Below are 55,402 nucleotides of genomic sequence, written 5' to 3'. Positions count from 1 at the left end.
CTCGGAGTAGGCGTTGGCGATTTCGCGGCCACCGATGAACAGCTCGAAGCGGTCGGTAACTGCCGGGTTGTCGTCGTTACGGCGGGCCAGCGGCGACACTTCGAACGGGTACTCGGTAATGAAGTGCGGCTGCTCCAGCTTGTGCTCGACCAGCTCTTCGAAAATCATCACCTGCAGCTTGCCCAGGCCTTCGTGGCCCAGCACCTTGGCACCGGCCTTCCTGGCGATGTCGCGGGCGCGGTCGACGTCCTGCAGGTCGGCAGCGGTCAGCTCCGGGTTGTACTTGAGGATCGAGTCGAACACCGACAGGCGGGCGAACGGTTCGCCGAAGTGGAACACCTTGTCGCCGTACGGCACGTCGGTGCTGCCTAGTACCAGCAGCGCCAGTTCGCGGAACAGTTCCTCGGTGAGGTCCATGTTGTCGCGGTAGTCGGCGTAGGCCTGGTAGAACTCAAGCATGGTGAATTCTGGGTTGTGACGGGTCGAAACGCCTTCGTTACGGAAGTTGCGGTTGATCTCGAACACCTTCTCGAAGCCACCCACGACCAGGCGCTTGAGGTACAGCTCCGGCGCGATACGCAGGAACATGGCCATGTCCAGGGCGTTGTGGTGGGTTTCGAACGGCTTGGCCGCGGCACCACCCGGGATGGTCTGCAGCATCGGGGTTTCCACTTCGAGGAAGTCACGCTCGATGAGGAACTTGCGGATGTGCGAGATCACCTGCGAACGCACACGGAAGGTGTGGCGGGTTTCTTCGTTGACCATCAGGTCGACGTAACGCTGGCGGTAGCGCTGTTCGGTGTCGGTGAGGCCGTGGTGCTTGTCGGGCAGTGGGCGCAGCGACTTGGTCAGCAGGCGCACGTTGGTCATTTCGACGTACAGGTCGCCCTTGCCGGAGCGGGCCAGGGTGCCTTCGGCGCTGATGATGTCGCCCAGGTCCCAGGTTTTGACGGCGGCCAGGGTTTCTTCTGGCAGGGTTTTGCGGTTGACGTAGACCTGGATACGACCGGTCATGTCCTGGATCACCATGAACGAGCCACGGTTGAGCATGATACGGCCGGCTACCTTGACCGGGATCGCGGCTGCTTCCAGCTCTTCCTTGGTCTTGTCCGCGTACTGCTTCTGCAGGTCGTTGCAGTAGCTGTCGCGACGGAAGTCGTTGGGGAAGGCGTTGCCCTTGGCACGCTCGGCGGCAAGTTTTTCCTTGCGCAGGGCGATCAGGGCGTTTTCTTCCTGTTGCAGGTCTTGCGATTCGGTCTTGAGGTCGCTCATGTCGTCATTCTTTCCATCAGGTATTCGTTGCCCTTTTCGGGCAGGGCACGCGATACCGGCGGGTAGCCAGGTATCGCGGCAGTGGTGTGCGGCTTACAGCCCTTGCTTGAGGCTCGCTTCCAGGTACTGGTCGAGGTCGCCGTCCAGCACCTTCTGGCAATCGCTGCGCTCGACGCCGGTACGCAAGTCCTTGATGCGCGAGTCATCCAGCACGTACGAGCGGATCTGGTGGCCCCAGCCGATGTCCGACTTGCTGTCTTCCAGCGCCTGCGAGGCGGCGTTGCGCTTCTGCATTTCCAGCTCGTACAACTTGGCCCGCAGCATTTTCATGGCGGTGTCCTTGTTGGCGTGCTGGGAACGTTCGTTCTGGCAGGCCACCACGGTGTTGGTCGGCACGTGGGTGATACGGACGGCCGAGTCGGTGGTGTTCACGTGCTGACCACCGGCACCGGAGGAGCGGTAGGTGTCGATACGCAGGTCGGACGGGTTGATCTCGATTTCGACCTTGTCGTCGATTTCGGGCGACACGAACACTGCCGAGAAAGAGGTGTGACGACGAGCACCGGAGTCGAACGGGCTCTTGCGCACCAGACGGTGCACGCCGATTTCAGTCCGCAGCCAGCCGAAGGCGTATTCACCCTTGATGTGTACGGTCGCGCCTTTGATACCGGCGACTTCGCCTTCGGACAGCTCGATGATGGTGGCATCGAAACCACGCTTGTCGGCCCAGCGCAGGTACATGCGCAACAGGATGTTGGCCCAGTCCTGCGCTTCGGTACCACCGGAGCCGGCCTGGATGTCCAGGTAGGCGTTGTTCATGTCCATCTCGCCGCTGAACATGCGACGGAACTCAAGCTGGGCCAGGTTTTCTTCCAGGCCTTCCAGCTCGGTCACGACATCGCTGACGGCGCCTTCGTCATTTTCCTCGACGGCCATGTCGAGCAGGTCCTGGCAGTCGCCCAGGCCGTTGGACAGCTTGTCCAGGGTCTCGACGACCTGGGCCAGCATGGCACGCTCACGGCCCAGGGCCTGGGCGTACTCGGGCTTGTTCCAGACGTTGGGGTCTTCCAGCTCGCGGTTGACTTCGATCAGGCGGTCATGCTTGTGATCGTAGTCAAAGATACCCCCGAATTGACTGGGAACGCTCGGTGAGGTCCTTGATGGTGTTCAGGATCGGTTGGATTTCCATGGGCTGGCTACTCGTGCGAATACGGTGAAAAGCCCGCGAGTATAACCGAGTCCGCCGCACGGCGGCAGACCCGCCGGGCAGTCAACAGCCGCGAAAAAACCAACAGAAAACCCCTGTCAGGCGATGCCGACCTGGTTACGGCCGCCATTCTTGGCCAGGTACAGGCCTTTGTCCGCCGCCGAGATCAACTGCCGGCAATGGCTGCCGACGGCCGGGGTCTGGGTGGCCAAGCCAATGCTCACGGTCAGGTACGAGTCGGCCACTGGCGCGGTATGCGGGATGCCCAGCCCCAATACGGTCTGGCGCAGCTTCTCGGCCACCAGGCGTGCCCCACCAGGCGAGGTGTTGGGCAGCACCAGGGCAAACTCCTCGCCGCCGTAACGTGCCGGCAGGTCGGTGGGCCGCGAACACGAAGCCCGAATGGCTTCGGCGACCTGGCGCAACGCCTCGTCGCCGGCCAGGTGACCAAAGCTGTCGTTATAGGCCTTGAAGTAGTCGACGTCGATCATCAGCAACGACAACTGCTGTTGTTCACGCATCGCCCGACGCCATTCCAGCTCCAGGTACTCGTCGAAGTGGCGGCGGTTGGACAGCCCGGTCAGGCCATCGGAGTTCATCAGACGCTGCAGCATCAGGTTGGAATCGAGCAACTGCTGCTGGCTGACGCGCAGGGCACGGTAGGCCTCGTCGCGTTGTAGCAGGGTGAGGTACGAGCGCGAGTGGTAGCGGATACGCGCCACCAGCTCGATGGTGTCGGGCAGCTTGACCAGGTAATCGTTGGCACCGGCGGCAAAGGCCGCGCTCTTGACCAGCGGGTCTTCCTTGGTCGACAGAACGATGATCGGGATGTCCTGGGTCGCCGGGTTGTTACGGTACTCGCGCACCAGGGTCAAGCCGTCCAGGCCAGGCATGATCAGGTCCTGGAGGATAACCGTGGGCTTGATGCGCATGGCCTGGGCCACCGCCTGGTGCGGGTCGGCGCAGAAGTGGAAGTCGATGTTGTCTTCATTGGCCAGGCCACGCCGCACCGCTTCGCCGATCATGGCCTGGTCATCGACCAGCAGCACCATCGCCGAGTTTTCGTTGGGGGTCGCGAAACCTTCGATCGGTAAATCAATCATACCTGTTCACCCGATCACGACCGGTTTGGCGGCGTGATTCAATACATTTCGTCATTTTGCGAAAAATTCCATCAAGCGCCCGGCGATGCGTTCCAGCGGGCGAATTTCCACGGCGGCATCGATGGCCGCAGCGGCCTTGGGCATGCCGTACACCGCACTGCTGGCCTGGTCCTGGGCAATGGTCAGAAAACCCTGCTGACGCATCAGTTTCAGGCCTTGGGCGCCGTCACGCCCCATGCCGGTAAGCAGCACACCCACCGCATCGCCATTCCAGTAACGTGCCACGCTCTCGAAGAACACATCGATCGAGGGCCGGTAGATTTCATTGACAGGTTCGGCAGTGTAGGCCAGTTGGCCGTTCTGTAGCAGCCGAATGTGGTGGTTGGTACCGGCCAGCAACACCTGCCCGGGCTGCGGCGGTTCGCCTTCACGGACCAGGCGCACCGGCAGGCCTGCTGCGCTGCTGAGCCATTCGGCCATGCCGGCGGCAAACACCTGGTCCACATGCTGGACCAGCACGATGGCCGCCGGAAACGCAGCCGGCAAGCCCTTGAGCAATACTTCAAGCGCTGCTGGGCCGCCCGCCGACGAGCCGATCGCCACCAGCCCGCGACGTTGGGAAGCCTCGCGCAGCGGTGTAGCCACCGGCCTTGCTGCCGGGGCGCGCTGCTGGCCGACCAGCCAGCCGATATTGAGAATTTTGCGCAGCAGGGGTGCGGCCGCTTCACGGGCATCACCCGCCCCCAGCGCCGGCGTATCGACCACGTCGAGGGCGCCATGGCCCATGGCCTCGAACACCCTATGCACGTTCTGCTTGCGGTCGACCGTAACGATGACGATGGCGCACGGGGTTTCGGCCATGATCCGCCGAGTGGCCTCCACGCCGTCCATCACCGGCATGATCAGGTCCATGAGGATCAGGTCCGGCAGTTGCTCGGCGCAGCGTTGCACCGCTTCGGCGCCATTGCTGGCTACCCACACCACCTGGTGCGCGGGCTCGAAGGCGACCGCACGACGCAGCGCCTCGACGGCCATGGGCATGTCATTGACGATGGCGATCTTCATCCCTGAGCACCTCCGATCAGCTCCACCACAGCATCCAGCAACGCATCGTCGTGGAAACTGGCCTTTGCCAAATAGTAGTCGGCGCCGGCATCCAGGCCACGCCGTCGGTCCTCCTCACGGTCTTTGTAGGACACCACCATCACGGGTAGCGATTGCAGGCGCTGATCACGGCGCACCAGGGTCACCAGTTCGATACCGTCCATGCGCGGCATGTCGATGTCGGTGATCAGCAAGTCGAAGTCCTCGCCGCGCAGGGCGTTCCAGCCGTCCATGCCATCTACTGCCACCGCCACGTCGTAGCCACGGTTGCCCAGCAGCTTGCGCTGCAGTTCGCGCACGGTCAGCGAGTCATCGACTACCAGCACCCGCTTGCGGGTCACCCCGCGAACGCCACTGCTGCCGCGCTCGATGCGCTCCAGGCTGCCGGTGCTGAGCAGTTTTTCCACCGAGCGCAGCAAGTCTTCGACATCGACGATCAGTACCACCGAGCCATCATCCAGCAAGGCGCCGGAGGAAATGTCCTGCACCTTGCCCAACCGTGGGTCGAGAGGCATTACCACCAACACACGCTCGCCCACCAGACGCTCCACGGCCACGCCGTACAGTTGCTCGCGCTCACGGATTACCACCACCCGCAGGCTGGCTTCGTCACTTTGCCCGGCTGGGCGGTTGAGCAACTGGCTGGCCGCCACCAGGCCAATGTGCCGGCCTTCGTGCCAGAAGTGCTGACGGCCTTCGATCTGAACGATCTGTTCAGCGGTCACTTCCAGCGTGCGTTCGATATAGGCCAGCGGGAAGGCGTAGGCTTCACCGCCCACCTCGACCACCAGGCTACGCACCACCGACAGGGTCAGCGGCACCTGCAAGTGGAAGCGACAGCCCTGCCCCGCCACCTGCGTCAGCTCGATCGAGCCGCGCAGTTCGCGAACCATGTGCTGCACCGCATCCAGCCCCACACCGCGCCCGGACACTTCGGTGACCTTGTCACGCAAGCTGAAACCGGGCAGGAACAGGAACGTCAGCAGCTCCGCATCGCTCATCCGCGCCACCGTGTCGGCAGGTGACAGGGCGCGCTCGACGATGCTGCTGCGCAGGCGCTCCAGGTCGATGCCGGCACCATCGTCGATCAACTCCAGGCTGAGCATGCCTGCCTGGTGCGAAGCGCGCAGGCGGATCACGCCCTCGTCTGGCTTGCCCGCCAGCAGCCGCCTTTCTGGCAGTTCGATACCGTGGTCGACGGCATTGCGTAACAGGTGGGTCAGGGGCGCTTCGAGCTTTTCCAGCACATCGCGGTCGACCTGGGTCTTCTCGCCGTCCACCACCAGTCGCACCGGTTTTCCCAGCGAGCGCCCAAGGTCACGCACCATACGGCTTTGCCCGGTCAACACGTCGGCGAACGGGCGCATCCGGCAGGCCAGGGCGGTGTCGTAGAGCAACTGCGCACGCTGGCTGGCCTGCCAGCCGAACTCGTCCAGGTCGGCCGCCTGCTGCTGCAGGATCTGCTGGGTTTTCGCCAGCAGCCGCTGGGTTTGCGCCAGGGCTTCGAGCACCTCGCTGCTTTGGCCACTGTCCTCCAGTTGCATGCGCAGGCCGTCGAGCGCCTGCATGCCCTGACCGTGCATGCGTTTGAGGCGCTGCAAGGTGGCCAGGTATGGCTTGAGCCGCTGGGTTTCCACGAGCGACTTGCTGGACAAGTCGAGCAGGCTGTTAAGACGGTCGGCGGTGACACGCAGTACCCGCTCGGCCCCTTCGCCAACGCGCTTGCCGGGCTTGCGCCGCAGGACAGGCTCGGGCTCCGGCTCGGGTTCAGCCGGGTCGACTGGCACTACCAGCGGTTCAGACGGCAAGGTCGCCACCTGCGGTTCCGCTTGCAGCGGGGCGGCCAGCGGCACCGCAGGCACGGTCGCAGCGCCTGGGTCGAGCAAGCTGGCCATTTGTGCAAGAAATACCGGCAAGGTCGCCTGCGCCACGGCATCGCCTGGTGTGGCGATGCGCATTAGCAAGTCGGTCCCCTGCAACAGCGCGTCGATATGCTCGGCGCTCAACCGCAAGCGGCCCTCCTGGGCGGCTACCAGGCAATCTTCCATAACGTGGGCGACACTCACGCCGGCATCCACCCCGACGATACGCGCGGCCCCCTTCAACGAATGGGCGGCGCGCATGCAGGCCTCAAGCTGGTCGGCCTGGGTGGGGTTGCGCTCCAACGCCATCAGGCCGGCGCTGAGCACCTGGGTTTGCGCCTCGGCCTCCAGGCTGAACAGTTCGAGCAACGATGCATCGCGCATTTGCTCTGGGGTCATGACAGGCTCCGCTGCACGGCAGACAGTAAATGTTGATCGTCCAGCACTCGCACGCTGCGCCCACGCCACTGCAGCACTGCGGCAGTGAAGCGCGTGGCGTCCTGGCCACTGCCCAGCAGCAGCGGGTCGAGCCGGTGAATACCGTCGATTTCCTCTACGGCCATTACCACAGGGCCACCTTCGGCAGCCAGAATCAGCATGCGTGGCATCGCCCTGCCGCTACGTTGTTCGTCGGTGCCGGCTTGTACGCCCAGCAAATCGGCCAGTGACAGACACGGCACCAGGGCACCGCGAACATTGGCAACCCCCTGCAACACCCGCGAGCGCTGGTGCGGCAGCGCATGCACAGCCTGCAACGGGGCGATTTCGGCCAGGCTGGCGGTGGCCAGTGCCAACCACTCTTCGCCCAGGCGGAACAACAGCATGGAACGGCCGGTGTTTTCTTCAACCGGCTGCGCCGCCGCGGCCTGGTGGTCCTGCATCAGCGCGTAGCGGTCAAGCAGGCGTGTTGCCGCAGCCGCATACACGTCGCAATTGCGGCAGTGCACATGACGCGCCAACAGCGGGCATTGCTTGTCGCCGTGCACACCAATACGGTTCCAGCAATCGTCGATGTGCGCGTCGTCTTCGGCGAGTAGCTGCATCGCAGTGTCACCCTTCATCGTTCAGGCTCCCGGCCAACCCGCGCTGCACGCTCCTGCAGGCGTCGGGCACCGGCCTGGTCGCCCTGGGCCGCCAGCAAGGCCGCCAGGTGCACCAGCGCCTCAGGGTGTTGCGGCTCAAGGTACAGCGCCTTGCGGTAGTGGGTCAGTGCCTGTTGCGCATCGCCGTCGGTATCACTGAGCAACCCCAGCCAGTAGTAAACCTGTGCCGACGGCGCGTACTGGCCCAGGTAGCGCTGGCATTCGGCACGCGCCTGTTCGCTGGCGCCAGCATTGGCAAGCCGGGCGATACTGGCCAGCAGGTCGTTTGCGTCCTCGCGTTTGGGTTCGCGGGTCGGCGCGGGTCTAGCGACTACCGGTACTGCCCGTAACGGACGCGGCAATGGCGCGGCGGGGGGTGGATAACCCACCGGGGCGTGCGGTAGCACGGTACGCCGTGCAGGTTGTGCCGGGGCCAAGGCCTGTGGGGCGCTACTGCCTTCTTGGCGCACGTAGGCGAACGATTGGGCAATGCCCAGCGGGCGCATTCCCATCCGCGCCAGCAAGCTGCCTTCGGCCGGGCCGATGAACAATACACCCTGCGGATGCAGCAGACGCTTGAGCACTTCGAACACACGCTGCTGGGTCGCCACGTCAAAGTAGATCAACAGGTTGCGGCAGAACACGAAGTCGTACAGGCCATCGCGGGTGGCCAACGCCGGGTCAAGCACATTGCCCACTTGCAGGCTCACTTGCCGCTGCACCCGCTCATGCAGGCGATGGCCTTCGTCGAGGGCATCGAAGTAGCGCTCGCGAAAGCCTAGGTCGCTGCCCCGGAAGGCGTTGCGCCCGTATACGGCCTTCCCGGCCTTGGCCACCGAATTGGGGCTGATGTCCATGCCGTCGATCAGGAACGCCCCCGGCGCGATGCCGGCGTCGAGCAGGGCCATGGCCAGCGAATAGGGCTCCTCGCCTGTCGAGCATGGCAGGCTGAGCAGGCGCAGTGGCCGTGCTCCGGCCAATTCGGCCAGGCGTTTGTGTGCCAGGCTGGCCAGGGCTGTGAAGGATTCCGGGTAGCGGAAGAACCAGGTTTCCGGGACGATCACCGCTTCGATCAACGCCTGTTGCTCATCGGCCGACTGCTGCAGGCGCAGCCAGTAATCATCCAGGTCGATGGCGTTCATGGCCACGCAACGCTGGCGCAGCGCGCGCTCGACCATGGGCGCACCCACCGATTCGACGTCCAGGCCAATGCGCTCGCGCAAGAAGCGGAAGAAACGTTCGTTCATGTCGGCATCCCTGTCGGCTCGACCGTGTACAGCAGTTGGTGCACGGCATCAGGCAACAGATCGTTGACTTCGATGCGTTGCAGCAGGCCTTGGTCATCCTGGCGTACCGGCCCCAGGTACGGGGCTTCGCCGCTGTCCACACCATAGGGCTGGAACTCGTCGGGGCGGCAGCGCAACGTCTCGGTGGCCTGCTCCAGGATCAGTCCCAGTTGCAGGCCACCCCGATAATGCACCAACACCAGACGGGTACTGGTACGGTGTGCCGCAGGCTGGCCAAAACTCAGCGCAGCAAGGTCGATCACCGGTACCAGTTGCCCACGATGGGAAAGGATCCCCGCGACCCAGCCCGGTGCCTGGGCTATCGGTTTGAGCGGCTGGCGCGGCAACACCTCGATGACCTCGTGCACGCTCAGGGCAAAACGCTGTTCCCCGATACAAAACTGCAGGTACAGCGCCCCTTTGGCGTTGTCCGCCCGTGCGGCGTGCGGGTGCAAGTCGTTCATCGCGGTCAGACTTTGAAGCGCGACACGCCGCCACGCAGGCCAGCGGCCACCTGGCTCAGCTCATCGATGGCAAAACTGGCCTGGCGCAGCGACTCAACAGTCTGGGTGCTGGCATCGCTGAGCTGGGCCAGCGCCTGGTTGATCTGCTCGGCACCGGTGGCCTGGGCCTGCATGCCTTCGTTGACCATCAGCACACGCGGCGCCAAAGCCTGCACCTGGTGAATGATCTGGCTGAGCTGCTCGCCCACCTGTTGCACCTCGAACATGCCGCGGCGCACCTCTTCGGAGAACTTGTCCATGCCCATGACCCCGGCCGATACCGCCGACTGGATCTCGCGCACCATCTGCTCGATGTCGTAGGTGGCCACGGCGGTCTGGTCGGCCAGGCGGCGCACTTCAGTGGCCACCACGGCAAAACCACGGCCATACTCGCCGGCTTTTTCCGCCTCGATGGCAGCGTTGAGCGACAGCAGGTTGGTCTGGTCGGCGACCTTGACGATGGTCACCACCATCTGGGTGATGTTGCTGGCCTTTTCATTGAGGATGCCGAGTTTGGCATTGACCAGGTCGGCAGCGCCCATCACTTGGTGCATGGTCTCCTCCATGCGCGCCAGGCCCTGCTGGCCGGAGCCTGCAAGGCTGGAGGCCTGGTCGGCGGCCGAGGTGACTTCGGTCATGGTGCGCACCAGGTCACGTGAGGTGGCGGCAATCTCCCGCGAGGTAGCGCCAATTTCCGTGGTGGTGGCGGCCGTCTCGGTAGCGGTGGCTTGCTGTTGTTTGGATGTAGCGGCGATTTCAGTGACCGAAGTGGTTACCTGCACCGACGAGCGCTGGGCCTGGGCCACCAGGTTGGCCAGTGCCTCGGCCATTTCGTTGAAACCGCTTTCGATGGCGCCAAACTCGTCTTTGCGGTCCAGGCTCAGGCGCATGCTCAGGTCGCCGGAGCGCAGCTTGTCGAGGGCGTGAACAATGCGCTGCATCGGGGCGGTGATGGCACGCATCAGCAACAGGCCGCAAATGCCAGCGGCGACGATCGCCAGCAACAGCGAAACCACCATGCTGCCTTTGGCCGTGCTCACGGCACTGACGATTTCGCTGGTGGCCGCGTCGGCAGAAGCCCGGTTGTTCTCGATCACTTCATTCAGGTGCTTGCGCCCGTCTACCCAGGCAGGGGTGAGTACATCGGTAATCAGCCGCTGGGCTTCGTCGTAGTTGTGCTGGCGATAAGCATCCAGTACCTGGCCTATCAGCTTCATGTAGTTTTCTTCGAGCTGAACGAAGGCGTCGAAGCGGGTCTGGTCGTCTTTCTCCTGAATGGTGGCCTGGTAGCTGGCCATGTGTTGCTTGAGCCTGTCTTCAAAGCTCTTGAACAGCTCCATGTCAGCCGAAGTGATTTCGCGGTGGTTGGACAGGCCCACTAGTTGCTGGCTGGTGACATAGCTGTCGACCCAGGCACTGCGGATCATCGAGCTGTAGTAGACCCCGGGAATGCTGTCGGTCCCCACCGCCTCTTCGGCGGTTTCGATGGCAACCAACCGCGAGTAGGCGGCCACGATCATCAACAACATGATGGCGATGATCACGGCGAAACTTGCCAGGATCCGTTGGCGCAAGGTCCAGTTCTTCACATTCAGCCCTCAGGAATTCACAACGAGCGGGAAAAATCGCCGAAGTATAGCCCAGAGGCCTTACAGATTTGCGGGTTAAGTGAGGCCAAACGCACAGCAGTCGAAGTTTTTGTAGGAGCGGCACGATCCCGACACAAGGCCGCTCCTACACACGTTCTGCGCCGACTATTGGCCGGCGGCGAGACGGGCCTGGCTCTCCAGCTCCTGGCGCAGCGCCGGGTCCAGCCGCAGTTGGCGGGCGAGTTCATCCAGGTAGGCACGCTCCATGAAGTTTTCCTGGTCGACCATCAACACGCTGGCCAGGTACATCTCGGCCGCCATCTCTGGTGTTTGCGCAGCGCGGGCGACTTCGGCCGGGTCCAGCGGCTTGTTCAGTTCGGCATGCAGCCAGTGCTGCAGTTCGCGGTCGCTGTCCAGGCGGGTGAACTCACCTTCGATCAGCGCCCGCTCGCGCTCATCGATGTGGCCATCGGACTTGGCCGCCGCCACCAGCGCCCGCAGCACGGCCTGGCTGTGCTGCTCGGCCTGGGCGGGCGGCAGGCGGTCGACGGTTTGCGGTTCGGCTACGGCCACCCGCTGGTTGGCCTGCCAGTTGCCGTAGGCTTTATAGGCCAGCACCCCCAGCGCGGCCAGGCCACCGTAGGTCAGGGCCTTGCCGCCGTACTTGCGGGCCTTCTTGCTACCCAGCAACAGGCCCAGTGCCCCGCCACCCAACAGGCCGCCACCGGCTCCGGACAACAGCCCGCCAAGCCCACCGGCAGCGCCCCCAGCCTTGCTGGCGCCCCCTTGCTTTTCGAGCAGTTGCTGGCCGGATTTGAGGAGTTGATCAAGCAAGCCCCGGGTGTTCATTCGCGTGTCTCCACGTAAGAAAATTCAATCGCCAGAGTAAGGCTTGGCGCAGTACACGCCATCGTGGATTTGCTTCGGGATGTTGCATTGGCTGGCAAAAAGCCAACTAGACTCGATATCGCCAATACCTCGCGCAACCGCACTACGCTTATAACAATTGCTTCACGGCTTGCTTGATGACTGCCCCGACCAAGATCTCCAAGAAGAGGGAACACCATGTCAGTGCACAAGACCGCATTGCTCAGCGCCATGACGGGCGCCGTGCTGGCCAGCGCCAGCCTGCAGGCTGCCGAACCGCCCAAGGCCCTGGGGCCTGGCGAGGGGCGCCTGGATATCGTCGCCTGGCCGGGCTACATCGAGCGCGGTGAAAGCGACAAAGCCTACGACTGGGTGACCGGTTTCGAGAAGGAAACCGGCTGCAAGGTCAGCGTGAAAACGGCCGCCACCTCGGATGAAATGGTCAGCCTGATGACCAAGGGCGGTTACGACCTGGTCACTGCCTCGGGCGATGCTTCGCTGCGGCTGATCGTGGGCAAGCGCGTGCAACCGATCAATACCGCACTGATCCCCAACTGGAAAAACCTCGACCCGCGCTTGCAGAACGGTGGCTGGTACGTGGTCGACAAGCAGATTTATGGCACCCCGTACCAGTGGGGGCCGAACGTGCTGCTGTACAACACCAATACCTTCAAGCAGCCCCCCACCAGCTGGGGCGTGGTGTTCGAGCCGCAGAACCTGCCCGACGGCAAGCCGAACAAAGGCCGCGTGCAGGCCTACGACGGGCCGATCTACATCGCCGACGCAGCGCTGTACCTGAAATCGGCCAAGCCGGAGCTGGGCATCAAGGACCCGTACGAGCTGAACGAGGCACAGTACAAGGCCGTGCTGGAGCTGCTGCGCCAGCAGCAACCGCTGATCCACCGTTACTGGCATGACGCCACGGTACAGATGAGCGATGTGAAGAACGAAGGCGTGGTCGCCTCCAGTTCCTGGGGCTACATGGTCAATGGCCTGAAGGCCGAGAACCAGCCAGTGGCCTCGACCATTCCCAAGGAAGGTGCGACCGGCTGGGCCGACACCACCATGCTGCACAGCGAGGCCAAGCACCCCAACTGCGCCTACAAATGGATGGACTGGTCGCTGCAGCCGAAGGTGCAGGGTGACGTGGCGGCCTGGTTCGGCTCGTTGCCGGCGGTGCCGGCAGCATGTACCGGTAGCGAGCTGCTGGGCGCCGAGGGGTGCAAGACCAACGGGTTCGACAACTTCGACAAGATCGCCTTCTGGAAAACCCCGCAGGCCCAGGGAGGCAAGTTCGTGCCTTATAGCCGCTGGACGCAGGATTACATTGCGATCATGGGTGGTCGCTGAGGTTGCCTGAATGCCTGTAACGGCCCCTTCGCGGGCACGCCCGCGAAGGGGCCGCACAGGAGAACATTGATGTCCGGAGCCCACGCATGCCCCTAGCCGTCCAGTTCACCCAGGTTTCCCGCACCTTCGGCGAGGTCAAGGCTGTCGACCAGGTCAGCATCGACATCATCGATGGCGAGTTCTTCTCCATGCTCGGCCCTTCCGGCTCGGGCAAGACCACCTGCCTGCGCCTGATCGCCGGCTTTGAACAACCCTCCAGCGGCTCGATCCGTATCCACGGTGTCGAGGCCGCTGGTGTGCCGCCCTACCAGCGTGACGTCAACACCGTGTTCCAGGACTACGCCCTGTTCCCGCACATGAACGTGCTGGACAACATCGCCTATGGCCTGAAAGTAAAAGGCGTGGCCAAGGCCGAGCGCCACAGCCGTGCCGAAGAAGCACTGGCCATGGTGGCTCTGGCCGGCTACGGCGCGCGCAAGCCGGCGCAGCTGTCCGGTGGCCAGCGCCAGCGCGTGGCTCTGGCCCGGGCGCTGGTCAACCGGCCCCGGGTACTGCTGCTAGACGAGCCGCTGGGCGCACTGGACCTGAAGCTACGCGAACAGATGCAAGGCGAACTGAAAAAACTGCAACGCCAGTTGGGTATCACCTTCATCTTCGTCACCCACGACCAGACCGAGGCACTGTCGATGTCCGACCGGGTTGCGGTGTTCAACCGCGGCCGCATCGAGCAGGTCGACACACCGCGCAACCTGTACATGAAGCCTGCCACCACCTTCGTCGCCGAGTTCGTTGGCACCTCCAACGTGGTGCGTGGCGAATTGGCCGTGGCACTCAATGGCAGCTCGGCGCCCTTCTCCATCCGACCCGAGCACATCCGCCTGGGCGACCCGGTGGTAACCAGCCATGAGGTGCAAGTGAGCGGCGTACTACGCGATGTGCAGTACCAGGGCAGCGCCACCCGCTATGAGCTGCAGCTGGACAACGGCCAACTGTTGGCGGTAAGCCAGGCCAACGACCGCTGGCAAGCACCAGCACAGGCCTGGCAGCCTGGTCAACAGGTGCTGGCACACTGGCCCCGCGAAGCCATGACGGTGCTGCAGGAAACCGAGGCCAGCTGACATGAGTGCACTGCGTAGCCTGTCCAACCTGCTGTACCGGCGCCCCAACCTGTACCTGGCACTGCTGCTGGTACCGCCGCTGACCTGGTTTGGCGCGATCTACCTGGGCTCGTTGCTGAACCTACTGTGGCAGGGCTTCTATACCTTTGACGACTTCACCATGGCGGTGGCCCCGGACCTCACCCTGGGCAACTTCGCCGCGCTGTTCAACCCGTCGAACTTCGACATCATCCTGCGCACCCTGGGCATGGCCGTGGCCGTGTCGTTGGCCAGCGCGGTGCTGGCCTTCCCCATCGCCTATTACATGGCGCGCTACACCAGCGGCAAGACCAAGGCGTTTTTCTACATCGCGGTGATGATGCCGATGTGGGCCAGCTACATCGTCAAGACCTATGCCTGGACCCTGCTGCTGGCCAAGGGCGGCGTGGCGCAGTGGTTTGTCCAGCAGCTGCACCTGGACGGGCTGCTGCAAGCGGTGCTGGCCGTGCCGGGCGTGGGCGGCAGCACGCTGTCGACCTCCCACCTGGGGCGCTTCATGGTGTTCGTGTACATCTGGCTGCCGTTCATGATCCTGCCGATCCAGGCCTCGCTGGAGCGCCTGCCGCCTTCACTGCTGCAGGCCTCGGCAGACCTCGGCGCACGGCCTGGGCAAACCTTCGTCCAGGTGATCTTGCCGCTTTCGATTCCGGGCATTGCGGCCGGCTCGATCTTCACGTTCTCGCTCACCCTGGGCGACTTCATCGTGCCGCAACTGGTCGGCCCGCCCGGCTATTTCATCGGCAGCATGGTCTATGCCCAGCAAGGGGCGATCGGCAACATACCGATGGCTGCCGCGTTCACTTTGGTGCCGATCGTGCTGATTGCGGTGTACCTGTCCATCGTCAAGCGCCTGGGGGCCTTCGATGCACTCTGAAAAAGCATCAACGGGGCTGCGCCTGGCGGCCTGGGGCGGGTTGCTGTTTTTGCATTTTCCGATCCTGATCATCTTCCTGTACGCCTTCAACACCGAAGACGCGGCGTTCAGTTTCCCACCCAAGGGTTTTACCTTGAAATGGTTCGCCGTAGCCTTCGCCCGGCCCGATGTACTGGAGGCAATCAAGCTGTCGCTACAGGTGGCCTGCCTGGCCACGCTAATCGCCCTGGTCCTCGGCACGCTGGCCTCGGCGGCGCTGTATCGGCGCAATTTCTTTGGCAAGGAGAGCATTTCGCTGATGCTGATCCTGCCCATCGCCCTGCCCGGCATCATCACCGGTATAGCCCTGCTTTCAGCGTTCAAGACCTTGGGTATCGAACCCGGCGTGTTCACCATCGTGGTCGGCCACGCCACGTTCTGCGTGGTCATCGTCTACAACAACGTGATCGCCCGCCTGCGGCGCACCTCGCAAAGCCTGATCGAAGCCTCGATGGACCTGGGCGCCGATGGCTGGCAAACCTTCCGCTACATCATCCTGCCCAACCTCGGCTCGGCGCTGCTGGCCGGCGGCATGCTGGCCTTTGCCCTGTCGTTCGATGAAATCATCGTCACCACCTTCACTTCCGGCCACGAACGCACCCTGCCGATCTGGCTGCTCAACCAGCTCAGCCGCCCACGCGACGTGCCGGTGACCAACGTGGTCGCCATGCTGGTGATGCTGGTGACCATGCTGCCGATCCTTGGCGCCTATTACCTGACCCGCGGCGGTGAAAGCGTCGCGGGCAGTGGCAAATGACCCTGGAGGAGTCCCCCGATGCAAACGCAGATGCTGATCAATGGCCAACTGGTCGCTGGCCAAGGCCCGGCCTGGACCGTGCTCAACCCGGCGCTGGGCACTGCCCTGGCGCAGATCAATGAAGCCACCGAAGCCCAGGTGGACAGCGCCGTGCGCGCCGCCGACCAGGCCTTCGACAGCTGGTCGCAAACCAGCCCCAAGGACCGCTCGCAAGCCTTGCTGGCGCTGGCGGATGCCATCGAAGCCCATGGCGATGAACTGGCCCGGCTTGAATCGCAGAACTGCGGCAAGCCGCTGAGTGCCGCGTTGAATGACGAAATCCCGGCCATTGCCGACGTGTTCCGCTATTTTGCCGGTGCCGCGCGCTGCCTGGGCGGTTCGGCGGCCGGCGAGTACCTGCCGGGCCACACCTCGATGATCCGCCGCGACCCGCTGGGCGTGGTGGCTTCGATCGCCCCGTGGAACTACCCGTTGATGATGCTGGCCTGGAAGATCGCCCCCGCTCTGGCCGCTGGCAACACCGTGGTGATCAAGCCTTCCGAATTGACGCCACTGACCGCCCTGCGCCTGGGTGAGCTGTCTCAGGACCTGCTGCCACCGGGCGTACTGAACATCCTGTTCGGCCGCGGCCAGACGGTGGGCAACCCGCTGGTCAATCACCCCAAGGTGCGCATGGTGTCGCTGACCGGTTCGATCCCTACCGGCGCGCACATCATCAGCGCCACCGCCGACAGCGTGAAACGCATGCACATGGAACTGGGTGGCAAGGCCCCGGTGCTGGTGTTCGACGATGCCGACATCGACGCTGCCGTTGATGGCATCCGCACCTTCGGCTTCTACAACGCCGGCCAGGACTGCACCGCCGCCTGCCGCCTGTATGTGCAGGACGGGATCTACGAGCGCTTTGTCGAGCGCCTAGGTGAAGCCGTCGCAAGCCTCAAACCCGGCCTGCAAGATGCCGAGGACACCGAGCTGGGGCCACTGATCAGTGCCCAGCACCGCGACAAGGTAGCCGGCCTGGTACAGCGCGCCATCGCCCAGCCGCACATTCGCCTGGTGACGGGGGGCAAGGTGATCGATGGCGAGGGCTTCTTCTTCGAGCCGACGGTGCTGGCCGATGCCCAGCAGGATGACGAGATCGTGCGCAATGAAGTGTTCGGCCCGGTGGTGTCGGTCACCCGCTTCACCGACGAAGCGCAGGCACTGGAGTGGGCCAACGACTCCAACTACGGCCTGGCCTCATCGGTATGGACCCGCGACACCGGCCGCGCCCACCGCCTGGCAGCGCGCTTGCAGTATGGCTGCACCTGGGTGAACACCCACTTCATGCTGGTGAGCGAAATGCCCCATGGCGGGCAGAAGCATTCGGGGTACGGGAAGGACATGTCGATGTATGGGCTGGAGGACTACACCTGTGTGCGGCATGTGATGATCAAGCATTGAGGAAGGCTCTGGAGTAGGGCGTTAGATTTGTATGGCCTGAGAAATCGAGCGCCGCCCGCGCGGCGCATCGCGAGCTGCGCTCGCTCCTACGTTTGTTTCGGGCCTGTTATGCCTGTGACAGACGCGCGCGACCACCTTGTTTGTATGACGCGATATAGAGCCATGCGCCAAAGCGTTCGCGCACAAACTTCACAGGAGTAATTGGCCTGAAACTAACGTAGGAGCGAGCGCAGCTCGCGATGCGCCGCGCGGGCGGCGCTCGATTTCAGCCCTACACAAAATTTTTGCCAACCACCCGCAAGCCGACAATGCTAGTCGCGCAGATCCGACTCGTGAATCGGGTTGGCCCGGCTGGTCGCACGTTGGTACTGCGCGGGCCAGGTAGCTTTGTTACCGCCCAGGTCATCATCGGCATGCAGCGGCCAGTATGGGTCGCGCAGCAGTTCGCGGGCGAGGAAGATGATGTCGGCCTGGCCGGTCCGCAAAATGTGCTCGGCCTGAGCCGGTTCGGTGATCATGCCCACGGTGCCGGTGGCGATTTCCGATTCCTTGCGCACGCGTTCGGCGAAGCGGGTCTGATAGCCGGGGCCGGTAGGGATCTCGGCGTTTACCGAAGTGCCGCCGGAAGATACGTCGATCAGGTCGACACCCAAACCGCGCAGTCGGCGGGCCAGTTCGACGGTTTCATCGGGGTTCCAGCCGTCTTCGACCCAATCGGTTGCCGATACCCGCACCAACAGCGGCAATTCGGCCGGCCAGATCTTGCGCACGGCCTCGACCACTTGCAGGGTCAGGCGGATGCGGTTCTCGAAGCAGCTGCCGTACTCGTCGCGGCGCTGGTTACTCAACGGGGACAGGAACTGATGCAACAGGTAGCCATGGGCCGCATGGATTTCGACCACCTTGAAACCGGCCTTCAAGGCGCGCTCGGTCGAGGCGACGAAGGCAGCGATCACACCCTGGATCTCGTCGTGGTTCAATTCACGTGGCGGCGTGTGTTGTGGGTCGAACGCAATCTTTGATGGCCCTACTGGCTGCCAGCCACCGTCTTCGAGCTTCACACTGCCCTGCTTGCCCAGCCATGGGCGATAGGTACTGGCCTTGCGCCCGGCGTGGGCCAGCTGGATACCAGGCACGGCACCTTGTGCGGTGATGAAGCGGGTAATACGTTGCAGCGGGGCGATCTGAGCGTCGTCCCACAGGCCAAGGTCTTCGGCGGTGATGCGGCCATCCGCGGTGACCGCCACGGCTTCAGTGATAACCAGGCCTGCACCACCCACGGCGCGGCTGCCCAAATGAACAAGGTGCCAATCGTTGGCCAGGCCATCGACGGCGGAATACTGGCACATCGGTGACACAGCGATGCGGTTGGGCAGGGTCAGCTGACGCAGGGTGTAAGGCTCGAGCAGCAGGCTCATGAGGGCACCTCCCAAGGACTCCAATGGTGATCCGGCCCGGACACTCAATTGCACGTCCCTGGCCCAGGTCCGGTCATAACTTCAGACTAGACCAGAATGGGTGGGGGGTAGGTTCCATGGGATTTTGGGTGGGGTGCTGGATGGTGGTTGGCTCGAAAGTGATGTCGCCTGTGAGATCGAGCGCCGCGCGGGCGGCGCTCTATCTCCGTCACACCACAAAAATCAAGGCGAACCCCGCGAGACCCTCAGCGTGGCTCCATGTGGGCAATCATCAACTGCACACTTTCATTCCCACGAAACTCGTTCACATCCAGCTTGTAGGCCAGCTCGACCCAGCGCACGGTCGGGTTCGGCCACACTTCGCGGTCGATGCCGAAGGCAATACCGTCCAGCCGCACCGAACCGCACTCGCTCTTGAGCACCACCTTCAGATGCCGTTCGCCCACCACACGCTGCTCCACCAGCTGGAACACGCCATGGAACAGCGGCTCCGGGAAGTGCTGGCCCCAAGGGCCGGCGTGGCGCAAGGCTTTGGCCAGGTCGAGGTGGAACTCTTCCAAGGCCAGGCTGCCATCGGACAGCAACCGGCCGGTGAGGTCTTCTTCACGCAACTGGCGCCGCACTTCTTCGTCGAATGCTTCGGCAAATGCGGGGAAATTGCCCTCGGGCAACGACAGCCCCGCTGCCATGGCGTGGCCGCCGAACTTGCTGATCAGCTCGGGGTGGCGGGCCGCTACGGCATCCAGCGCGTCACGGATGTGGAACCCCGGCACCGAACGCGCCGAACCTTTGAGCATGCCCTCGCCGGCATCGGCAAAAGCGATAGTCGGCCGGTGATAACGTTCTTTCAGGCGCGAAGCCAGAATACCGATCACGCCTTGGTGCCAATCTGCATCGAACAGGCACAGGCCATAAGGCATGGACTCGACCGGCAGGTCCTTGAGCTGGGCCAGGGCTTCGCGCTGCATGCCCTGCTCGATGGACTTGCGGTCCTGGTTCAGGTCGTCCAGCTGCTGAGCCATGTCCTGGGCCAGGGCCGCGTCTTCGCACAGCAGGCACTCGATGCCCAGGCTCATGTCGTCCAGGCGCCCGGCAGCGTTCAACCGAGGGCCAAGGATGAAACCCAGGTCGGTCGAGGTGATGCGCCGGTGGTCACGGCGGGCCACTTCCAGAATGGCTTTCAGCCCTGGCCGGGCACGGCCGGCGCGAATACGCTCGAGGCCCTGGTGCACCAGAATGCGGTTGTTGGCATCCAGCGGTACCACATCGGCGACGCTGCCCAGCGCGACCAGGTCGAGCAGTTCGCCGATGTTCGGCTGCGGTTGCGTCTCGTAGCGTCCCAAGCTGCGCAAGCGCGCGCGCAGGGCCATCAGCACATAGAAGATCACCCCGACCCCGGCCAGCGCCTTGCTCGGGAACGTACAGCCCGGCTGGTTGGGGTTGATGATGGCGTCGGCGTCAGGCAGTTGCTGACCCGGCAGATGATGGTCGGTGACCAGTACCTTGAGCCCGGCAGCCTTGGCAGCGGCCACACCCTCAACACTGGAAATGCCGTTGTCCACAGTAATCAGCAATTGCGGCTGACGCTGCAGCGCCACCTCGACGATTTCCGGGGTCAGGCCGTAGCCGTACTCGAACCGGTTGGGCACCAGGTAATCAACATGGGCCGCGCCCAGCAGGCGCAGGCCCAGCACCCCGACAGTGCTGGCGGTGGCACCATCGGCATCGAAGTCACCCACAATCAGGATACGCTGGCGCTGGTCGAGGGCCTCGACCAGCAGGTCAACACCGGCCTCGATGCCCTTGAGCTGCTGATACGGCAGCAGACGCGCCAGGCTTTTGTCCAGCTCGGCCTCGCTTTGCACGCCACGCGCGGCGTACAGGCGGGTCAGCAAGGGAGGCAGGTTACCCAGGAATGGCAGGGTCGGCGGCAGGGGGCGAGGTTCGATACGCATGGGTTGCTTCAGCCACGCTCACCGAGCAGCCACTGCAGTTGCACTTCATGCTGGCCACGGTCGTCAGTCACGAACACCGTGCCTTCGCTGATCATCACGTCCCACTTGATGCTGCGCGGCATGTCGGTGGCCAGGGTTTCCAGCACTTCCTGTGGCACGGCAGCAATGCTCAGGTTCTTCAGGTTCTTGACCGCGCTCACCACTTTGCCTTCCCACACGCGCAGGCTGCCGTAGGCCAGCAGGCTGGTGCGCTCGGTACGGCGCGAGCACCAGGTCAGGCGGTCGGCATCGGGTTGGCCGACTTCGATCCAGTGCAGCACGCGGTCGTCCAGGCTCTTTTCCCACAGCGCCGGCTCATCGACATCCGACAGGCCACGGCCAAACGACAAGTTCTCGTTGTACCAAAGCGCGTACGCCAACAAACGAACTGCCATACGCTCTTCGGTTTCCGACGGGTGACGAGCGATGGTTTGCTTGACGCTTTCGTAGACGTTGCGATCGAGGTCGGTGAGATTCAATTCGAACTTGTAGGTGGTGGACGGCTGGGCCATGGTCGAGGGGCTTCGTGCAAAAGAAAAGTGGCACAGTCTAACCCATCCGCACCGTCCATGCGCCGCAGCAGTACCCGGCGAAACCGACGTGTGATAAAACCACGGCTCTGCCCAGCTGCCACGGATGCCCCATGTCGACGCCCAGCAAACCCCTCGCCGGCCTTAAAGTTGTGGAACTCGGCACGCTGATTGCCGGGCCGTTCGCCTCACGCATCTGTGCCGAATTCGGTGCAGAAGTGATCAAGGTCGAGTCTCCGGATGGCGGCGACCCGCTGCGCAAGTGGCGCAAGCTGTATGAGGGCACTTCGCTGTGGTGGTTCGTGCAGGCGCGCAACAAGCAGTCGCTCACGCTTAACCTCAAGCACCCCGAAGGCCGCGAGGTGCTGAAAAAACTGCTGGCCCAAGCCGACATTCTGATCGAAAACTTCCGCCCGGGCGTGCTCGAAAAGCTCGGCCTGGGCTGGGATGTGCTGCATGCCCTTAACCCGCGTCTGGTCATGGTACGCCTGTCGGGCTTTGGCCAGACCGGGCCGATGAAAGACCAGCCCGGCTTCGGCGCGGTGGGCGAGTCGATGGGTGGTCTGCGCTACATTACCGGCTTCGACGACCGCCCGCCGGTGCGCACGGGCATTTCCATCGGTGACTCAATTGCTGCCCTGTGGGGGGTGATTGGCGCGTTAATGGCGCTGCGCCACCGTGAGGTCAATGGCGGCCAGGGCCAGGTTGTGGACGTGGCGCTGTATGAGGCGATCTTCGCCATGATGGAAAGCATGGTGCCGGAATTCGATGTGTTCGGGTTTATCCGCGAGCGCACCGGCAACATCATGCCGGGCATCACACCCTCCTCCATCCACACCAGCGCCGACGGCAAGCATGTGCAAATTGGCGCCAACGGCGATGCCATCTTCAAACGTTTCATGCTGGCGATTGGCCGCACCGACCTGGCGGATGACCCTACCCTGGCCACCAATGATGGCCGCGACCTGCGCCGTGACGAACTCTACGGAGTGATTGACCGCTGGGCCAACAGCCTGCCGCTGGACCAACTGATGCAGGTGCTGACCACGGCAGAGGTGCCTGCCAGCCGCATCTACTCGGCCGAGGACATGTTCAATGACCCGCAATACCTGGCACGAGAGATGTTCCTGCAGGCCAAGTTGCCGGATGGCAAGCCGTTCCGCACGCCGGGCATCGTGCCCAAGCTGTCGGATACACCTGGCTCCACCGAGTGGGTCGGCCCGGCGCTGGGCGAACACACCGAGGCACTGCTCACCCGCCTGGGCTATGACGCAGCGGCCATTGCCGGCCTGCGCCAGGCCGGCGCGGTCTGAAGCCTGCCGCTGCCCTTGCCGATGCGCGCTGCCTGCTGGCTACGCCACCTGATCCTGCTGTGCGGGCTACTGCCCGCATTGCTCATGCAATCTGCCGGCGCCAAGGAGCGCATCTTCTGGCTGGTGCGCGACCTGCCACCCTTCACCATTTTCGAAGGCCCGCAAAAAGGCCAAGGGGTGATCGACCAGCTATTGCCGCTGCTGACCAGGCAGATGGCCGAGTACGACCACACCATCGTGCGGGTGAACCGTGCACGCGGCATCCAGATGCTGCAAGACCGCAACACATTCACCTGCGACCCGACCCTGCTATGGACCCCGGAACGAGCCAGATACGCGCTTTTTTCCATGCCAACGCTGGGTGTGCTCAGCGGTGGCCTGGTGCTGCGCAAAGAAAACCAGGCACTGGTAGCGCCCTACCTCGAAAGCCAGGAAGTGGACCTGCATGGCCTGCTGAGCAAGGCGCCGGTGAAACTGGGCATTGTTGCCGAACGTAGCTATGGCACGCAGATCGACGCCATTCTGCAGCAGCTACCTGATACTGCGCTTAGCCGGCACTATGGCAACGACGCCACAGCTAACTTGCTGCAAATGCAAAAACTGGGGCGCCTACGCTTGGTGCTCGGCTACTGGCACGAAGTTCGTTACTTGCTTCAGCAGCAAGGCGGCTCCCTGGCCGACTATCAGTTTCATCCTGTCCAGGGGGGGGAGCGCTATCAGTTTCTCCATGTCGCCTGTTCTGACAATCCGTCGGGCCGCAAAGCGGTAGCGCATATCAACCGGCTATTGCCTGCTTTGCGCCGGGACGTGCTGCCTGGCTTGTATGCGCACTGGCTGGACCCGTCGTTGCAGGAAGACTACCTGGAAGACAGCAAACGCTTCTTCGAAGCCCCTTGATCACCTGAAAAAAGAAACCCCGGACGCTGGGGAAGACGCCCGGGGCCAAGCGAAAGTCCTTGGGGACTTCCCGTGACAGCCTTGCCAGCGCCGGAGCAAAGCACTGGCTGGCTGCCCCTACAGTGTCTGATAAACCACTCAGGCAAAGGTTCCCTGCGGTTGTTGACGCTGCTGCAATGCCGCGATCACGCAGGGCTGCAAGCGCCCTTCGGCGATCTGCAGGTCACGGTGCAGGCCATCCACCAGATCGATCAACAGGCGTTGCTCCTTCAACTGGCGCTCGCTGACCGTGCGCCGCAGGGTGATGCCGGCGAGGCGGTCGTAAACGGTCAGTTGGCGATTGCCATTGGCATCGGTGATGCCGAGGTGAGTCTGGTAGGGGGTCAGGGCGTCGTTGAGCAGGCTGCAGATTCTTTCCATCCGGATCACTCGCTGCGTGGTGGGATCTAAAGGAACTGACCAGCAGGCGCCGCAGAAAGTTCGTCAAACCGCGCCCGCTTCAGTGAGCATGCGGGGCTGAGATGACAGTTTGAATACGCTGCCTCGGGCGGGCCTGCAGTGTTTGCAGGGCATGCTGCAGGCCCGGCATCGACAGCGGCCAGGGCAGCTCGGCGAGCACCCATAGCCCTTGGTTTCTTGCCTCCTGAGCTAGGTTCTGATGCTTCGGTGGGGCTTTGCCGACGAACAGCAACGCGCGTGACCGATGCTGCCGGGCGAGCAAGGCAAGGCCTGCGCGAGTTGGCATGGCATGGTCGAGAATCAGCAGGTCGGGGCGACGCTCAGCGTTCAGGCAGGCGTCCAGGTCGGTGGCGTTCGCGCTGATGCGCACATTGAACAGGCCTTGAGCGTTGAGGGCCTGGTGCAGGAGGATCTGGTGGGATGGGCGAGCCTGGTGAATCAACACATAGGGCTGGTGCATGAGCCGCTCCTGGTGGGAGGACCGGCTAAGTTAGCGTTGCGCTTGGCATGGAAGAATGAGATTTTTCCTGCGCCGCCCAAGAAAAATCCGAGATTTTGGGGCTGCTTTGCAGCCCATCGCCGGCAAGCCAGCTCCCACATGTATTGCACATGACCTTGGATTTACGCGATCGAGGTGGGCGCTGGCTTGCCGGCGATGGGCCGCAACGCGGCCCCGGCTGTTACAGCGGTTTGCCGCGGTTGCCGTGCTGGCTGACAAAGCTCTGAACAGCTTTCAGGTCATTGGCCAGTACCGTGCAACGCTCTTCACGGCTGAACAGATCGCTGAGGTGTGCCGGCAGCTCCAGCGCCTTGCCAACACCTGCCTTCTCCACCGCTTCCGGGAACTTGACCGGGTGGGCGGTACCCAGCACCACCATCGGCGTGGCCAGGCTGCGACGGCACTCGCGCGCGGCTTTGACGCCGATTGCGGTATGCGGGTCGAGCACTTCACCCGTGGCGGCGAACACCTCGGCAATGGTCTCGCAGGTTTGCTCGTCGCTGACGGCCAGCGAGTCGAACAGCTTGCGCGCTTCGGTCCAGCGGTCTTGCTCGACGCTGAAACCACCGCCCTGCTTGAAGTTGGCCATCAGTTCGGCGATGGCGCCACCGTTGCGGCCGTGCAGGTCGAACAACAGGCGTTCGAAGTTGGACGAAACCATGATGTCCATCGACGGCGACAGGGTCGCGTGCAGGGTTTCCTTCACATACTGGTTGCCGCTCATGAAGCGGTGCAGGATGTCGTTGCGGTTGGTGGCGACGATCAGCTGGCTGACCGGCAGGCCCATGTTGCGCGCCAGGTAACCGGCGAAGATGTCGCCAAAGTTGCCGGTAGGGACCGAGAACGCGATCGAACGCGCCGGGCCACCCAACTGCAGGGCTGCATGGAAGTAGTAGACGATCTGGGCCATGATCCGCGCCCAGTTGATCGAGTTGACCGCTACCAGGCGGGTGCCCTTGAGGAACGACTGGTCAGCGAAGCTGGCCTTGACCATTTCCTGGCAGTCGTCGAAGTTACCTTCGATGGCGATGTTGTGGATGTTGTCGCCGAAGAGGGTGGTCATCTGGCGGCGCTGCACTTCCGACACGCGCTGGTGCGGGTGCAGGATGAAGATGTCGACGTTGTCGCAACGGCGGCAGCCTTCGATGGCGGCGGAACCGGTGTCACCGCTGGTGGCGCCGATGATCACCACGCGCTCGTTGCGCTTGGCCAGCACGTGGTCGAGCAGGCGGCCGAGCAGCTGCAGGGCGAAGTCCTTGAACGCCAGGGTCGGGCCGTGGAACAGCTCCAGCACCCACTCGTTGCTGTTCAGCTGACGCAGCGGGGCGACTGCGGCGTGGGCGAACTCGCCGTAGGTTTCTTCAAGGATCTTCTTGAAATCGGCGTCGGCGATGCTGCCTTCGACGAACGGACGCATCACACGGAAGGCCAGTTCGTGGTACGGCAGGCCGGCCCACGAGGCGATTTCTTCCTGGGTGAAGCGTGGCAGGTTCTCGGGTACGTACAGGCCGCCGTCACTGGCAAGGCCAGCCAGCAGCACGTCTTCGAAATTCAGGGCCGGTGCCTGGCCGCGGGTACTGATATAGCGCATGGGTGCAAACCTTCGATGCTAAGGCCCGGGCCGCACCAGCGGCCCGAGAACACAATTAATTGAGCTGTTCGACGCGGATGCGCACGACCTTGCCGACCACGTCCTGCAGGGCTTCCAGGGCGACGATGGCATCGTTGATACGCTGCTCGACCACGCCGTGGGTCAGCAGGATCATCGGTACCAGGCCGTCCTGCTCTTCGGCTTCCTTCTGCATGATCGACTCGATGTTGATGCCACGCTCCGACAGGATACTGGCCACCTGGGCCAGTACACCCGGGTGATCCTTGGCCTGGATGCGCAGGTAGTAGGCGCTTTCGCAGGCTTCGATCGGCAGGATCGGGTGGGCCGACAGCGCGTCTGGCTGGAAGGCCAGGTGCGGCACGCGGTTTTCCGGGTCGGAGGTCATGGCACGCACCACATCCACCAGGTCACCGACCACCGACGAAGCGGTAGGCTCCATGCCGGCGCCCGCGCCGTAGTACAGGGTGGAACCGGCGGCGTCACCGTTGACCATCACGGCGTTCATCACGCCGTTGACGTTGGCGATCAGGCGGTCAGCCGGGATCAGCGTGGGGTGTACGCGCAGCTCGATGCCTTCTGCAGTCCGACGCGCCACACCCAGGTGCTTGATGCGGTAGCCCAGGGCCTCGGCATAGTTCACGTCAGCGGTGGTCAGCTGGGTGATGCCTTCGGTGTAGGCCTTGTCGAACTGCAACGGGATGCCGAAGGCGATGGACGCCAGGATGGTCAGCTTGTGCGCGGCGTCGATACCCTCGACGTCGAAGGTCGGGTCGGCTTCGGCGTAACCCAGCGCCTGGGCTTCGGCCAGCACGTCCGGGAAGGCGCGGCCCTTCTCGCGCATTTCGGTGAGGATGAAGTTGCCGGTGCCGTTGATGATACCGGCCAGCCAGTTGATGCGGTTGGCCGACAGGCCCTCGCGGATGGCCTTGATCACCGGGATGCCGCCAGCCACGGCCGCTTCGAAGGCGACGATGACGCCCTTCTCGCGGGCCTTGGCGAAGATTTCGTTGCCGTGCACGGCAATCAGCGCCTTGTTGGCGGTGACCACGTGCTTGCCGTTTTCAATGGCCTTGAGTACCAGGTCGCGGGCGATGGTGTAGCCACCGATCAGCTCGATGACAATGTCGATCTCCGGGTTGCTCGCAACTTCGAACACGTCAGCGGTAATGGGGGTACCGGTAATCTGGCAGTTCGGGTTCTGCGAGCGCATGGCGATCTGTGCCACTTCAATACCGCGCCCGGCACGGCGGGCAATCTCCTCGGCGTTGCGCTGAAGTACATTGAAGGTTCCGCCACCGACGGTCCCCAACCCACAGATGCCTACTTTGACCGGTTTCACTGTGAACTCCCCATTGAACGGCCAGCACGTTTGCCGACCGTGAAACATGCCGTCACCCCATGACGACGGCGTACTGAATTGGATTACTTGGCCAGTGCCAGCTTGGCGACCTGCGGTGCCGGCTGGTAGCCCGGAATGACCTGGCCGCTTTCAAGCACGATGGCCGGCGTGCCGTTGACGCCGATCGACTGGCCCAGCTGGAACTGCTTGCTGACCGGGTTGGTGCACTTGGCAGCCTTGATTTCTTCGCCTTCGACCATCTTGTCCATCGCCCCACGGCGGTCGCTGGAGCACCACACCGCCTGCAACTGCTGGTCACCCGGCGAGCCGAGGCCCTGACGCGGGAAGGCGACGTAGCGCACTTCGATACCGCGACGGTTCAGCTCGGGCACTTCGGCGTGCAGCTTGTGGCAGTACGGGCAGGTGGTGTCCGTGAATACGGTAATGTGCGACTTGGTCTCACCCTTGGCAGGATAAACCACCATCTCGGCGGCTGGAATGCCGTTGATGAGCTTGGCGATGCCTTGGCGCTCGGTTTTTTCGGTGAGGTTGACCGGCTTGCCGTCCTGGATCTGGAACAGGTAGCCCTGCATCACGAACTGGCCGTCGGCGCTGGCGTACAACACGCGGCCGCCCTGCAGCTTCACTTCATAAAGGCCGTTGAGCGGGCTGCTGGCCACGCTTTCCACGGGCACTTCCAGCTCAAGGTTCTGCAACGATTTACGGATGGCCTGCTCGGCAACGGCATTGCTATCGGTTGCCGCAGCTACGGCAAACGTACTGGCCAGCGCCAACGCGGCGGCGGCGAAAAACTGGGTCACGCGCATGGGAACTCCTGAAGGCGGACAGGGACCGGAGGGCGCCACCTGCGGAAAAAACGCGGTGGCCGTGCGGCCCTTGGTGCAAACCGCCCAAGCCTACCACATCACACCGTCGGTGAAGGGCCTTGCAAGGACCAGTCGGCGGAACATGAAAAACATTCATCCACGCGGGTGGTGCTGGGCGTGCAACTGCTGCAGACGGGCCTTGGCGACGTGGGTGTAGATCTGCGTGGTGGACAGGTCGCTGTGGCCAAGCAGCATCTGCACCACGCGCAAGTCGGCGCCATGGTTGAGCAGGTGGGTGGCGAAGGCGTGACGCAGGGTATGCGGCGACAGCGGCTTGTCGATGCCGGCAACACGGGCGTGATGCTTGATGCGGTGCCAGAAGGTCTGCCGGGTCATCTGCTCGCCACGCAGGCTGGGGAACAGCACGTCGCTGGGGCGGCCATTGAGCAGTTCGGCGCGACCGTCACGTTGATAGCGCTCCAGCCACACGACCGCTTCTTCCCCCATCGGCACCAGGCGTTCCTTGCTGCCCTTGCCCATCACACGCAGTACACCCTGGCGCAGATTGACCTGATCGAGGGTCAGGCTGACCAGTTCGGTCACGCGCAGGCCGCAGGCATACAGCACTTCAAGCATGGCGCGGTCGCGCTGGCCAATGGCTTCGCCCAGGTCCGGAGCTTGCAGCAAAGCCTCGACGTCGGCTTCGGAGAGCGACTTGGGCAGCGGCTTGCCCAGCTGCGGCATCTCGACCTGCAGGGTCGGGTCGATGGCCACCAGTTTTTCCCGCAGCAGGTAGCGGAAGAAGCCGCGCAGGCCGGAAAGGAAGCGTGCCGTGGAGCGTGGTTTGTAGCCCTGGTCGAGGCGCCAGGCCAGGTGGTCGAGGATCAGGTCACGGCCGGCATCAGGCAAGGAAACCGAGTGCGCCTGCAGCCAGCCGTTGAACAGGGCCAGGTCGCTGCGGTAGGACACGCGGGTATTGTCGGACAGGCCTTTTTCGAGCCACAGGGCGTCAAGAAACTGGTCGATCAGGGGATGGTCGAGGGCGGACATGAAAACTCGGTGGCAAACGGCGGATTGATGCTTAGTCTTTCATAACAGCGCAAGCATAGGGAGCCCACATGAGCGAAGAGCAGATACTACTTAGCGTCGGCGGCATCGGCGCCGCTGCACTGGCCTGCCAGTGGCTGGCCTGGCGCCTGAAGCTACCGGCGATTCTGTTTCTGCTGCTGACCGGGATCATTGCCGGCCCGGCACTGGGCTGGCTCGACCCCGAGGCGTTGTTCGGCCGACTGCTGATGCCGCTGGTGTCGCTGGCAGTGGCGCTGATCCTGTTCGAAGGCAGCCTCACCCTGCACCTGTCGCAGTGGCGTGAAATCGGCAGCGTGGTGCATCGCCTGGTCACCGTGGGCGCGCTGGTCACCTGGCTGGTCATCGCCCTGGCGACCCACTGGCTGCTGGGGTTCGACTGGCCGCTGGCGATTCTGTTCGGCACCTTGACCCTTGTGACTGGCCCCACTGTGATCGTGCCGATGCTGCGCGTGGTGCGGCCAAAGTCGACCATCGCCAACATCCTGCGCTGGGAAGGGATCATGATCGACCCCATCGGTGCGCTGCTGGCCGTGGTGGTGTACAGCTTCATCATCGCCAGTGCAGACGGCAATGGCCTGTTCCAGAGCCTCACTACCTTTGCGGGGGTCATTTTCTGCGGTACCGCCCTGGGTGCAGCCGGGGGTTGGCTGCTGGGGCAAATCATGCGCGAGCAATGGCTGCCGGAATACCTGCACAACCTCGCATCCCTGGCGGCGGTGCTGGGTATTCTCATCGCCGCCAACCAGATCGTGCACGAGTCCGGGTTACTGGCAGTGACCGTGATGGGCATGTGGCTGGCCAACATGCGCGGGGTGGATGTGCGGCAGATCCTGCACTTCAAGGAGAACCTCAGCGTACTGCTGATTTCCGGCCTGTTCATCCTGCTGGCTGCGCGCCTTGACCTGCATGCCCTGCTGGGCCTCGGCCCGGCGGTACTGGCGTTGTTGCTGGTGATCCAGCTGCTGGCACGCCCGCTGAACGTGTGGCTGGCCACACTGGGCTCGCCGCTCAGTTGGCGGGAACGGGCGCTGCTGGCCTGGATTGCCCCACGCGGCATCGTTGCCGCCGCCGTTTCAGCGATTTTCGCCATCCGCCTTCATCAGGCCGGGCACCCGGACGCCTTGCTGCTGGTGCCGCTGACCTTCGCCGTGATCATCGGCACGGTGGTACTGCAAAGCGCCACGGCCAGGCCGCTGGCACGCCTGCTCAAGGTCGCCGAACCGGCGCCCAGTGGTTTTCTGGTGGTCGGTGCCAGCGAGCCGGCCCGGGCCATCGCCAAAGCCCTGCAGCAATTGGGTTGTCGGGTTTTGCTGACAGACTCCAGCTGGGAAAACATTCGCGCCGCGCGCATGGACGGGCTACCGACCTACTTTGGCAACCCCGCCTCGCAACATGCCGACGCGCACCTGGATCTGGTCGGCCTCGGGCACTTGCTGGGGCTGTCTCCCGCTGGCGAAATCAACGCCCTGGCCTGCGCAAGGTTCCGCCATGACTTCGGTAACGGCCGGCTGTTCGTGCTGGCCAGCGGCCTGGAGAAGCAACGCAGCGACAAGCACCGAGCTGCCGAAGAGCATCGGGGGCATCTCCTGGGGGCCAGCCCGATGACCTATCTGCAACTGGCCACCCGCCTGCATCAGGGCGCCGAACTGTACAGTACCAACCTGACCGAAGGCTTTGACTGGGATGCCTACCAGGCTCTGCATGGCGAGCGTGCACACTTGCTGTTCGCGCGCGACGGGCAGGGCTGGGTGCATGTCGCCAGCCCCGACGACCCGCTACAGCCACAACCGGGCTGGACCCTGGTGGCGTTGATCGAGCCTGCCCCGGAGCCCTGACACTCAAGCGCCCGGGAGCACCGGCACCGGGCGCTTGTCCTCGTCAATGGCGACAAAGCTGAACACACCGTGAATGGCCCGTTCGCGGCCGTCCAGGTACATGTTCTCGACAAACACGTCCACCTGCACCTGCAAGCTGGTATTACCCACTTTGATCACCGTGCCCACCAGTTCGACGATCGAGCCCGCCGGAATCGGGTGCTTGAAGTCGATGCGATCGGTGGACACGGTCACCAGCGGCAGGCGGCAAAAGCGCGTGGCGGCGATGAACGACACTTCGTCCATCCAGGCCAGGGCGGTGCCGCCGAACAGGGTGTTGTGGTGGTTGGTGGTGTTGGGGAACACCGCCTTGGTCACGCGAGTCACCGACAGCTCGGTACGGCGCTGGATTTCCTGGTCTCGGGTAGTCATGGCATTCACATCTTTGAACGGTTCAAAACGCAAAAAAGCAGCCCGAAGGCTGCTTTTTTCTCGCTAGGCGGCCTCGGCCACCGGGCAAACTGCACTCAGGACAGTTTTTCCTTGATGCGAGCGGCTTTGCCGGACAGGTCGCGCAGGTAGTACAGCTTGGCTTTACGCACGTCACCACGACGTTTCACGGCCAGGCTGTCGATTTGCGGGCTGTAGGTCTGGAAGGTACGCTCTACGCCAACGCCGCTGGAGATCTTGCGCACGGTGAAGGCGCTGTTCAGACCGCGGTTACGCTTGGCGATAACAACGCCTTCGAACGCCTGCAGACGGGAACGCTCACCTTCCTTCACTTTAACCTGAACGACAACGGTGTCGCCTGGTGCGAAGGTCGGGATTTCCTTGCTCATCTGCTCGGCTTCGAGCTGCTGGATGATCTTGTTGGTCATGCTGTGCTCCTAAGATGGATACGCGATCCACCATCGATACGTTTAACTATCGTCCCGCTCGCGGAGGTATTCCTCGAGCAGCTTCTTCTCTTCTCCAGAAAGCGAGCGACTTTCCAGAAGATCGGCGCGTCGTTCGAAGGTCCTACCAAGGGACTGCTTCATCCTCCAACGCCGGATATGTGCATGGTTGCCACTTAGCAACACGTCGGGAACACGCTGATCCGCATACACCTCAGGTCGGGTGTAGTGCGGGCAATCCAGCAGACCGTCGGTGAAGGAATCTTCTTCCGCCGAGTCCACATGCCCTAAAGCTCCGGGCAGCAGCCGTGTAACCGCATCGATCAGTACCATGGCCGGCAGCTCGCCACCGGAAAGCACATAGTCCCCAATCGACCACTCCTCATCGACATGAGCCTCGATAAAGCGCTCGTCGATGCCTTCATAACGACCGGCGATCAGGATCAACGATTCCTGTTCGGCCAGGCCTTTGACCGCCTGCTGAGTCAGCTTGCGGCCTTGTGGCGAAAGGTAGATCACCTTTGCCGATGCTCCAGTCGCTTGCCTGGCGCTAACCAGGGCGTCTTCCAGAGGCTTGATTTTCATCACCATGCCCGGACCACCGCCAAACGGCCGATCATCTACCGTATGGTGACGATCTGTGGTGTAGTCCCGCGGGTTCCAGCAAGTCACCTGAAGCAACCCCTGTTTCACCGCGCGGCTGGTAATGCCGTACTCCGTGATGGCCGAGAACATCTCGGGGAACAACGTGATGACGTCTACGCGAAGGTTACCCATCGTTTAGAAGTCCGCGTCCCATTCAACCCGCATCACGCCTGCTTCCAGGTCGATGTTGAGCACGCATTGCGCCGTATAGGGCAACAGACGCTCGCGATCATCCAGGCTGCCTGCGCAGGGCTTGACCACCATTACATCGTTCGCACCGGTCTCCAACAGGTGATCGACCTTGCCGAACAGCTGTTCGTCCTGGTTGATGACCTTCAGGCCTTCCAACTGGTACCAGTAGTACTCGTCGGCCGCCAGGTTGGGCAAAAGGCTCCGCGAAATGCAGATTTCATAACCGCTCAGAAGACGGGCTTCATCGCGATCGTCGAGGCCTTTAAGCTTCACGACCAGGCCCTTTTGGGAGCCACGACCGTTGACCAGCTCGACCTGCTTTACCTTGCCTTCGTGCCGAAGCGTCCAGCGCGGATAATCCAACAGGTTTTCAATCGGATCGGTAAAGGAATACACCTTCACCTCGCCGCGAACGCCGTGAACCGAAAAAATCTTGCCGACGACGATGAGGTCATCAGCCTTTTCTGGCGTCGCGTTCATACTGTTCAGGCAGCGGCCTTGGCAGCGTCCTTCAGCAGCTGAGCAACGCGCTCAGACGGCTGTGCGCCCTGGCTCAGCCAGTAGGTGACGCGCTCTTGGTTGACCGACAGCTTGACTTCGGCGCCAGATGCGATCGGGTTGAAGAAGCCAACGCGCTCAACGAAACGGCCGTCACGGGCGTTACGCGAGTTGGTCACGGTCAGGTGGTAGAATGGGCGCTTTTTCGAGCCGCCACGGGCCAGACGAATGGTTACCATGTGAACATCGTTCCTATAGTCGGTGTTGCAGTTTGTACTGCAAATCTGAATGCCAAATAGGCACACGGGTGCCCAAAAGGCCGCATATTCTCGGGGAATACACGGACATTTGCAAATGACTTTTTCGGCAAGGCTTTGCCCCACCGTCCAGATTTGCCGGTTGCGCCGCGAAATTCGCGGCCGTTGCCCCGCCGAGACGGGGGTTCTGGGCGCCTGCCCGATAAACGGCAGGCGCCCGGAATAGGTGTTACAGCTTCGGCATGCCGCCGCCAGGCAGCATACCGCCCAGGCCGCGCATCATCTTGGCCATGCCGCCTTTGGCAGAGAATTTCTTCATCATCTTCTGCATCTGCTTGTGCTGTTTGATCAGCCGGCCGATGTCCTGCACCTGGGTACCGGAACCCAGGGCGATACGGCGCTTGCGCGAACCGCTGATCAGGTCAGGGTCGCGGCGCTCGGCCGGGGTCATGGAGTTGATGATCGCTTCCATCTGCTTGAACTGCTTCTCGGCGGCGCCTTGTGCGTTACCCATCTGCGACAGGTTGACCCCACCGATGCTCGGCAGCTTGTCCATCAGACCGCCAAGGCCGCCCATGTTCTTCATTTGTTGCAGCTGGTCACGGAAGTCTTCGAGGTCGAAGCCTTTGCCTTTCTTCAGCTTCTTGGCCAGCTTGTCGGCCTTGGCCTTGTCGATGGTCTGCTCGGCCTGCTCGATCAGGCTGAGCACGTCGCCCATGCCGAGGATGCGCGAAGCGACGCGGTCGGGGTGGAACGGCTCGAGGGCCTCGGTCTTCTCGCCCATACCGATGAACTTGATCGGCTTGCCGGTAATGGCGCGCACCGACAGCGCAGCACCGCCACGGGCATCACCGTCGACCTTGGTCAGCACCACGCCGGTCAGTGGCAGCGCCTCGCCAAACGCCTTGGCGGTGTTGGCGGCGTCCTGGCCGGTCATGGCGTCAACCACGAACAGGGTCTCGATCGGCTTGACCGCAGCGTGCAGCGCCTTGATCTCATCCATCATGTCGGCGTCGATGTGCAGACGGCCGGCGGTGTCGACGATGACCACGTCGATGAATTTCAGCTTGGCTTCGCGGATAGCCGCTTCGGCAATGGCCACCGGCTTCTGGCTGATGTCGGACGGGAAGAAGGTGACGCCGATGTCGTTGGCCAGGGTTTCCAGCTGCTTGATCGCCGCCGGGCGGTAAACGTCGGCGGACACCACCATCACGCTCTTTTTCTTGCGCTCTTTAAGGAAGCGCGCCAGCTTGCCGGCGGTGGTGGTCTTACCGGCGCCCTGCAGGCCGGCCATGAGCACGACGGCTGGCGGGGCGGCGTTCAGCGCGAGGTCTTCGTTGGCCGCGCCCATCAGGCTTTCCAGCTCGGCCTGGACGATCTTCACGAACGCCTGGCCCGGGGTGAGGCTGCGCGACACTTCGGTGCCGACCGCACGCTCCTTGACGCTGTTGACGAAATCCTTGACCACCGGCAGGGCAACGTCGGCCTCGAGCAGGGCCATGCGCACTTCGCGCAGCGTGTCCTTGATGTTGTCTTCGGTCAGCTTGGCCTTGCCGGTGACATGGCGCAGCGTCTGTGACAGGCGGTCGGTCAGGTTTTCGAACATGGTGATCCTTTCAGGCCCAGTAAAAGCCGAGGTTTGTCAGGCGCCCTGGGGGAAATACACACCCGCCGGGCACAGCAAGGCGGCGATTATAGCGAAGTGCGGCGGCGGCGCACACCTTGGGAGATGGTCGGTGGCAATACAGGCCTCTTCGCGGGCTCGCCCGCTCCCACAGGATCTTCACCACTTTCGGAGCCTGTGCAGGAGCTGTGGGAGCGGGCGTGCCCGCGAATGCCCTGACACAAGCCTTCAGTCTTCCTAGAGCAGCGGAATCTATGCCAAACTCCGTCTCTTTAAGGCTCGCCAACCAGGACTTATGGTCTCCTCACCCAGCCTCATCCCCAACCTGATCGCCGCCGGCCTCTATATAGCCGCAGCCATCTACCAGGGCACGCACCTTGCCCAGGGCCGCAAGGCCGACAAGCGTCTGCCTGGCCTGCTGGGTGCCTTCGCGGTGCTGGCCCAGGCCGGTGCACTGTTCTTCCAGCTGATCACCCCGCTGGGCCTGAGCCTGGACTTCTTCAGTGCCGCCAGCCTGATCGCCGTAGCCGTCATTGCCCTGACCCTGCTGGCCTGCCTGCGCATCCCGGTGGAAAACCTGCTGGTGCTGCTGTTCCCGCTGGGTGCGGTAACCGCGCTGCTGGCCCAGTTCGCGCCACCCGGCACGGTGCCGCTGATCAACGAAGAACCTGGCATCCTCGCGCACATCCTGCTGTCGATCCTGGCCTACGGGCTGTTCACCATCGCAGTGTTCCAGTCGCTGCTGTTGCTGCTGCAGGACCGCCAGCTGAAGAACAAGCACCCGTCCGGGCTGATCCGCAACTTCCCGCCCCTGCAAACCATGGAAAGCCTGCTGTTCGGCTTCCTCTGGGCCGGCTGGTGCCTGTTGTCGCTGTCGCTGATCTCTGGCTGGCTGTTCCTCGACAACCTGTTCGCCCAGCACCTGGTGCACAAGACCTTGCTGGCCTGTGTCGCCTGGGTGGTGTTCAGCGTACTGCTGTGGGGCCGCACCCGCCTCGGCTGGCGTGGCCACAAGGCTATCCGCTGGACGCTGGCCGGTTTCTGCCTGCTGATGCTGGCCTACTTCGGCAGCAAGCTGGTTCGCGAATTCATCCTGCATATCTGACGGCCGCCCATGGACACCCTGCCGTACGCACCGCTATTCGGCACCCTCGCACTGGCCCTGTTGTGGTCAGCACTGTTCACTGCCGTGGATGCCGCCCGCCTGCAGCTCAATGGCTCGCTGCGCACCCACGAAGACGGCACGCTCGCCCTGCCGGCCCAGGCCCTGGTGCTGTGCGCCAGCCTCGGCAAGCTGCTGGTACTAGGCCTGGCCTGCCTGCTGGGCCAGCGTCATAGCGGCGAGCACGGCTTCTGGCTGGCGGGGTTGGCCGCTACCTTCACCTTGCTGGTTTTTGCCGAGTACCTGCCACGGCGCCTGGCCCGGCGCAACCCACAGGCGTTCGTCAGCCTGGGGGCCAGCCTGCTGAAAGTGCCCCTCGCCCTGCTGCAGCCGCTGGCCTGCCTGCTGGACGGCTTCGCCAAACTGCTGCTGCGCCCGTTCCGCGTGCAACCAACCGCTGTGGCCCTGCACCCGCAGGAAGCCGATGATTTCGACGAAGACGAAGAACACGAAACACCTCGCCACGGGTTGCTCGACGGCCTGCAATCGCTGGACAAGATCACCGTCAATGACATCCTGGTGCCGCGCAATGAAGTGGACGGCATCAACCTCGACGAGCCGATCGAGCGCATCATCGAGCAGCTGATCGTCAGCCGCCACACCCGCCTGCCGGTCTACCACAACGACATCAACCAGGTTGAGGCGATCCTCAACACCAAACTGATCAGCCACCTGCTACCCAAGGCCGAACTGACCCTTGAGGCGCTGCACAGCGCCTGCTACGAACCCTATTTCGTGCCGGAAAGCACGCCGCTACAAATGCAGCTGCTGAACTTTCACAAGCAACAGCGCCGGCTGGGCGTGGTGGTGGATGAGTACGGCGAGGTGCTGGGCATTGTCACCCTGGAAGACATCCTCGAAGAGATCGTCGGCGAGTTCGAGGACGAGCAAAGCCTGGACAACCCCCATGTACACCCGCAGCCCGATGGCACGTTCGTCATCGATGGCACTGCGTCGCTACGCGAAATCAACCGAACCCTGGGCTGGCACCTGCCCTGCGACGGTGGGCCGAAAACCCTCAACGGGCTGGTGACCGAAGCGCTGGAGAGCATCCCGGAAAGCGCCGTTTGCCTGAAGATCGGCCGCTATCGCCTGGAAATCCTCGAAACAGAGGACAATTGTGCCAGCAAGGTACTGGTGTGGACCGTGACCCGATAGCTATAATCGGGTCACGCTTACCCAGCCCCGCCGTCCCGCCTGCTACCCGCACCCGGCGCTACACGGCCAGTCCGCTCCACTGACACGCCCTGCGGTCCTGCTTCAACACCCCGAACAGAGCCCGCCACGCCCCTATCCCCCTTGGGCTATCGTCAGTCGGGCGCACACAACAACAAAACGCTCCGGCGTCCGCGCATCTATGCCTGCCCTTTTGCATTGCACATCGTCGCGGGCAAAGCCCATGGAGCTGGACCAGACTGTTAGGGACCTACTTAATGACAACCAGCAGCACCTATGCCGAAGCGCCTGCCGCGCCGGTCAACTCGCCGGCACGGGTGGCCACTGCCAGCTTTATCGGCACTGCCATCGAGTTCTACGACTTTTACGTTTACGCCACCGCCGCTGCCCTGGTGATCGGCCCGGTGTTCTTCCCGTCGGGGTCGGGCACTGCGCAGATGCTGGCGGCGTTCCTCACCTTTGGTATTGCCTTCCTTGCCCGCCCATTGGGCTCGGCGCTGTTCGGGCATTTCGGCGACCGCATCGGCCGTAAATCAACCTTGGTCGCCTCGCTGCTGCTGATGGGTGTGTCCACCACGGCCATTGGCGTGCTGCCAGGCTATGACAGCATTGGCGTGTGGGCGCCGATCATCCTCTGCCTGCTGCGCTTTGGCCAAGGCCTGGGCCTGGGCGGTGAATGGGGTGGCGCGGCGCTGCTGGCCACCGAGAACGCCCCGGCAGGCAAACGAGCCTGGTTCGGCATGTTCCCGCAACTTGGGCCGTCGATCGGCTTTTTGGCTGCCAACGGCCTGTTCCTGACCCTGGCCCTGGTGCTCAGCGACGAGCAGTTCCGTGAGTGGGGCTGGCGTGTTCCGTTCCTGCTCAGCGCCGCGCTGGTGCTGGTGGGGCTCTATGTGCGTCTGAAGCTTGAAGAAAGCCCGGTATTCGCCAAGGCCGTTGCCCGCCACGAGCGGGTGAAAATGCCGGTGGTCGACCTGTTTTCCAAGTACTGGGTGCCAACCCTGCTGGGCGCTGCGGCCATGGTGGTGTGCTACGCGCTGTTTTACATCTCTACAGTGTTCTCGCTGAGCTATGGCGTGACCACACTGGGCTACAGCCGCGAGACGTTCCTTGGCCTGCTGTGCTTCGCGGTGGTGTTCATGGCCTTGGCCACACCGCTGTCGGCCTGGCTCAGCGACCGTTACGGGCGCAAGCCGGTGCTGATCGTCGGTGGCCTGCTGGCGGTGGCTTCGGGCTTTACCATGGAACCGCTGCTGACCTCGGGCTCGACCACCGGTGTGGCGCTGTTCCTGGCCATCGAGCTGTTCCTGATGGGCGTGACCTTTGCGCCGATGGGGGCACTGCTGCCTGAACTGTTCCCGACCCACGTGCGTTATACCGGCGCTTCGGCGGCGTATAACCTGGGCGGGATCGTCGGGGCTTCGGCGGCACCGTTCTTTGCCCAGAAGCTGGTGAACATGGGTGGGTTGAGCTGGGTGGGAGGGTATGTGTCGGCGGCGGCGGTGATCAGCCTGATTGCTGTGCTGTGCCTGAAAGAGACCCGTAACACCGAACTTTGAGAAAGCTGGGGCTGCTTTGCAGCCCCACACGGTCTCAGATCAGAACTCGACCTTGACCGCTTGCGATGCACGGGTCGCCTTGGCGCGCGCCAATTCAACCGATTCATCACGCGCCAGGCACACGCCCATGCGGCGGGTACCGTTGATTTCCGGCTTGCCGAACAGGCGAATGGCGGTATCCGGCTCGCTCAGCGCTGCGCCCAGGTTGGCGAAGCTGGTCTGCTGCGACTGCCCTTCCGGCAGGATGACCGCCGAGGCCGACGGGCCAAACTGGCGCACCACCGGAATCGGCAGGCCGAGAATGGCACGGGCATGCAGGGCGAACTGCGACAGGTCCTGGGAAATCAGGGTGACCAGGCCGGTGTCATGCGGGCGCGGCGACACTTCGCTGAACCACACCTGGTCGCCCTTCACGAACAGTTCCACGCCAAACAGCCCGCGACCGCCCAGGGCATCGGTGACTGCCTTGGCCACGCGCTGCGACTCGGCCAGCGCTTTCGGGCTCATGGCCTGTGGCTGCCACGACTCCTGATAGTCGCCCTTCTCCTGGCGGTGGCCAACCGGCTCCAGGAAGGTGGTACCACCGACGTGGCGTACCGTCAGCAGGGTGATTTCGTATTCAAAGTCGATGAAGCCCTCGACGATCACCCGGCCCTTGCCAGCGCGGCCGCCTTCCTGGGCGTAGTCCCACGCTTTCTGCAAGTCGGCATCGCTGCGCAGCAGGCTCTGGCCCTTGCCCGACGAGCTCATTACTGGCTTGACCACGCACGGGTAGCCGACATCGGCCACGCCCTTGGCGAAGTCTTCATAGGTGTCGGCAAAGTGGTACGGCGACGTCGGCAGGTCCAGCTCTTCAGCGGCCAGGCGGCGGATGCCTTCACGGTTCATGGTCAACTGCGTAGCACGGGCAGTAGGCACCACGTTGAAACCTTCGCTTTCCAGCTCGACCAGGGTGGCGGTGGCGATGGCTTCGATTTCAGGGACGATATAGTGCGGCTTCTCTGCCTCGATCACAGCGCGCAGGGCAACACCATCGAGCATGTTGACCACGTGGCTGCGGTGCGCCACCTGCATGGCCGGGGCATCGGCGTAGCGGTCGACGGCGATCACTTCGACGCCCAGGCGCTGCAGCTCGATCACCACTTCCTTGCCCAACTCGCCACAGCCGCACAGCAGTACACGGGTCGCGGTTGGCGACAAAGGGGTTCCGATACGGGTCATTTCAGGTCCTCGAAGGCGTCCGGGGCCGCGCCAGGCTGTGCGCCGCCCGCTGAAAAAGGACCACTATTCTACACCATCAGCCCGCAACGGCGGCGCGCCGGGCGCGAAATGCCATGGCCAGCCACACGGCGGTGACACCGGCAAACTTCGAGGCCATGGCGGTACCGACTATCGCAGGCGTCAGGGCGCCGATCATGCCGAAGAAGATGAAGGTATCCACCGGAATGCTCAGTGCCGAGCTCAGCCACAGGCGGTCGCGCAGCGGCCGGCGGGTGATGCTGAACACCAGCCAGTCGATCAGCTCGGAAATGAAGAACGCGGTGGCGCTGGCCAAGGCGATGGCCGGCTCCGAGGTGACGTAGGACAGCACCAGGGCCACCAGCATGGCCACCAGGGCGCCGTGGCCGAAGCGGGTCTGCACCATGTCGCGCAGGATGAACACCAGACCGCCCCAGGCGGACCAGATGATGTCCAGGTGCGGGGCGCTAGAGAAGGCGTAGTTGATCAGCACTACGCTGCTGATATAGGCAATCAGATAGAACATGGCGAGTCGTCTGTGGGCAAGCCCTACAGATTACCGCTGGCTTCTTCGTGGGTAAACCCGCGAACACCGGCAAGGCCGGTGCTACCAACGCGGTGCATCAGAGAATCAGCCCGGCCTCTACTGCCCTTTCATGGCAAAGCTTGAGCACCGCCCGCCGCTCTTCATTGTCCATCCGCCCCCAGCGGCCAATCTCAGCCACGGTACGCTGGCACCCGGTGCAGATATCCTGCTCGTCCAGCGCACAAATGCTCACGCACGGCGAGGCTACCGGCCGCTCTGCAACATCACTCATCATCAACCACCAGTTCCTGCGCATAACGCCGGGCATTATGCACATAGTGCGCGGCGCTGGCTTCGAGCATGCGCTTCTGCTGCTCGGTCAACTCACGTACCACCTTGCCCGGAGAGCCCATCACCAGCGACCCATCGGGTATTTCCTTGCCCTCGGCGATCAGTGCATTTGCGCCGATGATGCAGTGTTTGCCGATGCGCGCGCCGTTGAGGATCACCGCATTGATACCGACCAGGCTGTAGTCGCCCACCGTGCAGCCATGCAGCATGGCGTTGTGGCCAACGGTCACACCCTTGCCCAAGGTCAGCGGCGAGCCCATGTCGGTGTGCATCACCGTGCCATCCTGCACGTTGCTGCCCTCGCCAATGTCGATCAGCTCGTTATCCCCGCGCAGTACCGCGCCAAACCATACGCTGGCATCGGCCTGCAGGCGCACGCTGCCAATCAGTGTGGCGTTGGGTGCGGCCCAACTGGTGGGGTGGCTCTCGACCCGCAGGTCGCCCAGGCGGTATTTCATGCTTGCTCCTCAGGCTGGAACGCAGACGGCGGGGTTGGCCCCGCTCAGTTTTCGATGTAACGCTCAGGGGGCTGGTGCAGGCTGATGCCGGCATCGAACAACACGTTGACCAGTTCCACGATCATGATCGCCGACAACCCCCAGATCTTGTAGTCGCCATAGCGGTAGCTGGGCACATACCAGCTGCGCCCCTGGTAATCGATACGGTGGGTATGGTCGCGTGGGTCCTGGCGGAAGAATTCCAGCGGCACGGTGAATACTGCCGCGATTTCGGCGTCGTTGGCGCGGTATTCGACGAAGTCGGGAATAACCCCGACGAATGGCGTCACTTTAAGGCCATGCAGCGAAATCAGCGGGCTGAGCGGGCCGATCACTTCCACCAGCCCCGGCGGCAGGCCGATTTCTTCTTCGGCTTCACGGAGCGCGGTGAACACCAGGTCAGGGTCTTCTGGGTCGCGACGGCCACCAGGAAAGGCCACTTCGCCACCATGTGTGGACAGGCCCTTGGCGCGCAAGGTAAGGACCAGTTCAGGCGCTTCGCTGCGGGTAATGGGCAAAAGAACCGCCGCTTCAGGGAACCGCCGGTCGGTTTCCAATGATGCGGGTTGGTGGTTGCTCATTCGGCGAAGTAGCTCGTCCAGCATTGCGCACACTCGTATCCAAGGCCTGCCTTGCATGATGCACCAAAGCCGCGAAGCACCCAAGCCCCTGCGCTTGCGGCGGCCTTGCCGACACGCCAAGATAGCCCCAGGCAAAAGGACCTACACATGAAATTCTGCAGCGCGTGCGGCCAGCCAGTCATACAGCGGATCCCCGAAGGCGACAGCCGCCTGCGGTATATCTGCGAGTCTTGCCAGACCATCCACTACCAGAACCCCAACATCGTTGCTGGGGTGTTGCCCACCTGGGGCAGCCAGGTGCTGCTGTGCCGGCGCGCCATCGAGCCACGTCGGAGTTACTGGACGTTGCCCGCCGGCTTCATGGAGAACGGCGAAACCCTAGACCAGGCCGCCCGTCGCGAAACGGTCGAGGAAGCCTGCGCCCGGGTCGGGTCGATGAGCCTGTACCAACTGTTTGATTTGCCGCACATCAACCAGGTGCATGTGTTCTTCCGCGCCGAGCTGGCGGACCTTGCCTTTGATGTGGGTGTCGAAAGCCTGGAAGTGCGCTTGTTCGAAGAACATGAGATACCGTGGGGCGAGCTGGCTTTCCGCACCGTCACGCGCACACTAGAATGCTACTATCGCGACCGCATCGGGCAGCACTATCCCATTGGCCATGAGTACCTGCCGCCGATGAACGTCTCGACCACGACCTCTACATAGAAAAAGCCTTCAGGGATACCGTTACATGCGTTGGTTGCTTGCCCTTTTCTGCCTCTGCGTTACCTCGGTGTCCCAGGCGGCCTTCACCGAGACCATCATCCGCAAGCCCTTACCGGCAGCGCAAACGCCTTCGCCTTCGCAGCAGGCCATGCAACCGCTGATCGACAAGGTGCTGGTGATCAAGTCCGAACGCCGCCTGCAGCTGATCAGCCGTGGCGAGCCGCTGAAAACCTACCGCATTTCCCTGGGCAAGCAGCCCAAGGGCGCCAAAGAGCGCGAAGGCGACAAGAAAACCCCCGAAGGCCTGTACTGGCTGGACTGGCGCAAGCAAAGCGACCGCTTCAACCTGGCCATGCACATCAATTACCCGAACATCAGCGACGCCGCCCGTGCCACCCGCGAAGGGGTGAGTGCCGGCAGCATGATCATGATCCACGGCACGCCGATCAACGACGAATACCCGGAATGGTACTTCCATACCCTGGACTGGACCGATGGCTGCATTGCCATGCGTAACCGTGACATGCAGGAAGTGTGGGACCTGGTGCGGGATGGGACGTTGATCGAGATTCGGCCTTAGCCCTGCAAGCAAGTACCCGCTTCGACAGGTTTACCAGCGTAACTCCCGCTGCCCTGCCAACGCCTGCGGCCCCAACCACTGCGCCCCCCGCAACAAGGGCGTCAACGCAGCCTCCGGTTGCAACTCGAATACCAGCTGCACCCGACGCCTTGGCAGGTCAGCATCCACGGCCAACTGATGTTGCCCCTGCTGCGCCAGTTGACCACGCAGGCGCCAGCCACTGCGGCAGTCCATTTCCAGCCAGCCCTGCCCCAGGCCCAGCGACCAGGGTTCGCTCAGTGACAGATCACTCACGGTTACGCGGCCCTCGCTGGACAGGCACTGGCGCCCTACCCCGTTCAGGTGCACTGCGCCCTGCCACTGCCCAGCCAGGCGGTAATCAGCCGCCACCGTAGCCTGGGGCCCCATGGCTGCTACCTCCAGCCGCCAACGCCAAGGCCAGCCTTCGGTACTCAGCTGCCAGGCTTGCCCTTGGAACCCCAGCTGCGCAGTGGCCTGCATGTGCCAAGGCTCCACCGACCAACGCAATGGCCCGACGGGCCCCAACTGTTGTGCGTGACCTTGCCACAGGCTGCCACGGGCATCCTGCATTGGCAGGCCGAGCCCGCGTGCCACCCAGCTGGCAGGTAGCTCCACCAGCAGTGTCAGGGCGAACACGAGCAGCACCCACGCCGCAGCTTTACGGCTCATGGCTGCACCACCAGATCGAAGCGTAACACCTTGCCATCCTGCTCCAGCCCCCATTGCAGCGGCTGTGCGCCTTCGGTGCGCAGGGCCTGCAACCAGTCTTGCAACGCCCGCTCATCGGCCACCTGCCCGCGCAGGTGCCAGGTTTTGCCTTGCTCATCGACCTCGGCCAGCGCCACCCGCCGCGCCTCGGCCGACTGCTTCAGACGCTCCATGCTCAAGCCAGGGCCACCCTGCAAACTGGCGGCTTGTTCAGCCAGCCCCTGCCACTGGCTGAGTTCGCGCCATTGCGCCAAGCCACCGCGCAGGGCCAGGAAGGCCAGCAACACGGCAATCAGCAACCAGGCGAACGTCAACCGATAACGCTGCATCCAGTCGCGGTTCATACGGCTGCTCCCAAGTCGAAGATCACTTCGCCACTTAGCACCTGCACGGTTGCGCCAGCAGCGTTGGCCATGTCTTGCCAAGGTGGCACGGCCCCCTCGCCCGCCAACCGCACGCGCCAGCGCTGGCCATCGAAGCGCACGGCTTGCAGGCGCCAGCCGGGGTGATCCCGCAGCCACGCCTGCAACGTAGCCTGCAGGTCTTCGAGCTGGCGTGTGCGCACTTGCTGTTGCAACCCACTTTCACGCAGGCGCTTGAGGGCCTGAGCGGCATGCCGTGGGCTGGCCTGTTCACCTGTCACGGCAATGACCTGGGCGCGCCAGAGTTGCGCCTGGCGCCATTGCTGGCTCAACCACAGGCCGCCCCATACAGCCGCCAGTACCAGGCAAGCCGCCAACAGCCGTTGCTGCGGATGCGAAACAACAGGCAATGAAGGTGCCTTGCGGCCACGCTCGAACAAGCCAGGCAGCGAATCGAGGGGCGCCAGCGCGGTCGGCCAGTCGCCACTCAGTGGCACCTTTTTCAGGTGTGCCCACGGTTGCTGCGGCATTTCTCCCAGTCCATCCGGCCACGCCAGCCAGTGCTCCTGTTCGTCTTCGCCCAACCCTGTGTACAAGGACATGCCGGGTGGGCGCTGCCAGTGCCAAGCAGTGCCTGCTTCTACCGCAGGTAGCAACTGCGGCTCTGCCCAGCAACGCTCCACTTGCAGGCCCCATGCGGCACACTGCCCGCGCCAGCCCTCCAGTTTCTGGCGTGCCACCACCAGCAGACGAAGGTGCCCGGATTCTCGGGCCAGGCAGGCACAGTCCACTTCGTCCGGCGGTTGCAGCAAGCAGTCCTCAAGCAGCAACGACCACTCTTCACGCTTGAGCCCCGGTGGAGCCGGTACGCGGAAGCCGCTGCACGCCTCGGCAGGCAGAATCAGTGCAACCCGGGCTTGCAGGTTCGCCGGTGGCTCACCCTGCCCTTGGCGCTGCACGACGCCGCTCTCGGTCAGTGCCCAGTGCCAGACAACGCCGGGGCGCAGCAACAACCACGGCTGAGCCGGCGTTCGTCGCCGCCATTCAAATTTCATGAGCGCCCCCACGGGAGGGCGAACGTGCAGACATAGGGGGCTCCATCACGCTGCAATTGCAGGCGCACACCACGGCCGGGATGCGCGGGCTGGTCGGAAGGCCAGGTCAGCCAGCGGCCGCCCTGGTAATAAAGAACGTTCATCCCGCTGACACGGTCGAGCTGTTCGCGTTGTATCCAGCGCGGGGCGGCGGCCGCGTACAGGTCGGCCGAGCTTTCCAGCAGCAGGCGTTGATCGCGGGCCTCAAAGCGCAAGCGTTGGCGCTGCAGGCGCGAGCCGCCCTCGGCCTCTGGCAGGCCGGTGGCGGCGACCCATTGCAATTGGTGGCTTGCCGGTTGCCAGTCCAGCCAGCGGCTGGCCAAGGGCAGGCGCTGGTCATAGACCCGGCGCAGCACCGGGCTGTCGAAGCGGCGCTCCAAGGCCAGGCAGAAGTCCAGCACCGAGGTTTGTTGGCTGGTGACCTGAAGGTGTTCGCGAACCTGGAGCCAGCCGTTGACCAAAGCGGCGAGCATGATGCCGAGCAAGGCTGTCAGGGCCAGGGCGACCATCAGCTCGATCAGGGTCAAGCCAGCCTGGCGGCGCTTCATGGGCGCTCCAGAAACACGGTGTACTGGCCCAGCGGCAGGCGCTGGTCACGGTCGGCGAACAGTTGCAGCTCGCCCCGGCGCAGGTCACGCACGCCGGTGCGGCTCAGGTGCAGTTGCCAATGGCACGGCTGGCCGCCCTGGCTCAGCTCGCCGTTAGCCTGATTGGCGGCAGGCCAGAACTGCTCAACGGCGAAGCGGGTTTGCAGCTCACGCGCACACAGCAGGCCAAGGCGATGCTGCTGCAGGTTGTCCTGCACGGCCAAGCGCTGACGCAGGACCTGGCTGGTGATCACCGCCAACACAGCAGCGATCGCCAAGGCTACGGTCACCTCCAGCAAGGTGAAGCCACGCTGACATTGCTTCATGGCGCCACCTGCAAGCGACCATCGCGGCCCCAGGCCCATTGCTGGCTGCCATCGGCCCAGCGCCAGATCACGCTGCCTGACTGTGCCCAGCCATGCGGCGTGAACATCAGGCGCGGCTGCGGGCTGGCGGGCCAGTCCGGGTGCAGGCCCTTGGGCCAGTCGCCCATCGAAACGGCTTCGACGACCCAGGCATTCCCCTCGCGTCGCACAAACTCCGGATGCTGGCCATTCCAGCGCAGCCCGCGCAGTTGCCCGGCATGTCGGGCCAACACGGCCTGCGCTCGGGTTTCCGCCGCCAGGCGCTGCAACGCCTGGTCGACATTGGCTTGACCGCTGCCAAGCCCGGCCACCGCCAGGCCCGTCATCAGGCCGGCGATGGCCAGCACCACCAGCAATTCGATCAGGCTGAAGCCCCGCTGACGGCGCACCTTTACAGTTCCCAGTTACCCAGGTCGGCATCCTGGCCTTCACCGCCCGGCAGGCCGTCCGCACCCAGCGAGTAAACATCCACCCGACCATGCTCACCGGGCATGCGGTACTGGTACGGAGTGCCCCACGGGTCTTCTGGCAGGCGGCGCACATAACCGTCACTTCGCCAGGCCCGTGGCAGTGGTTCCTGGCTCGGCTTTTTCACCAGGGCGGCCAGACCCTGCTCGCTGCTGGGGAAGCGCAGGTTGTCCAGCCGGTACATGTCCAGCGCCTGCTCCAAGGTGGCCAGGTCGGCCATCACTTTCTGTTTCATGGCCTTGTCCTGGTTGCCCAGCACGCTGGGCGCGACCACGGCGATGAGCAGGCCAATGATGAAGATCACCACCATGATTTCCATGAGGGTGAAACCGCGCTGGCGGTTGCGTCGATGCAGCATGGCAAAGCTCCTTGTCGTCACAGTTGCAGGCCCTGGTTGAGTTGCATGATCGGCAACAGCACCGCCAGCACGATGAACAGCACCACGGCGCCCATCACCAGGATCATCAGGGGTTCGAACAGCGCCATGGCGGTATCCACCTGGCGGGCAAAGCCGCGCTCCTGGTCGTCGGCCACGCGTTCGAGCATGTCGGCCAGGGTGCCGCTGGCCTCGCCGCTGCCGACCATGTTCACCAGTAGCGGCGGGAATTGCTGGCTGGCATCCAGCGCTCGGTGCAGGCTGGTACCGCCCTGCACTTGCTGGCGCACCTGCTCCATGGCCAGCCGGATGCGCCGGTTGCCGACGGTTTCGGTGGCCACTTGCAAGGCTTCGAGCAAGGCCACGCCACTGCCACTGAGAATCGCCAGGCTTCGCGCCAGGCGGGCGCTTTCCAGCACCTGCAGCAGGCTGCCGATGCGCGGCAGGCGCAGCAGCAACTGGTCGCGGCGCAAGCACCAATGCGGCTTGCGCAGCAACCAGCCGCCGAGCACGCCAAGCACCAACGCCCCCCCCAACAACCACGGCCCGGCGTGTACCAGCCCCTGGCTCAGGCCGATCAGCAGCGAGGTGATCAGCGGCAGGCTTTGCCCTGCGTGGGCGAATTGTTCGGTGAGTTTGGGCACGACGAAGGTCATCAGGCCGACGACCACGGCAAGTGACACGCCCATCAATACGGTGGGGTAGATCAGCGCAGTACGGGCTTTATGTTGCTGGCGCTGTACCTGCTCCAGGTGGTCGGCCAACCGTGTAAGCACCTGTGCCAGGCGCCCGGAACGCTCGCCGGCCTCGACCAGTGCGCAATACAAACCCGTGAACGGCGCCCCCTGGCGCGCCAGGCTGCGGGCCAGGCCCAGGCCTTCGGCGAGCGACCCACGCAGGGCCACCAGCACACTGTGCAGGGCCGGCTGGCGCAGTTGGCGTTCAAGGGTAGCCAGCGCGTCGACCAAGGGGATGCCAGCCCCGATAAGGGTCGCCAGCTGGCGGGTCAGTTCACAGAGCTGGGCACGGCTTAAACGCTGGCGCCTGGCTTGCCGGGCTCCGGCTTCCTGGCGCTGCAACTGGCGGGCGAACAGACCCTTCTCGCGCAACAACTGGCGTGCATGGCGCTCGCTGTCGGCTTGCAGGCTGGCCTTGTGCGCTTTGCCGGCGAGGTCGACGGCCTGGTAGCGATACGTCGGCATGCCTTAGCCCTGCACCACACGCAGCACTTCGGCCAGGCTGGTCTCGCCACGCGCCAGGCAATCACTGGCCATCGCCACCAGGCTCTGGCGGCGCTCGGCCAGGTAATCCTGCATGGCCAGTTCACTGGCGCCGTCGTAGAGCAGACCGATCAAACCGGCATCCAGCTCGATGAATTCGTACAGGCCCAGGCGCCCGGCATAACCGCTGCCCTGGCACTGTTCGCAGCCCACCGCGTGGTAGCTGCTGCCCAGTGCCGCCAGTTCTGGCCACAGCTCACGCTCGGCAGGTTGCAGCGGGTACGACACGGCGCAACGGCACAAGCGCCGTACCAGGCGCTGGGCCAGCACACCACGCAGGCAGGAGGCGATCAGGAACGGCTCGATGCCCATGTCACGCAGACGGGTTACCGCCCCCACGGCGCTGTTGGTGTGCAGGGTGGACAGCACCAGATGGCCGGTAAGGCTGGCCTGTACCGCGATCTGCGCGGTTTCCTGGTCGCGGATTTCACCGAGCATGATCACGTCCGGGTCCTGGCGCAGGATGGCGCGCAGGCCACTGGCAAACGTCAGCCCGGCACGCGGGTTGATGGCTGTCTGGCCAATGCCGGCGATGGCATATTCGACGGGGTCCTCGACCGTGAGGATATTGCGGCTGCCGTCGTTGAGGCTATTGAGGCTGGCGTACAGGGTGGTGGTCTTGCCCGAGCCGGTCGGGCCAGTGGACAGCACGATGCCGTTGGGGCGCGCCAGGCAACTGCGCAGGCCCTGTAACACGGCGGGCGGCATGCCCAGGTTATCCAGCGCCAGCAGGCTGGCCTGCTTGTCGAGCACGCGCAAGACTACCCGCTCGCCATGAATGCCGGGCAAGGTCGAAACCCGCACATCCACTTCACGGCCTGCTGCACGCAAGGTGATACGGCCGTCCTGGGGCTGGCGTTTTTCGGCGATGTCCAGACGCGCCATGACCTTGATCCGTGATACCAGCATGGCCGACAGCGCTCGCGGTGGGCGCAACACTTCGCGCAGGTGCCCATCGACCCGCAGGCGCACCACCAGGCTCTGCTCGAAGGTTTCGATATGGATGTCCGAGGCGCGCAGGCGCAGGGCCTGGCCGAACAGGCCATTGATAAGGCGGATGACCGGGGCTTCGTCATCGCTTTCCAGCAGGTCTTCGATGCGCGGCATCTCGCTCATCAGGCTGTCCAGGTCGACCTGGTCACCGATGCCTTCGATCAGCGCTTCAGTGGCGGCATCACCCACCTCATACAACTGGCCCAGGCGCTCGTCGAACACGGCGGGTTCCAGATATTCCAGCGCACTGGGCTGGCCATGTACACGCAGCAGCTCCTGCAACTGGGCGCTGTCGGCATCGCGCCGTAGCCACAGCTGCCAGCCCTCCGCCGCCGGGGCCATGGCCACCCCGCTTTGCCGTGCCTGGCGATACGGCAGCATCACCAGTCACCGCCTTCCAGGCGCGCCCGGCTGGCGGGGAATACCTGCAACAAAGGGGTGCCCTCGGCCAAGTCCGGCAGTTGCAGCGGCGTGGTCTGCTGCAAGGTGCGGTACTTGTCTTCGCTAAGCCCGGCCAGGCTCGGCCCGTCCCGCAAGATGCGCGGGCGGATGAACACCATCAGGTTCTGCTTGGTGTTCTTGGTGGCGTCGGAGCGAAACAGCCGGCCCAGGTAAGGGATGTCACCAAGCAGCGGCACGCGCTGGTTGCTGGTACTCAGTTCGTCGCTGATCAGGCCGCCGAGGATCACCAGGCCGTTGTCCTCGACCATGACCTTGGTCTTGATCTCGCGCTTGTTGGTGATCACATCGCTGGCCGCGCTGGACTCGGCGATCGATGACACCTCCTGGACAATGTCCAGGCGCACGCTGTTGTCGACGTTGATCTGCGGCTTGATGCGCAGCTTTACCCCGACCTCTTTACGTTCGATGGTCTGGTACGGGTTGGCGTTGTTCTGTGTGACCGAACCGGTGACAAAGGGCACCTCCTGGCCGACCAGGATGGAGGCCTCGGCGTTGTCCAAGGTGAGCAAAGTAGGTGTAGACAGCAGGTTGAAACCACTCTTGCCCTTTAGCGCATTGACCAGCATGGCGAAGTTGAAACCGCCGCCGAAATGGCCAATGCCCGCCGTGGCGCCGGTAGTGGCGGACAACAAGTCACCAAGCGCCTCGTTGTCGCCACTGGCAGCCGCCCCGGCGATGTTGGCGATGTTCACCCCGTTGCTGCCGAAGTTGACGATGCCGGCGCCGAACTTTTCGTCGGCAAACAGCCATTGCACGCCCAGCTCCTGGGCGCTGCTATCGGACACCTCTGCGATGATCGCCTCTACCACCACCTGGGCACGGCGAATGTCCAACTGCTCGACGATGGCGCGGTAGGCAGCCAGTTCGCTGTCGGGGCCGACCATCACCACAGCGTTGGTGCCTTCTTCGTATTCAAGGCGAATGCCCGGGCCACCACTGGTAGCCACCACGGGCCTGTCCTTGCCCTCACCTTCGCCCGCACCTTCTGCCGGCACCGCACCTTCCTGGCTGAGCCCGCGCAGTACCTTGACCACTTCACCGGCATTGGCATGGCGCAGGTAGATCACCTGGGTGCTGCCATTGCTTGGCGCCTCTTGCGGGCGGTCGAGCTGGCGCAGCAGGCTACCGATGCGGTCGAGGTTGCTGCGCCAGTCGGTAACCACCAACTGGTGCGCTGCCGGGTACGGGGTGATCACCCCAACGCGTGGGTCGATCAGGGGTTTGAGGATGCCCAGCACCTGTTCGTTGGCGGCGTTGCGCACATTGAATACGCGGGTAGCCACGCTGTCGCTACCTTCGCCTTGCTGCCCGCCCGCCTCCACCGGCACCGGTTCCAGGCGCGCGGCCTGGTCGGGGACGATCTTCACGCTGCCGTTGGGCAGGTCGACGGTGGCATAGCCCTGGGCGCGCAACTGCGCGAGGAAGATGTCGTAGATGGCATCGGCGTCGTGCAGGTCGACGGTGCGCACAGTGACTTTGCCCTTTACCCGGGGGTCGACGATGAACGTGGTACCGGTAATGCGCGACACGCTGTCGATGAACTCGCCCAGTTCGGTGTCGACGAAGTTCACCTCGTACATTGGCGTACCGTTGTCATCGAACACCGGCTCTTCGGCGCAGGCCAGGGACAGCACCAGGCTCAGCGCAGCCGCCACGCAGTATCTAACAGGCATCGTTCATCCTTGCCGCTTGAAGCCGGTCACGGCGGGGCGTGGCGGCCAGGGCAGGCGTTCGCGCCGCCCCTGGTTGTTGAAAATCAGGCCATCACTGTCGATGTCCTGCAGCACGATCCCCGGCGCCAGGCGTTGGCCACGCGCCAGCGTGCGTACTTGCTCGCCGTAGCGCAGCACCACCACGCTGGAGGCCAGTGGCTCTGCCTTCAGGCCCCCGAGGTATTGCAGTGGCAGGCGGGTAATGGCGATTGCACCGTCGTCGATGGGCGCCTGCCAGTGACCGACCATCAGGCCAGGCAACGGACCGACAGCCACCGCAGGTGCTGTCGCCGGTTGTGGCTGGCGGCTCAGTTGCAGCACGCACTGGGCGGCCAGCCAGCCTGCCAAGGTCAGGCCTGCGCCCGAGAGCAGGCGCGAAGCGAACGTCACGAAGCCAACTGCCGTGGGTGCCAGCCCGGGTGCCCCTGCACATAGCGCACGTCTGGCCATTGCAACGGCACCAGTTGCCAGCCGGGTGCCTGACGGGCGAGCCAGGCTTCAACCCGCTGCCACAGGGGCTCACCCGCCTGGCTTTCAAACTGCAGGCCAAAGGTGCGGCACAGGCCCTGCACCGGCTCCAGCCCTGTGATGCGCTTGCCTTGCGGGCTGTAGCTGACCCCCCAGGCCTGGCTCTGCCAGCGTGGCAGGTCTTGGCTGTTGTCCAGCAGTAGCGGGTCGCCGAACAGTTGCTCTGCGGCGTTTTCCAGTACTTGCTCCACCTGCCGGGCCGGCGCTTCGACCACCGGGGCCGGGTAGCCACCGGTCAGGCTGATCAGGTGTTCGCGGGTGATGGGGGCCCCCGCGGGCAGCGGGTAGTCATAGCGCAGGCCCGGCAGCAGCACGGGCATGCTGCTGTCATCGGCCAACGCTTGATGCAGCAAGCGGTCCCAGCTGCCACCACGGGTGTCGCGGCGCCACAAAGCCTGTGGCGCAAGGGCCAGCGGTTGGTCGAGCCAGGCCGCATGGCCGGCGCGTTGCTGGCGCAAGGTAGCCTGCAGTTGCCCCACCCGCAGTTGCGCGGCGGGTGACAGTTGCTGTTCGAACGCCGGGAAGAAACGCCCATCGAATTGCCATGCGCCAGCCACTCGCAGACAACGCAGGCGGAACGCACCGCTGCCCCGGCAACCGGCGAACAGCACCGGCACGCGCCGGCCACTGGCCTGGGTGACCTCGACCGGCGCCGGCCACAGGTCCTGGCCACGGGCGCACAACAACACGTCGATTTGCGGCACCCGCTCGGCCAGCCACAAGCCAGGGCCTGTGCCTATGTCGGCCATGGCCACCACCAGGTCGGCTTCGCGCCGGGCTTGCTCGAACACGGGTTGTAATGATTGGTACCACAGTTTCAGGGAGGCTTTCTGGTCCTGGGCGTAAGGGTCGGTCACGCCGACCACGGCAATGCGGGCACCGCCGCGCTCGAAGACGTGCAAGGCCTCCAGCCCCAGTGCCTGACGTTGCGCGTCCGCCAGCCCGGCGCCCAAGGTAATGGCGCTAGCCTGGCGATACAGCCCATGGCTACGCTGCGGCCACAGCACGCGTTCATCGCTGCTGACACGCACCTCACTGCCCAGCAGCTGGCTGCCTTGAACGCCGCTCTCACCTTGAGTCAGGTAGGCTAGGCCACTGCCATTCCAGCCTTGGCCGTTTTCCAGGGTCAGGCTATTACCTGCTCCGGCCTCCGCCCGCAGTTGCTCCAGCAACGCCGCCAGCACGGCAAAACCGCCCAGGTGGGCTGCACTTGCCTGGCTGGCATCAAGCAACGGCGCCAGTTGCGGGTAGGCCAGGCTGGCGCTGCTGCCGGTCATCCAAGGCGCGCGGCCCAGGTGGCTGACCGGCCCCAGGCGAGTCGCCGGCACCACCGCCTGGCCGGGTTGGCGGGCATCGAGGGTATCGGCCACGTACAGCAGGTCGAGGTGGGCGTTACCGCCCTGTTGTGCCGGGAAAGCAGAACAGGCGCCGAGCAGCGGGGCCATGGCCCCGACACCCATCCAGCTGATCACTTCGCGCCTGTGCATGCTGCTTGCCATCGAACCCGCCATCCTTATCCATGTTCATTCAGGGCTCCGGATGTTGCGGCGTTGGCATGACAGTTTGATGGCAGAATTCCGACAGTCATTCCAAATTGATCTGTCAGCGAATGTTCTAAGAGCGGACCGTTTTAAAACCCCGTTAACATTTCTGCCAATGAATCATCATATTTGCGCACTACAGTCGCGGTTTCCTCTAACTCAGCCAACATAAGGACACCCTGATGAGTCGAGATACCGGCGACAACCTGGACCGGAACCAAAGCGGCAACCTGCCGATGGCCAACGTCATGGACGCCTACCTCAGCCGCCGCAGCGTGATGCGCGGCAGCCTGGGCGCCGCCATCGCCATGATCGCCGGTACCGGCCTGACAGGCTGCTTCGACGGTGGTGGTTCCGATCACGATGATCCGGTCACCGAGCCACCGGTGACCGAGCCGCCTGTTACCGAACCAGAGGTACCGAAACTGGCGCTGGGCTTCCAGTCCATCCCGGGCTCGCGCACCGACGCCTGCGTGGTGGCCGCCGGCTACAGCGCCTATGTGCTGGCGCCGTGGGGTACGCCCATCAACAGCAACGGCAACCCGTGGAAGTCTGACGGCAGCAACACCTCGACCGACCAGGCCAATGCCATGGGCATGCACCATGACGGCATGCACTTCTTCCCCATCAACGGCAGCTCGGAAGATGGCTTGCTGGCGATCAACTTCGAATACATCGACACCGCCGCCCTGCACCCGGCCGGCCCCACCACCGATGTGAACGGCAAGCGTCCGGTCGAAGAAGTGCGTAAGGAAATCAACGCCCACGGGGCTGGCGTGGTGCGCCTGCAGAAAGTCAGCGGACGCTGGCAGGTGGTCGACAACGACCCGCTGAACCGCCGCTTCACCACCGCCTCGCGCATGGAAATCACCGGCCCGCTGCGCGGTACCGACCACGTCAAGACCAAGTATTCCACCGCCGGCACCCATTGCCGTGGCACCAACAATAACTGCGGCAACGGCTACACCCCGTGGGGCACCTACTTGACCTGTGAAGAGAACTGGCCAGGCATTTTCGTCAACAAGGGCACCCGCCCCGAAGACCAGCGCCGCATTGGCGTGGGCACCTCCAGCGGCCAGTACAAATGGGAAACCGCAGCTGGCGACAGCACTGAGGTGGCCGACGAATTTG

The 55,402-nt window shown here is 63.7% G+C and carries 56 protein-coding genes (2 of these 56 only partly in view); 14 read left to right on the top strand and 42 right to left on the bottom strand.

The genetic code is table 11. The features are described from left to right. The 10 genes from lysS to ACF8MI_RS04455 form a co-directional block, all read right to left on the bottom strand. Positions 1-1,272 carry the 5' portion of a lysine--tRNA ligase gene (gene lysS, locus ACF8MI_RS04500; protein ID WP_019097638.1) on the bottom strand. The gene continues 231 nt to the left of window position 1, outside the view, so 1,272 of the gene's 1,503 nt are visible here — the first part of the coding sequence; the start codon lies at positions 1,270-1,272; the stop codon falls past the left edge of the window. Between the two features lie 93 nt (positions 1,273-1,365). Next, positions 1,366-2,461, bottom strand: a protein-coding gene (prfB, locus tag ACF8MI_RS04495; RefSeq protein ID WP_097083287.1) for a peptide chain release factor 2 whose coding sequence is annotated in 2 segments (ribosomal slippage) — positions 1,366-2,388 and positions 2,390-2,461 — 1,095 coding nt in all. Because the reading frame shifts where the segments join, the coding sequence is not laid out codon by codon here. Between the two features lie 116 nt (positions 2,462-2,577). Beyond that, on the bottom strand, positions 2,578-3,582 hold the full coding sequence (gene wspR / locus ACF8MI_RS04490; protein WP_060497371.1) for a Wsp signal transduction system regulator diguanylate cyclase WspR: 1,005 nt from the start codon (positions 3,580-3,582) through the stop codon (positions 2,578-2,580). A 51-nt stretch (positions 3,583-3,633) separates the two neighbouring features. Next, positions 3,634-4,647: a Wsp signal transduction system protein-glutamate methylesterase WspF gene (wspF, locus tag ACF8MI_RS04485; protein WP_200928758.1), complete on the bottom strand. Its 1,014-nt coding sequence runs from the start codon at positions 4,645-4,647 to the stop codon at positions 3,634-3,636. Then, positions 4,644-6,947, bottom strand: a complete 2,304-nt coding sequence (locus ACF8MI_RS04480) for a hybrid sensor histidine kinase/response regulator (protein ID WP_200928759.1) — start codon at positions 6,945-6,947, stop codon at positions 4,644-4,646. The genes wspF and ACF8MI_RS04480 overlap by 4 nt, the downstream gene beginning before the upstream one ends. Next, the gene (locus ACF8MI_RS04475; RefSeq protein WP_200928760.1) at positions 6,944-7,609 is read right to left on the bottom strand and encodes a chemotaxis protein CheW; all 666 of its coding nucleotides are present in this window, start codon (positions 7,607-7,609) and stop codon (positions 6,944-6,946) included. Before ACF8MI_RS04475 ends, ACF8MI_RS04480 begins: the two co-directional genes overlap by 4 nt. Next, positions 7,606-8,877: a CheR family methyltransferase gene (locus ACF8MI_RS04470; protein WP_392517377.1), complete on the bottom strand. Its 1,272-nt coding sequence runs from the start codon at positions 8,875-8,877 to the stop codon at positions 7,606-7,608. Before ACF8MI_RS04470 ends, ACF8MI_RS04475 begins: the two co-directional genes overlap by 4 nt. Further along, positions 8,874-9,380 (bottom strand): chemotaxis protein CheW, encoded by a 507-nt coding sequence (locus ACF8MI_RS04465; RefSeq protein ID WP_104834083.1) that lies wholly within the window; start codon positions 9,378-9,380, stop codon positions 8,874-8,876. Before ACF8MI_RS04465 ends, ACF8MI_RS04470 begins: the two co-directional genes overlap by 4 nt. 5 nt (positions 9,381-9,385) lie before the next feature. Beyond that, positions 9,386-11,008, bottom strand: coding sequence for a methyl-accepting chemotaxis protein (locus ACF8MI_RS04460; RefSeq protein WP_104834082.1), 1,623 nt, complete (start codon positions 11,006-11,008; stop codon positions 9,386-9,388). A 165-nt stretch (positions 11,009-11,173) separates the two neighbouring features. Beyond that, complete coding sequence (locus tag ACF8MI_RS04455; RefSeq protein ID WP_060497377.1) at positions 11,174-11,857, bottom strand: tellurite resistance TerB family protein; 684 nt, start codon at positions 11,855-11,857, stop codon at positions 11,174-11,176. Between the two features lie 216 nt (positions 11,858-12,073). On the opposite strand from ACF8MI_RS04455, the gene ydcS reads away from it, so the two are divergent. The 5 genes from ydcS to ACF8MI_RS04430 all read left to right on the top strand — a co-directional run bounded on the left by ydcS (position 12,074) and on the right by ACF8MI_RS04430 (position 17,495). Continuing rightward, complete coding sequence (gene ydcS, locus ACF8MI_RS04450) at positions 12,074-13,225, top strand: putative ABC transporter substrate-binding protein YdcS (RefSeq protein WP_104834081.1); 1,152 nt, start codon at positions 12,074-12,076, stop codon at positions 13,223-13,225. An 86-nt stretch (positions 13,226-13,311) separates the two neighbouring features. After that, the gene (locus ACF8MI_RS04445) at positions 13,312-14,343 is read left to right on the top strand and encodes an ABC transporter ATP-binding protein (RefSeq protein ID WP_186723132.1); all 1,032 of its coding nucleotides are present in this window, start codon (positions 13,312-13,314) and stop codon (positions 14,341-14,343) included. 1 nt (position 14,344) lies between these two features. Next, a complete protein-coding gene (locus ACF8MI_RS04440; RefSeq protein WP_060497380.1) occupies positions 14,345-15,256 on the top strand; it encodes an ABC transporter permease in 912 nt (303 codons plus the stop codon). Further along, entirely contained in the window at positions 15,246-16,052 is an 807-nt protein-coding gene (locus tag ACF8MI_RS04435) for an ABC transporter permease (protein ID WP_060497381.1), read from the top strand. Before ACF8MI_RS04440 ends, ACF8MI_RS04435 begins: the two co-directional genes overlap by 11 nt. Before the next feature lie 18 nt (positions 16,053-16,070). Beyond that, a complete protein-coding gene (locus tag ACF8MI_RS04430) occupies positions 16,071-17,495 on the top strand; it encodes a gamma-aminobutyraldehyde dehydrogenase (RefSeq protein WP_060497382.1) in 1,425 nt (474 codons plus the stop codon). Between the two features lie 311 nt (positions 17,496-17,806). On the opposite strand, the gene ACF8MI_RS04425 is transcribed toward ACF8MI_RS04430, so the two are convergent. From ACF8MI_RS04425 to ACF8MI_RS04415, 3 genes are all read right to left on the bottom strand, one after another. Continuing rightward, positions 17,807-18,913, bottom strand: a complete 1,107-nt coding sequence (locus tag ACF8MI_RS04425) for an NADH:flavin oxidoreductase/NADH oxidase (RefSeq protein ID WP_060497383.1) — start codon at positions 18,911-18,913, stop codon at positions 17,807-17,809. Positions 18,914-19,158: 245 nt separating this feature from the next. After that, complete coding sequence (recJ, locus tag ACF8MI_RS04420; RefSeq protein ID WP_200928762.1) at positions 19,159-20,868, bottom strand: single-stranded-DNA-specific exonuclease RecJ; 1,710 nt, start codon at positions 20,866-20,868, stop codon at positions 19,159-19,161. Positions 20,869-20,876: 8 nt separating this feature from the next. Beyond that, positions 20,877-21,419 (bottom strand): YaeQ family protein, encoded by a 543-nt coding sequence (locus ACF8MI_RS04415; RefSeq protein WP_003252169.1) that lies wholly within the window; start codon positions 21,417-21,419, stop codon positions 20,877-20,879. Between the two features lie 131 nt (positions 21,420-21,550). Here ACF8MI_RS04415 and ACF8MI_RS04410 point away from each other — a divergent pair, with 131 nt between their 5' ends. Continuing rightward, the gene (locus tag ACF8MI_RS04410) at positions 21,551-22,750 is read left to right on the top strand and encodes a CaiB/BaiF CoA-transferase family protein (protein ID WP_104834077.1); all 1,200 of its coding nucleotides are present in this window, start codon (positions 21,551-21,553) and stop codon (positions 22,748-22,750) included. A gap of 21 nt (positions 22,751-22,771) precedes the next feature. Beyond that, positions 22,772-23,647 (top strand): TIGR02285 family protein, encoded by an 876-nt coding sequence (locus ACF8MI_RS04405; protein WP_200928763.1) that lies wholly within the window; start codon positions 22,772-22,774, stop codon positions 23,645-23,647. A gap of 138 nt (positions 23,648-23,785) precedes the next feature. On the opposite strand, the gene ACF8MI_RS04400 is transcribed toward ACF8MI_RS04405, so the two are convergent. The 6 genes from ACF8MI_RS04400 to xerD all read right to left on the bottom strand — a co-directional run bounded on the left by ACF8MI_RS04400 (position 23,786) and on the right by xerD (position 29,433). Next, positions 23,786-24,067, bottom strand: a complete 282-nt coding sequence (locus tag ACF8MI_RS04400; protein ID WP_060497387.1) for a DUF3509 domain-containing protein — start codon at positions 24,065-24,067, stop codon at positions 23,786-23,788. A 79-nt stretch (positions 24,068-24,146) separates the two neighbouring features. After that, positions 24,147-24,566, bottom strand: coding sequence for a response regulator (locus ACF8MI_RS04395; protein WP_060497388.1), 420 nt, complete (start codon positions 24,564-24,566; stop codon positions 24,147-24,149). Positions 24,567-24,786: 220 nt separating this feature from the next. After that, positions 24,787-26,196 (bottom strand): threonine synthase, encoded by a 1,410-nt coding sequence (thrC, locus tag ACF8MI_RS04390; protein WP_060497389.1) that lies wholly within the window; start codon positions 26,194-26,196, stop codon positions 24,787-24,789. A 55-nt stretch (positions 26,197-26,251) separates the two neighbouring features. Further along, positions 26,252-27,556 (bottom strand): homoserine dehydrogenase, encoded by a 1,305-nt coding sequence (locus tag ACF8MI_RS04385; RefSeq protein ID WP_016712995.1) that lies wholly within the window; start codon positions 27,554-27,556, stop codon positions 26,252-26,254. Positions 27,557-27,639: 83 nt separating this feature from the next. Next, entirely contained in the window at positions 27,640-28,383 is a 744-nt protein-coding gene (locus tag ACF8MI_RS04380) for a thioredoxin fold domain-containing protein (RefSeq protein ID WP_060497390.1), read from the bottom strand. A gap of 153 nt (positions 28,384-28,536) precedes the next feature. Then, on the bottom strand, positions 28,537-29,433 hold the full coding sequence (xerD, locus tag ACF8MI_RS04375; protein WP_060497391.1) for a site-specific tyrosine recombinase XerD: 897 nt from the start codon (positions 29,431-29,433) through the stop codon (positions 28,537-28,539). Between the two features lie 68 nt (positions 29,434-29,501). Between xerD and ACF8MI_RS04370 the strand changes: the two genes are divergently transcribed. After that, positions 29,502-31,307 carry a sodium:proton antiporter gene (locus ACF8MI_RS04370; RefSeq protein ID WP_200928764.1) on the top strand — a complete coding sequence of 602 codons (1,806 nt, stop codon included), beginning with the start codon at positions 29,502-29,504 and terminating at the stop codon, positions 31,305-31,307. Between the two features lie 3 nt (positions 31,308-31,310). On the opposite strand, the gene ACF8MI_RS04365 is transcribed toward ACF8MI_RS04370, so the two are convergent. The 6 genes from ACF8MI_RS04365 to ffh form a co-directional block, all read right to left on the bottom strand. Beyond that, positions 31,311-31,718: an acyl-CoA thioesterase gene (locus ACF8MI_RS04365; RefSeq protein WP_010952562.1), complete on the bottom strand. Its 408-nt coding sequence runs from the start codon at positions 31,716-31,718 to the stop codon at positions 31,311-31,313. A 95-nt stretch (positions 31,719-31,813) separates the two neighbouring features. Beyond that, positions 31,814-32,164: a 50S ribosomal protein L19 gene (gene rplS, locus ACF8MI_RS04360; protein ID WP_003252148.1), complete on the bottom strand. Its 351-nt coding sequence runs from the start codon at positions 32,162-32,164 to the stop codon at positions 31,814-31,816. A 42-nt stretch (positions 32,165-32,206) separates the two neighbouring features. After that, complete coding sequence (gene trmD / locus ACF8MI_RS04355) at positions 32,207-32,959, bottom strand: tRNA (guanosine(37)-N1)-methyltransferase TrmD (protein WP_008094486.1); 753 nt, start codon at positions 32,957-32,959, stop codon at positions 32,207-32,209. A 3-nt stretch (positions 32,960-32,962) separates the two neighbouring features. Continuing rightward, positions 32,963-33,499 carry a ribosome maturation factor RimM gene (rimM, locus tag ACF8MI_RS04350; RefSeq protein WP_060497393.1) on the bottom strand — a complete coding sequence of 179 codons (537 nt, stop codon included), beginning with the start codon at positions 33,497-33,499 and terminating at the stop codon, positions 32,963-32,965. A gap of 5 nt (positions 33,500-33,504) precedes the next feature. Beyond that, positions 33,505-33,756 (bottom strand): 30S ribosomal protein S16, encoded by a 252-nt coding sequence (gene rpsP, locus ACF8MI_RS04345; protein ID WP_008094480.1) that lies wholly within the window; start codon positions 33,754-33,756, stop codon positions 33,505-33,507. A gap of 247 nt (positions 33,757-34,003) precedes the next feature. After that, positions 34,004-35,380, bottom strand: coding sequence for a signal recognition particle protein (gene ffh, locus ACF8MI_RS04340; protein WP_012270758.1), 1,377 nt, complete (start codon positions 35,378-35,380; stop codon positions 34,004-34,006). A gap of 313 nt (positions 35,381-35,693) precedes the next feature. Here ffh and ACF8MI_RS04335 point away from each other — a divergent pair, with 313 nt between their 5' ends. From ACF8MI_RS04335 to ACF8MI_RS04325, 3 genes are all read left to right on the top strand, one after another. Next, positions 35,694-36,503 (top strand): inner membrane protein YpjD, encoded by an 810-nt coding sequence (locus ACF8MI_RS04335; protein WP_060497395.1) that lies wholly within the window; start codon positions 35,694-35,696, stop codon positions 36,501-36,503. A 9-nt stretch (positions 36,504-36,512) separates the two neighbouring features. Beyond that, positions 36,513-37,718: a transporter associated domain-containing protein gene (locus tag ACF8MI_RS04330; RefSeq protein ID WP_110742206.1), complete on the top strand. Its 1,206-nt coding sequence runs from the start codon at positions 36,513-36,515 to the stop codon at positions 37,716-37,718. 275 nt (positions 37,719-37,993) lie between these two features. Then, positions 37,994-39,295 (top strand): MFS transporter, encoded by a 1,302-nt coding sequence (locus ACF8MI_RS04325; RefSeq protein ID WP_156867969.1) that lies wholly within the window; start codon positions 37,994-37,996, stop codon positions 39,293-39,295. Positions 39,296-39,334: 39 nt separating this feature from the next. Here ACF8MI_RS04325 and purT read toward each other — a convergent pair whose 3' ends face one another. The 5 genes from purT to ACF8MI_RS04300 all read right to left on the bottom strand — a co-directional run bounded on the left by purT (position 39,335) and on the right by ACF8MI_RS04300 (position 42,513). After that, a complete protein-coding gene (purT, locus tag ACF8MI_RS04320; protein ID WP_104834070.1) occupies positions 39,335-40,516 on the bottom strand; it encodes a formate-dependent phosphoribosylglycinamide formyltransferase in 1,182 nt (393 codons plus the stop codon). A 76-nt stretch (positions 40,517-40,592) separates the two neighbouring features. Continuing rightward, entirely contained in the window at positions 40,593-41,060 is a 468-nt protein-coding gene (locus ACF8MI_RS04315; protein WP_060497399.1) for a VUT family protein, read from the bottom strand. Positions 41,061-41,157: 97 nt separating this feature from the next. Continuing rightward, entirely contained in the window at positions 41,158-41,355 is a 198-nt protein-coding gene (locus tag ACF8MI_RS04310) for a DUF1289 domain-containing protein (protein ID WP_060497400.1), read from the bottom strand. Next, complete coding sequence (locus ACF8MI_RS04305) at positions 41,345-41,869, bottom strand: gamma carbonic anhydrase family protein (RefSeq protein ID WP_060497401.1); 525 nt, start codon at positions 41,867-41,869, stop codon at positions 41,345-41,347. Before ACF8MI_RS04305 ends, ACF8MI_RS04310 begins: the two co-directional genes overlap by 11 nt. A 44-nt stretch (positions 41,870-41,913) precedes the next feature. Beyond that, positions 41,914-42,513, bottom strand: a complete 600-nt coding sequence (locus tag ACF8MI_RS04300) for a CoA pyrophosphatase (RefSeq protein ID WP_060497402.1) — start codon at positions 42,511-42,513, stop codon at positions 41,914-41,916. A 123-nt stretch (positions 42,514-42,636) separates the two neighbouring features. Between ACF8MI_RS04300 and ACF8MI_RS04295 the strand changes: the two genes are divergently transcribed. Both ACF8MI_RS04295 and ACF8MI_RS04290 read left to right on the top strand, forming a co-directional pair. Continuing rightward, a complete protein-coding gene (locus ACF8MI_RS04295; RefSeq protein ID WP_104834069.1) occupies positions 42,637-43,194 on the top strand; it encodes an NUDIX hydrolase in 558 nt (185 codons plus the stop codon). A 25-nt stretch (positions 43,195-43,219) separates the two neighbouring features. Continuing rightward, positions 43,220-43,774: a murein L,D-transpeptidase family protein gene (locus ACF8MI_RS04290; RefSeq protein WP_104834068.1), complete on the top strand. Its 555-nt coding sequence runs from the start codon at positions 43,220-43,222 to the stop codon at positions 43,772-43,774. A gap of 30 nt (positions 43,775-43,804) precedes the next feature. On the opposite strand, the gene ACF8MI_RS04285 is transcribed toward ACF8MI_RS04290, so the two are convergent. Genes ACF8MI_RS04285 through ACF8MI_RS04230 form a run of 12 tightly spaced genes read right to left on the bottom strand, consistent with a single transcriptional unit; the run spans position 43,805 to position 54,229 of the window. Further along, a complete protein-coding gene (locus ACF8MI_RS04285; RefSeq protein ID WP_104834067.1) occupies positions 43,805-44,464 on the bottom strand; it encodes a general secretion pathway protein GspN in 660 nt (219 codons plus the stop codon). Then, positions 44,461-44,847, bottom strand: a complete 387-nt coding sequence (gspM, locus tag ACF8MI_RS04280) for a type II secretion system protein GspM (RefSeq protein WP_060497406.1) — start codon at positions 44,845-44,847, stop codon at positions 44,461-44,463. The genes ACF8MI_RS04285 and gspM overlap by 4 nt, the downstream gene beginning before the upstream one ends. After that, entirely contained in the window at positions 44,844-45,920 is a 1,077-nt protein-coding gene (locus ACF8MI_RS04275; RefSeq protein ID WP_104835415.1) for a GspL/Epsl periplasmic domain-containing protein, read from the bottom strand. Before ACF8MI_RS04275 ends, gspM begins: the two co-directional genes overlap by 4 nt. After that, positions 45,917-46,507, bottom strand: coding sequence for a prepilin-type N-terminal cleavage/methylation domain-containing protein (locus ACF8MI_RS04270; RefSeq protein WP_200928765.1), 591 nt, complete (start codon positions 46,505-46,507; stop codon positions 45,917-45,919). The genes ACF8MI_RS04275 and ACF8MI_RS04270 overlap by 4 nt, the downstream gene beginning before the upstream one ends. Further along, entirely contained in the window at positions 46,504-46,872 is a 369-nt protein-coding gene (locus ACF8MI_RS04265; RefSeq protein ID WP_060497408.1) for a type II secretion system protein GspI, read from the bottom strand. The genes ACF8MI_RS04270 and ACF8MI_RS04265 overlap by 4 nt, the downstream gene beginning before the upstream one ends. Beyond that, the gene (gene gspH, locus ACF8MI_RS04260) at positions 46,869-47,300 is read right to left on the bottom strand and encodes a type II secretion system minor pseudopilin GspH (protein WP_060497409.1); all 432 of its coding nucleotides are present in this window, start codon (positions 47,298-47,300) and stop codon (positions 46,869-46,871) included. The genes ACF8MI_RS04265 and gspH overlap by 4 nt, the downstream gene beginning before the upstream one ends. A gap of 2 nt (positions 47,301-47,302) precedes the next feature. Beyond that, entirely contained in the window at positions 47,303-47,737 is a 435-nt protein-coding gene (gene gspG / locus ACF8MI_RS04255; protein ID WP_016713017.1) for a type II secretion system major pseudopilin GspG, read from the bottom strand. Positions 47,738-47,754: 17 nt separating this feature from the next. Beyond that, a complete protein-coding gene (gene gspF / locus ACF8MI_RS04250; protein ID WP_060497410.1) occupies positions 47,755-48,957 on the bottom strand; it encodes a type II secretion system inner membrane protein GspF in 1,203 nt (400 codons plus the stop codon). Positions 48,958-48,960: 3 nt separating this feature from the next. Then, entirely contained in the window at positions 48,961-50,409 is a 1,449-nt protein-coding gene (locus ACF8MI_RS04245; protein ID WP_104834065.1) for a GspE/PulE family protein, read from the bottom strand. Beyond that, positions 50,409-52,163, bottom strand: coding sequence for a type II secretion system secretin GspD (gene gspD, locus ACF8MI_RS04240; RefSeq protein WP_156867974.1), 1,755 nt, complete (start codon positions 52,161-52,163; stop codon positions 50,409-50,411). The genes ACF8MI_RS04245 and gspD overlap by 1 nt, the downstream gene beginning before the upstream one ends. Positions 52,164-52,166: 3 nt before the next feature. Then, positions 52,167-52,592: a pilus assembly protein PilZ gene (locus ACF8MI_RS04235; protein WP_016713021.1), complete on the bottom strand. Its 426-nt coding sequence runs from the start codon at positions 52,590-52,592 to the stop codon at positions 52,167-52,169. Next, the gene (locus ACF8MI_RS04230; RefSeq protein WP_060497413.1) at positions 52,589-54,229 is read right to left on the bottom strand and encodes a hypothetical protein; all 1,641 of its coding nucleotides are present in this window, start codon (positions 54,227-54,229) and stop codon (positions 52,589-52,591) included. Before ACF8MI_RS04230 ends, ACF8MI_RS04235 begins: the two co-directional genes overlap by 4 nt. Before the next feature lie 224 nt (positions 54,230-54,453). Here ACF8MI_RS04230 and ACF8MI_RS04225 point away from each other — a divergent pair, with 224 nt between their 5' ends. Next, on the top strand, positions 54,454-55,402 hold the 5' end (the start) of the coding sequence (locus tag ACF8MI_RS04225; protein WP_104834063.1) for a PhoX family phosphatase. Its footprint extends 1,127 nt past the window's final position; only the first 949 of its 2,076 coding nucleotides appear in the window; its start codon is at positions 54,454-54,456; its stop codon lies off the right edge, out of view.

Origin of the sequence: Pseudomonas sp. yb_9 (assembly GCF_043103635.1) — a bacterium.
Classification (GTDB): domain Bacteria; phylum Pseudomonadota; class Gammaproteobacteria; order Pseudomonadales; family Pseudomonadaceae; genus Aquipseudomonas; species Aquipseudomonas monteilii.
The sequence above is the reverse complement of the archived record's forward strand: the minus strand, read 5'-3'. Positions and strand labels throughout refer to the sequence as shown.

Coding starts and splice junctions, on each gene's coding strand:
- wspR (WP_060497371.1), bottom strand. CDS start 3,582: ATGATTGATTTACCGATCGAAGGTTTCGCGACCCCCAACGAAAACTCG.
- wspF (WP_200928758.1), bottom strand. CDS start 4,647: ATGAAGATCGCCATCGTCAATGACATGCCCATGGCCGTCGAGGCGCTG.
- ACF8MI_RS04480 (WP_200928759.1), bottom strand. CDS start 6,947: ATGACCCCAGAGCAAATGCGCGATGCATCGTTGCTCGAACTGTTCAGC.
- ACF8MI_RS04475 (WP_200928760.1), bottom strand. CDS start 7,609: ATGAAGGGTGACACTGCGATGCAGCTACTCGCCGAAGACGACGCGCAC.
- ACF8MI_RS04470 (WP_392517377.1), bottom strand. CDS start 8,877: ATGAACGAACGTTTCTTCCGCTTCTTGCGCGAGCGCATTGGCCTGGAC.
- ACF8MI_RS04465 (WP_104834083.1), bottom strand. CDS start 9,380: ATGAACGACTTGCACCCGCACGCCGCACGGGCGGACAACGCCAAAGGG.
- ACF8MI_RS04455 (WP_060497377.1), bottom strand. CDS start 11,857: ATGAACACCCGGGGCTTGCTTGATCAACTCCTCAAATCCGGCCAGCAA.
- ydcS (WP_104834081.1), top strand. CDS start 12,074: ATGTCAGTGCACAAGACCGCATTGCTCAGCGCCATGACGGGCGCCGTG.
- ACF8MI_RS04445 (WP_186723132.1), top strand. CDS start 13,312: ATGCCCCTAGCCGTCCAGTTCACCCAGGTTTCCCGCACCTTCGGCGAG.
- ACF8MI_RS04440 (WP_060497380.1), top strand. CDS start 14,345: ATGAGTGCACTGCGTAGCCTGTCCAACCTGCTGTACCGGCGCCCCAAC.
- ACF8MI_RS04435 (WP_060497381.1), top strand. CDS start 15,246: ATGCACTCTGAAAAAGCATCAACGGGGCTGCGCCTGGCGGCCTGGGGC.
- ACF8MI_RS04430 (WP_060497382.1), top strand. CDS start 16,071: ATGCAAACGCAGATGCTGATCAATGGCCAACTGGTCGCTGGCCAAGGC.
- ACF8MI_RS04425 (WP_060497383.1), bottom strand. CDS start 18,913: ATGAGCCTGCTGCTCGAGCCTTACACCCTGCGTCAGCTGACCCTGCCC.
- recJ (WP_200928762.1), bottom strand. CDS start 20,868: ATGCGTATCGAACCTCGCCCCCTGCCGCCGACCCTGCCATTCCTGGGT.
- ACF8MI_RS04415 (WP_003252169.1), bottom strand. CDS start 21,419: ATGGCCCAGCCGTCCACCACCTACAAGTTCGAATTGAATCTCACCGAC.
- ACF8MI_RS04410 (WP_104834077.1), top strand. CDS start 21,551: ATGTCGACGCCCAGCAAACCCCTCGCCGGCCTTAAAGTTGTGGAACTC.
- ACF8MI_RS04405 (WP_200928763.1), top strand. CDS start 22,772: ATGCGCGCTGCCTGCTGGCTACGCCACCTGATCCTGCTGTGCGGGCTA.
- ACF8MI_RS04400 (WP_060497387.1), bottom strand. CDS start 24,067: ATGGAAAGAATCTGCAGCCTGCTCAACGACGCCCTGACCCCCTACCAG.
- ACF8MI_RS04395 (WP_060497388.1), bottom strand. CDS start 24,566: ATGCACCAGCCCTATGTGTTGATTCACCAGGCTCGCCCATCCCACCAG.
- thrC (WP_060497389.1), bottom strand. CDS start 26,196: ATGCGCTATATCAGTACCCGCGGCCAGGCACCGGCCCTGAATTTCGAA.
- ACF8MI_RS04380 (WP_060497390.1), bottom strand. CDS start 28,383: ATGCGCGTGACCCAGTTTTTCGCCGCCGCCGCGTTGGCGCTGGCCAGT.
- xerD (WP_060497391.1), bottom strand. CDS start 29,433: ATGTCCGCCCTCGACCATCCCCTGATCGACCAGTTTCTTGACGCCCTG.
- ACF8MI_RS04370 (WP_200928764.1), top strand. CDS start 29,502: ATGAGCGAAGAGCAGATACTACTTAGCGTCGGCGGCATCGGCGCCGCT.
- ACF8MI_RS04365 (WP_010952562.1), bottom strand. CDS start 31,718: ATGACTACCCGAGACCAGGAAATCCAGCGCCGTACCGAGCTGTCGGTG.
- rplS (WP_003252148.1), bottom strand. CDS start 32,164: ATGACCAACAAGATCATCCAGCAGCTCGAAGCCGAGCAGATGAGCAAG.
- trmD (WP_008094486.1), bottom strand. CDS start 32,959: ATGGGTAACCTTCGCGTAGACGTCATCACGTTGTTCCCCGAGATGTTC.
- rimM (WP_060497393.1), bottom strand. CDS start 33,499: ATGAACGCGACGCCAGAAAAGGCTGATGACCTCATCGTCGTCGGCAAG.
- rpsP (WP_008094480.1), bottom strand. CDS start 33,756: ATGGTAACCATTCGTCTGGCCCGTGGCGGCTCGAAAAAGCGCCCATTC.
- ffh (WP_012270758.1), bottom strand. CDS start 35,380: ATGTTCGAAAACCTGACCGACCGCCTGTCACAGACGCTGCGCCATGTC.
- ACF8MI_RS04335 (WP_060497395.1), top strand. CDS start 35,694: ATGGTCTCCTCACCCAGCCTCATCCCCAACCTGATCGCCGCCGGCCTC.
- ACF8MI_RS04330 (WP_110742206.1), top strand. CDS start 36,513: ATGGACACCCTGCCGTACGCACCGCTATTCGGCACCCTCGCACTGGCC.
- ACF8MI_RS04325 (WP_156867969.1), top strand. CDS start 37,994: ATGACAACCAGCAGCACCTATGCCGAAGCGCCTGCCGCGCCGGTCAAC.
- purT (WP_104834070.1), bottom strand. CDS start 40,516: ATGACCCGTATCGGAACCCCTTTGTCGCCAACCGCGACCCGTGTACTG.
- ACF8MI_RS04315 (WP_060497399.1), bottom strand. CDS start 41,060: ATGTTCTATCTGATTGCCTATATCAGCAGCGTAGTGCTGATCAACTAC.
- ACF8MI_RS04310 (WP_060497400.1), bottom strand. CDS start 41,355: ATGATGAGTGATGTTGCAGAGCGGCCGGTAGCCTCGCCGTGCGTGAGC.
- ACF8MI_RS04305 (WP_060497401.1), bottom strand. CDS start 41,869: ATGAAATACCGCCTGGGCGACCTGCGGGTCGAGAGCCACCCCACCAGT.
- ACF8MI_RS04300 (WP_060497402.1), bottom strand. CDS start 42,513: ATGCTGGACGAGCTACTTCGCCGAATGAGCAACCACCAACCCGCATCA.
- ACF8MI_RS04295 (WP_104834069.1), top strand. CDS start 42,637: ATGAAATTCTGCAGCGCGTGCGGCCAGCCAGTCATACAGCGGATCCCC.
- ACF8MI_RS04290 (WP_104834068.1), top strand. CDS start 43,220: ATGCGTTGGTTGCTTGCCCTTTTCTGCCTCTGCGTTACCTCGGTGTCC.
- ACF8MI_RS04285 (WP_104834067.1), bottom strand. CDS start 44,464: ATGAGCCGTAAAGCTGCGGCGTGGGTGCTGCTCGTGTTCGCCCTGACA.
- gspM (WP_060497406.1), bottom strand. CDS start 44,847: ATGAACCGCGACTGGATGCAGCGTTATCGGTTGACGTTCGCCTGGTTG.
- ACF8MI_RS04275 (WP_104835415.1), bottom strand. CDS start 45,920: ATGAAATTTGAATGGCGGCGACGAACGCCGGCTCAGCCGTGGTTGTTG.
- ACF8MI_RS04270 (WP_200928765.1), bottom strand. CDS start 46,507: ATGAAGCGCCGCCAGGCTGGCTTGACCCTGATCGAGCTGATGGTCGCC.
- ACF8MI_RS04265 (WP_060497408.1), bottom strand. CDS start 46,872: ATGAAGCAATGTCAGCGTGGCTTCACCTTGCTGGAGGTGACCGTAGCC.
- gspG (WP_016713017.1), bottom strand. CDS start 47,737: ATGCTGCATCGACGCAACCGCCAGCGCGGTTTCACCCTCATGGAAATC.
- gspF (WP_060497410.1), bottom strand. CDS start 48,957: ATGCCGACGTATCGCTACCAGGCCGTCGACCTCGCCGGCAAAGCGCAC.
- ACF8MI_RS04245 (WP_104834065.1), bottom strand. CDS start 50,409: ATGCTGCCGTATCGCCAGGCACGGCAAAGCGGGGTGGCCATGGCCCCG.
- gspD (WP_156867974.1), bottom strand. CDS start 52,163: ATGCCTGTTAGATACTGCGTGGCGGCTGCGCTGAGCCTGGTGCTGTCC.
- ACF8MI_RS04230 (WP_060497413.1), bottom strand. CDS start 54,229: ATGGCAAGCAGCATGCACAGGCGCGAAGTGATCAGCTGGATGGGTGTC.